This is a genomic window from Jiella pacifica (assembly GCF_010500815.1).
In the GTDB taxonomy this organism is placed as follows: Bacteria; Pseudomonadota; Alphaproteobacteria; order Rhizobiales; family Rhizobiaceae; genus Jiella; species Jiella pacifica.
Genome location: NZ_JAAAMG010000024.1, coordinates 1 through 55,661, shown reverse-complemented (window position 1 = coordinate 55,661; position 55,661 = coordinate 1). Strand labels below are relative to the sequence as shown.

The following is a 55,661-nucleotide window of genomic DNA, read 5'->3' as shown; positions in this document are numbered from 1 at the left end:
AGCGTGTCGCCGACGAAGGCGGCGTCGCCCATCACATGGGTCATGCAGGCCGGTGTGTGGCCGGGCGTGTGGATCGCGACGCACTCCATCCCGCCGACGCTATAGGTGTCGCCGTCGTCGAACAGCCGATCGAACTGCGACCCGTCGCGCTGGAACTCGGTCCCCTCGTTGAAGATCTTGCCGAAGGTTTCCTGCACGACGGTGATGTTCCTGCCGATGCCGAGCTTGCCGCCGAGCTTGCCCTGGATGTATGGCGCCGCCGACAGGTGGTCGGCATGGACATGGGTCTCGATCAGCCACTCGACCTTCAGATCATGCGCCTTCACATAGGCGACGATCTCGTCGGCATGGGCGTAGCTGATACGGCCGGCGGCATAGTCGATGTCCATGACGCTGTCGACGATGGCGCAGGCGCTCGATGCCGGATCCTTGACGACATAGCTGATCGTGTTCGTCGCCGGATCGAAGAAGCCCTTCACCTTGGGCTTCACGTCGAGATGGACAGGATAGGTCATGGCAGTTCCTCCTCATTGTGGGTGAAGTCGCTGTCAACTCACACGGCAGGTCTTGATGCCGAGCAGCGAGTAGAGCGGGCAGTTGCCGACGAGGGCGGTCAGAAGCGCGACGGCGCCGAAGCCGTAGAAGGCCCATTCGAGCCAGGTTCCGTCGCCGACGGTCGTGCCGGCGGCGAGGAAGAAGAGTGCGGCGGCGACCACCAGCCGAAAGCCGCGGTCGAGCTTGCCCATGTTTACGGTCATCGTTCGTCTCCTTGGTTGGTGGCGGCTTGCCCGCCGGTGACGACGGCCGGCAGGACGAGCATCCCGCCGGCAGCCGATCAGGCGCCGGATCCGATGTCGGTCAGCCTGAGATACGGCCGCAGCGTCTCGAAGCCCTGAGGGAACTGTTCCTTGGCCTTTTCGTCGGACAGCGAGTTGCGGATGATCACGCGGTCGCCGGGCTGCCAGTCCGCCGGGCAGGCGACGGTCATGCGATCCGTCAGCTGCAGCGCGTCGATGGCGCGCAGGATCTCGGAGAAGTTCCGGCCGATGGTCATCGGATAGGCCATGGTCAGGCGGATCTTCATGGCGGGATCGATGAGGAAGACGCTGCGCACGGCGGCCGTGTCGTCTTCTCCTGGGTGGATCATGCCGTAGAAGGCGGCGACGGCTTTGTCCTTGTCGGCGACGATCGGAAATTTGAGCGTCGTGTGCTGGGTGGCCTCGACGTCGGAGATCCAGGCACGGTGCTCCTCGACGCTGTCGGTGGAGAGCCCGAGCGGCTTGACGTTGCGCTTTTCGAACTCCGGCGCGAGTTGCGCCGTGCGGCCCATCTCGGTGGTGCAGACCGGGGTGAAGTCCGCCGGATGCGAGAAGAAGAACACCCAGGCGCCCCCCGCCCAGTCATGGAAGCGGATGGGGCCCTGGGTCGTGTCGATCTCGAAGTCGGGGGCGGTGTCGCCGATCCTGAGGGACATTTCGGTTTCCTTGCATTGGTCTCGATGGCTCCGCCTGAGCGGCATGCCGCTTTGGCGATAGGGTTGGCTGCACGGGCGAGCGGCGATGCGGCAGGATGGCTGCGTCCGGGACAGGACCCACGCGCCGCCACCGCCGATCTGGGCGGTTCAGATCATTGATTATATATAAACGTATATCATACCTGCTGAGGCTCCTCGAAACCTCTGCCACCCTCCGCGGTGATATCAGCTCCAGATCATATAATAGGTAATTTCATATATTGACAAGAGACAACAATATGCATATTTCGAAATTCAAGCAGACGGAGACCCTATGAGCCATCCCACCCCCCTTGCGCCGTTCCAGCCTCGGATCGGCGACGCAGCGCCGGACTTTTCCTGCCGCACGACGCGCGGCGAGCTGGCGCTGTCGGACTATCGCGGCCGCTGGCTGGTGTTCTTTTCGCATCCGGCGGACTTCACTCCGGTCTGCACCTCGGAATTCGTCGCCTTCGCAAGAGCCGCAAACGAATTCGATGCGATCGGCTGTGACCTGCTGGGGCTGTCGGTCGACAGCCTGTTCTCCCATCTCGCCTGGGTGCGGGCGATCGAGGAACGGTTCTCGCTGAAGATCCCCTTCCCGGTCTGCGAGGATCCGTCGATGGCCATCGCCAGAGCGTACGGCATGCTGGACGCAGCGGCCGGCACGAGCGCCACGGTCCGAGGCCTCTTCGTCATCGATCCGCAGGGCATCGTCCGGATGTCCTCGTTCTACCCGATGTCGACGGGGCGCTCGGTCGCCGAGGTCCTGCGAACCGTCAGGGCCCTGCAGCTGTCCGACGGCCACGACGTCGCGACGCCGGAGGGCTGGCAGCCCGGCGACGAAATCATCGATTTCGCCGACATGGTGCGCGAGGACGGCCTCGGCATATCCGAATGGCTCTACCGAACCCGGACACTGGAGGTCACGAAATGACCGCTTCTCCCATCGTGAAGGGCTTCTACGACCCGCGCACCTTCTCCGTCCAATATGTCGCCGCCTGTCCGGCGACGAAGCGCTGCGCGATCATCGACCCGGTTCTCGACTTCGACCCGAAGTCCGGCGCGACGGCGACGCTGTCGGCCGACGAGATCCTGTCCTATGTCGCGACGCAGGGCCTGACCGTCGAGTGGATCCTCGACACCCATCCCCATGCCGACCACTTCTCGGCCGCCCAATACCTCAAGGCAAAGACCGGCGCGCCGACGGCGATCGGCGACAAGGTGACGAAGGTCCAGGCGCTCTGGAAGGACATCTACAACTGGCCGGACTTTCCGGCCGACGGCTCGCAATGGGACAAGCTGTTCGCCGACGGCGAGACCTTCAAGGTCGGCGAGATCGACGCGAAGGTCCTGTTCTCGCCGGGCCATACGCTCGCCTCGATCACCTATGTCATTGGCGACGCGGCCTTCGTCCACGACACGCTGTTCCAGCCGGACGGGGGTACGGCCCGCGCCGACTTTCCCGGCGGCAGCGCCAGGGTGCTGTGGCATTCGATCCAGGAGATCCTCGCCCTGCCCGATGCGACCCGCGTCTTCACCGGCCACGACTACCAGCCGGGGGGCCGGGAGCCCGCATGGGAATCCACCATCGGCGAACAGAAGCGGGCGAACATCCATCTGACCCGGGCCAGGACCGAGGCGGAGTTCGTCGAACTGCGCGAGGGCCGGGACAAGACGCTGTCGATGCCCAACCTGATCCTCGCGGCGCTGCAGGTGAACACCCGCGGCGGGCGGCTGCCGGAGCCCGAGGACAACGGCACGCGCTATCTGAAGATCCCGCTCGACCGGCTTGCCGGCGCACCTTGGGAGGACGCCCGATGAGCGGCTCTCCCGAACGTCCCGGCGCTGCGGCGCTCGTCCGGCCGGAGATGATCGACGAAGCGGTCGCGCTCCTGAAGCGGCTCGGCCATCCGATGCGGCTGCAGATCGTCTGCCGGCTCGTCGAAGGCGAGATGTCGGTGGCCGAGATGGAAGAGGAACTCGGCCTGCGCCAGCCTTCGCTGTCCCAGCAGCTCGGAGAACTGCGCAATGCCGGCATCATCGAGGCGCGGCGCAAGGCGAAGAACGTCGTCTACCGCCTTGCCGACACGAAGGCCGAACGGCTGGTCGCGACGCTGCACGCGCTGTTCTGCCCCGATCGGGCTCCGCAGGCCAAGACCGCGGCACCGCCGCGGCCCGTCGCCCTCGGCCCGTTTCTCGGCGCCGCCGTCTTCGCCAGGGTCGGCCTCCTGGCTGCCGACAACGACGCCTCTCGAACACCCCCGACCGCACCGAACGGAAGCCCGGCGGCCGACCGCGACTCTCGCTGACGTCCGCCGCCCGGCCCGTCACGGCGCGGTCCCTCGCCCGGCCCCATGGTGACATGGCGCCTCGATCGTCCGGCGCGACAGCGGCTCTGCGCGGGCGACCGATCCGGCGCGCGATGCGGAGCGGCAATCTCCCGGAACGACCGGGCAGCATTTCCAGAACAGGGAGGATATCGACATGGATCCGAAAAGACTCACCGACCAGCTCGCCGTCCGCGACCAGGTGAGACCCGAGGAAATCGCGGCCCTCAAGGCTGCCGGCTTCCGATCGATCATCGTCAATCGGCCGGATGGCGAGGGCGCCGACCAACCGACCTTCGCGGAGATCGAGCGGGCGGCCCGGGATGCCGGCATCGAGGCCCGCTACCTGCCCGTCGAGACCGGCAAGGTGTCGGACGCCGACGCTGCGAAGTTCGCCGCCGCCATGGAGGAACTGCCGAAGCCGGTTGTCGCCTTCTGCCGCTCGGGCACGCGCTCGACGACGCTTTGGGCCTTGAGCCAAGCCGGGCAGCGCCCCCTCCCCGACATCCTAGCTCGGGCCAAGGCCGCCGGCTACGACATGTCCGGCGTCACCCGGCGCATCGCAAACGGCGGCAACGTGCCAACCGATCCGGCCGAGATCAGCCACGACATCGTCATCGTCGGGGCCGGCGCCGGCGGCATCGCGGCCGCCGCGAGCCTGCTCGCCCGTTACCGCAACCTCGACATCGCCATCATCGACCCGGCCGACATCCACTACTACCAGCCCGGCTGGACGCTGGTCGGCGGCGGCGTCTTCAGGCCGCAGGAGACGCGCAGGGACATGGCCTCGCTGATCCCCGAGGGCGTCAAGTGGATCCGCGCCGCCGTCGCCGCCTTCGAGCCCGACGCCCATGCGGTGATCCTCGAAGGCTGCCGGGTGGTGAAGTACAAGAAGCTGATCGTCGCCCCGGGACTGAAGCTGAACTGGCACGGCGTCGAAGGCCTGGAACAGACGCTCGGGCGCAACGGCGTCACCTCGAACTACCGCTACGATCTGGCGCCCTACACCTGGGAACTGGTGAAGTCGCTGTCCGGCGGCACGGCGCTGTTCACCCAGCCGCCGATGCCGATCAAATGCGCCGGCGCACCGCAAAAGGCGATGTATCTCTCCTGTTTCGAGTGGGAGCGCCGCGGCACGCTCAAGAATACCAAGGTCGAGTTCCTGAATGCCGGCGGCGTGCTGTTCGGCGTCAAGGACTACGTCCCGGCGCTGATGGACTATGTGAAACGCTACGGCATCGATCTCTCCTTCGGCCACGACCTCAAGAAGATCGACGGGTCGGCGAAGACCGCCTGGTTCGAGACCACCGACGCCGAGGGCAACAAGGAGATCGTCGAGCGCCGCTTCGACATGATCCATGTCGTGCCGCCGCAGACCGCCCCCGACTTCGTGCGCGTCTCGCCGCTGGCCAACGAGGCCGGCTGGCTCGAGGTCGACCAGTGGACGCTCCGGCATGTGCGCCACCACGACGTCTACGGCCTCGGCGACGTCATCGGTGCGCCCAATGCCAAGACGGCGGCCGCCGCCCGCAAGCAGGCACCGGTCGTCGCCGAGAACGTCCTGCGCGATCTCGGCCTGATCGATGAGCCGCGCCCGGCGATCTATGACGGCTACGGCTCCTGCCCGCTCACCGTGGAACGCGGCAAGGTGGTGCTGGCGGAGTTCGCCTATGGCGGCAGGCGCGTGCCGAGCTTTCCGAAATGGTTCATCGACGATCTGAAGCCGTCGCGGACGGCCTGGCTGCTCAAGGAGAAGATCCTGCCGCCGGTCTACTGGCAGGCAATGCTGAAGGGCCGCGAGCCGATGGCGAAACCCGAACACGAAACGTCGCCGGCCGCTTGATCAGGCGGTCAGCCGGATCGGCCGGCTGGCGGGCGGCGTCGTACGCCCGTCCCTCGAACTTCAACCTCAACGCCTCGAGGCTCGCCTCGAGTGGACCCGACGATGACCCTCGAGCCGCTGCAATATCTTCTCGGCGCCTTTTCCGGCTCGCTGGTCGGGCTGACGCTCGGCCTGTTCGGCGGCGGCGGCTCGATCCTCGCCGTGCCGCTGATGGTCTATCTCGTCGGTGTGCCGAACGCCCACATGGCGATCGGCACCAGCGCCTTCGCGGTGGCAGCCAATGCCGGTACGAATCTCGTCAGCCACGCCAAGCTTGGCAACGTCAAATGGCGCTGCGCGGCGGTCTACAGCGTCGCGGGAATTCTCGGCGCGCTTCTCGGCTCGACCCTCGGCAAGGCGATCGACGGGCAGAAGCTCCTGTTCCTCTTCGCGCTTCTGATGATCGTCGTCGGCATCCTGATGTTCCGCAATCGCGGGCAGAGCGGCAACGCCGGAGCAGAATGCAACCGCGAGAACGCCCCGAAGGTGGTCGGCTTCGGCGGCCTGACGGGCATCTTCTCCGGCTTCTTCGGCATCGGCGGCGGCTTCCTCATCGTGCCCGGCCTCGTCGCCTCGACGGGCATGCCGATGATCAACGCCATTGGCTCGTCGCTGGTCGCCGTCGCCGCCTTCGGCCTGACGACGGCGCTGAACTACGCCTTTTCCGGCCTCGTCGACTGGCCGCTGGCTCTCGTCTTCGTCGCCGGCGGCATCGTTGGCGGGCTCTTCGGCACGCTCGTCGCCCGCTGGCTCTCGGCCAAGAGGGGCGCGCTCAACGTCGCCTTCGCCGGCCTGATCTTCGCCGTCGCCGTCTATATGCTCTACAAGAGTGCCGCAGCCTTCGTCTGACAGGCGCTCCGCATCACCACCGGGAAGTCCGACATGCCCCTCGATACCGTCACCCCCTTCACGCCCCTCGCCTCCACCCTTGGCGGCTTTCTCATCGGGCTTTCCGCGGTCCTCGTCATGGCCGTCTTCGGCCGCATCGCCGGGATTTCCGGCATCACCACCGGGGCGCTGCCGTTGCGGCGAGACGACTGGGACTGGCGCCTCGCCTTCGTCGCCGGGCTGATCGCCGCGCCGCTCCTCGTCCTGGCGGCCACCGGAACGCCGGTCCGGCAGACGGTTCCGACCGATCTCCTCGCCATGGCCATTGCCGGCCTCCTCGTCGGCTTCGGCACCGTCATGGGCTCAGGCTGCACGTCGGGTCACGGCGTCTGTGGTCTCGCCCGGCTGTCGCCGCGCTCGCTCGTCGCCGTCCTCACCTTCATGGCGACCGCCTTCGTCACCGTCCTCGTCCTGCGTCACATCGTGTGAGACCCATGCGCATCGTTCTCGGCTTCCTTTCCGGCCTCCTCTTCGGCGTCGGGCTCATCCTCGCCGGCATGTCAGACCCCGCCAAGGTGCTGAACTTCCTCGACGTCTTCGGCACCTTCGACCCCAGCCTCGCCTTCGTCATGGGCGGTGCGGCGATCACCACCTTCCTCGGCTACCGCTTGGTCTGGCGGCGCGAGCGCCCGCTGCTTCTGGCCGACTTCCAGATCCCGGGCCGGCGCGACATCGACGGCGACCTCGTCCTCGGCGCGGCGACCTTCGGCATCGGCTGGGGCATCGGCGGGTTCTGCCCCGGGCCGGCCTGGACGGCCCTGCCGCTCGCTGCCCCAGGCACCCTGGTCTTCCTGCCGGCGATGCTGATCGGCATGGCACTCGCCACCATCCTGAAGGAGCGCAGGACCGCCGTCGCCTGAAGCGGCGCTGCCCTCGACCGGAGCGTCCCGCCGCGATGCGTCAGGAGCCGAAGCGAAGGGGCCGATCGGCACTCGCGACCACCAACTCCTCGCCGGCACCGATGTCCCGGCCGGCATGGACGAGTTCTCAGCAAGAACCAGCCACGGGGGCCGGACGTCATGACGTCGAAACTCGATCGCCGGACCATTCTCGCAACGATGCTCGCCAGCGGCGCGGCGCTGGTCGCCGGCCCCGCTCTTGCCGTGACCGATCCGATGTCGAAGGAGGGGCCCGCCGTCCGAAAGGGCCACCCGGCTGACGCTCGCCGCCGGCAAATTTCGTCCACAGGCGCTCGACGCGCTGATGCGCGCCGACGGCCGGCTGACTGACCCGATGATCGAGCCCCATCTGAAGGCCTCCCGCTTCGACGTCGAGGCGCTGCAGCGGGCCTATCGGCGCGACAGGAAACCCATCGACGCGCTCGTCGCGCGGAATTCGGCCCAGGCCGAGGCTTTCGGCTTTCCCGGAACGCCGGCCTATCTCGTGGGGACCGTCGCCTTCCCGGGCGTCCTGACGGTGCAGGACTTCCAGCAGGCGATCAGGGACGCGCTAGCGAAGAACGGCTGATCTCATCCGCCGGATCCAAGGGCCGCGATCCTCCGGCCCGCCTCAAGGTTTTACGATGGCATAGCCGGCCTCGTGCAGCCGAATGAGCTCCGAGACCCCGGCCTGAACCACGCGCGCATAGGGAACGATGTCGGGGCGTTTGCCCTCATTTTTCTCCAGCGTGTCGAGGGTATTGCCGCATGCGGCAAAGCGCACGTTGGGCATGCTCTGGCTGAAGGCTTCGAGACGCTCCAGCACCGGCGACCGGTCGGGCCGCAGCATGTCCATGGCGGGCCCGTAAACGACGATCTCGATGGCGACGCCCTCGGCCTTCTCCGAATAGTCGCGGGAGACGTTGGCGGCGATGTCGAGCGCTGAGCGCATCGCCGTCTCGTCGCGGTCAGAAACCTGCAGGGCGAGCTTGTGGTCGACGAAGCTGAGATCCTCCTCGCCGCTTGACCCGCCGCTCGCCTGCGCATGGGCGGGGCCGGCAAACCCGGCGACAACGGCCATCGCCGCGCCGACCAGAAGGACGCGGAAAACACGCCAACGCGAAGCACGGGTGGTCATCGCCTGAAGATTCCCCGCCCGGTTCGGAACAAGCCTCGGCGGCGGCGGCGCGCGTCGACAAGCAAAGCCTGCAACCGCTCCAATGTTCATGCCCATTTCATCCTCCCGAGTCTCGGGCAGCCCCAACCCGCGCCCGGCAAACCTGCCGCCTCCGCCGGCCGAAGGCTCAGTCGACGCTGCCGCCGGCCGGGCCGCTCTCGTCGCCACCGCCTTCCGGCGTCACGTCCAGCACCTGCGCATGCATGGTGATCTTGACCGGCCCCGGCTTGCAGTCGGTCATGCAGGGATCCGCGTCGTCCTTGTAGTGCTGTTCCTCCGCCCGGTCGTCGGGGACGAACGTGCCGGCATTCGGCATGGTCACCGCAGTAAAGTTCTCATTGGAAAGCTCGAAGTCCTCGTCGGTCTCGATGTCGTTGAGATAAAGCACGTAGGCCGTCAGCGCGTAGACGTCGTCGTTCGACAGCGAGCGGGCATTGCCAAAGGGCATCGCCCGATGGACGTAGTCGTACACCGTCGAGAGATACGGCCAATAGGAGCCGACGGTCTTCACCGGGCGGTCGCGGGTCAAGGTGTCGAAACCGCCGGCGAGTTGCGGCCAGCGGTCGCGGCCCTCGCCGAAGTCGCCGTGGCAGGAGGCGCACTGTTCGGCGAAGATGGTCTCGCCGTCCGACACGGTGCCCTTGCCGACGGGCAGGCCCTTGCCGTCGGGCCGAACGTCGATGTCCCAGGCGGCGACCTCGTCCGGCGTCGCCACTCGGCCGAGGCCGAGACGGCTGCCGGCGCGCGCATCGGTGGACAGGGCCGCGTCGGTCACGGGGCCTTCGGCTGCCTCGGCTTTCTTCGCCGTATCTTGCGCATGGGCGGCCAGCGTCGCCCCGAAGAGGCCGGCCAGGAAGGCGAGCTTACGAAACTTCGACATTTTCGAGCGCTCCGTCCGTCTTGAGATGCCAGGTCTGGATGCCGTTGTTGTGGTAGATCGAATTGGCGCCGCGCACCTTCCGCAGGGCCTCCTTCGTCGGCTGGACGAAGCCCTTCTCGTCCATTGCCCGCGACTGCAGCAGAAGCTCCGAGCCGTCCCAGTCGAAATCATAGTAGAAGCGGTGCACCGCCTTCGGGAAGGATTGCGGGTCGATCCGCGCCGCGTGCCAGTTGCGGCCGCCGTCGAGCGAGACGTCGACGCGGCGGATCGTGCCGTTGCCGGACCAGGCGAGGCCGGTGATCACCGTGCGGCCCTTGCCGTGAGTGACCGGCGCCTGCGGACTCGGCGCAGTGATGACGGATTTGACCTCCATCTGGAAGGTGAACTTGCGCGCCTTCCCGTCGGCGAGGAGGTCGGTGTATTTCGACGTCTCCTCGCGCTGCTCCCACGGCTGGTCGCCGACTTCCAGCCGGCGCAGCCATTTCACCCACATGTTGCCTTCCCAGCCGGGGACGACGAGGCGGACCGGATAGCCCTGCTCAGACCGCAGCGCCTCGCCGTTCATCTTCCAGGCGACGAGGCAGTCGTCGAGGGCCTTTTCCATCGGGATCGAGCGGGTCATGGCGGAAGCGTCCGCCCCCTCAGCCAACAGCCATTTGCCGGAGGATTTCAGCCCCGCCTCGTTCAGGAGGTTTCTCAGCGGCGTCCCGGTATACATCACGCAGTGGACCATGCCGTGGGTATACTGGCAGCCATTGAGCTGCGCCCCGCGCCACTCCATGCCGGTGTTGGCGGCGCATTCGAGAAAGTAGACGCGGTTTTCCCGCGGAAAGCGGTAAAGGTCCTCCATGGTGAAGACCATCGGCCTGTCGACGAGGCCGTTGATCATCAGCCGGTGGTCCTGCGGCGGGATCTCCGCAACGCCGCCGTGATGGCGCTCGAAACACAGGCCGTTCGGGGTGATGATGCCGTCGAGGGCGTGGAGCGGCGTGAAATTGACCGAGCTCGTCGCATCCGCCGTCAGCCAGGGAACGTCGCGGCGCACGACGTCCTTCTCGAACTCGGAGGGCAAACCGTAAGGCGCCGCATCGACGCCGGGACCGAGATAGCGGTTCCAGTCCTGAAGCTCGGTGATCTTGGGATCACCTTCGGCCGCCGCGGTTCTCGTTCCGGCGGCTACCGCAAGCCCCGCGCCGCCGAGCGCCAGCGTCGATTTCAGGAAGGCCCGGCGCGAGGCGTCAGCTTGGTCCGGCGTCGATCTGCTGTCCATGGATCATCACCCTCTTCGATACGATGCTACGCTCCTGCCGCCGACCGCCCCGTGCCTTCACGGCTTCAGCTTGACGCTGCGGTTCTCAGTTGGCGTGTAGACTGGGTTCGCTTTCAGATGGTCGCTCACCACGTCCCAGATCGGCGGGCCCTCGGTGCCCTCGTTCACCGAGGCCCAGCCGGCGACGACGTAGTCGCGCGCCGCCTCGATGGGGGTCTCGGTCTTCAGGACGACCATGTCGGAAATGCGCGAGCCGATCGCCCTGGTCGGGTCGATGGCAAAGCCCATGCCGCCGACGCGCACCATGTCGCCGCCTTGTTGGTAGTAGGGATCGGCGTTGAAGAGATTGTCCGCGACGTCTTCCAGGATCGTCTTCAGCATGTCGCCGGACATTTTGGTGCGATAGGCGGCCGGATAGGTCATGGCGCAGGCATTGTGGAGATCCTCCACCGTTATGTCGTTTCCGGCCGGCAGAGAGGTGCCCCACCGAAAACCCGGCGAGAGGGCAATCTCGGCGTCGCGCTCGGAAAGAAGCGCATCGCAGATCAGATCGTCCCAGGTGCCGTTGAAATTGCCGCGCCTGTAGAGCAGCCCCTCGGTCCTTCCGAGCACCGTCCCGAGTTGCTCGGCGTATGGTGCACGGACCTCGTCGATCTTGGCGGCCATCTCGCCGTCGGGCGTGATCACGTCCGAAAACACCGGAATCAGCCGGTAGCGCAGATCCTTCAACTCGCCCTTGCCGATGTCGAGATCGAGCCGGCTGACGAACTTGCCGTTCGAACCCGAGGCGATCAGCACCGTCTTGCCGACCTTCACCGGCTCGGGAAGCGCGTCGTGGGTGTGGCCGGTCAGGATCACGTCGATGCCGGGCACCCGCGAGGCCATCGCCCGGTCGACGTCGAAGCCGTTGTGGGAAAGGAGGATGACGACGTCGGCGCCCTCCGCCTTCGCCTCCTCGACATGCTTGGCCACTTCCTCCTCACGGATGCCGAAGGACCAGCCGGGGATCAGCCAGCGCGGATTGGCGATGGGTGTATAGGGGAAGGCCTGGCCGATCACCGCGACCTTGGAGCCGCCGCGCTCGAACATCTTCCAGGCCTCGAAGGCCGGCTCGTTCCACTCGGCGTCGAAGACGTTGGAGCCGAGGAAGGGAAACGCCAGCGCATCCTTGGCTTCGTTCACCCGGTCGGCGCCGTAGGTGAACTCCCAATGGCCGGTCATGGCGTCCGGCTTCAAGAGGTTCATGCAGGCGATCATGTCGGCGCCCTTCGTCGCATTCGCCGTGAAGCTGCCCTGCCAGGTGTCGCCGCCGTCGAGAAGGAGGACGTTGTCGTCGCCGCGCTCAGCCCGGGTTCGCCTGACGATGGTGGCGACACGGTCGAGCCCGCCCATTTTTCCATAGCGCTCGGCGAGCGCGGCGAAGTCCTCGGCGGTGAGCGCATAGGCTTCGGGCGAGCCGGGCTCGATCCGGTAGAGCTTCAGGAAGTCGGCGCCGGTGACGTGAGGCGGCAGGCCGGCCGCTTGGCCGACGCCGATATTGACCGCCGGTTCGCGGAAATAGACCGGCTTCAGCTGGGCATGGATATCGGTGACGTGGAGCAGCGTCAGATTGCCGAAGGCCGGCGCGCCGATGAGGTCGTCCTCGCTCAATCGCTGCTGGGCAGCGGCCCGCGACCAGCGGCCAGCGAGACCGGAACTAGTGATCGATGCGAGGGCGACGCTCGCCGCGAGGAATTCCCGTCTCGAAAACATGTTCGACTTCCGTGCTGAGAGCGCGCCGAGGGCGAGCCGGCGCCGAGCGCAACGCCCGGCCAGCGAGCCGCCGGCTGCGAGGTCTTCGCGATGACCGGCCGCGACTGGAAAGCTCCAGGCGACCGGCAAGGACCGCCCTACTGGCGCACCGCCGGCGTTTCGATCGAGAGCCCCTCGCCGCGCCAGGCGACATAGACTTCCAGCGCCATCAATTCGTCCGAAAAAGCCTTTGGCGGTTCGGCGCGGGTGTCGCGCACGCAGCCGCGAAAACGGTTGTGCAGCGAGACCAGGTTGCTCTGCTTCAAGCGGTAGGTCGGAAAACCGTTGGAGTTGCCCTGACTGAGGTGATCGGCCCGCAGATAGTTGCCGCTGTTTTTCTCATGGCACGACGCGCAGGCGAAATTCAGCTGCCCCGTGCGCAGGTAGTAGCGGTCCTTGCCCGTCTGCCACCAGCTCATCATGTCGCCGGCCGAAAGGTCGATCTTCACCGGAATTCCCAGCGACTGGTGCTTGATATAGGCGGTTAGATCGACCTGATCGCGGGCGTCGAACTTGTATGGCTCGGCCTTCATCTGCGCCGTGCGGCAGGCATTGATCTGGAGCTCGATGTCGAAGGGCTTGCCGGCTTTCGCATTCCATTTCGGATAGCTGGCGCCGACGCCCTTCATGGTTTCCGCCGCATCGCCGTGGCAGGAGGCGCAGGACTTGCCGGCTTCCCCCTCGACGGTGTTCCAGACTTCCTCGCCGTGCTCGACATTCAGCATGCCGGGGTTCTCGAAACTGTCGGCCTCCATCGCCCTCGTATCGGGCTCGCGGTAAAGCCAGCCGGACTTGACGACGTCGAACGGGTGGCCCGGCGGATCCTTCGGCGCCGGCGCCTCGGTGATCATCGCCTCCCCGTCGATCTCGAGCGTCTCAGTGACCGGTTCGGCCCGCGCCGCCGTGAAGAGCGGACTGGCGCCGAGCAAAACCAGCGCTGCGAGTGTTCTTTTGTTCACGCCTTTCCCTCCCAAGAATGACGACGGCGTCTCCGCCACGAATGCCGCGTCCGTCACGCCCGAAGCCTTCCGGGCGGCGCCGACCGTTTCGGCGGGGCGGCCGGTCAGTTCACGGCAATCTTCTGCTCGTCGGTGTAGATCGAGCCGTCATCGTCCACCCAGGTGAACTTGAAGGTTCCGCTTTCCGGCACCTTGGCGTTGAATTCGAAATAGGGATTGGCCGCCACCGCCGGGTCGAGTTCGCACTCGAAGACCTTCATCCCGTTGAATTCGCAGGTGAACTTATTGATGATCTGCCGCGGAATGACGTTGCCGTCCTTGCCCTTGCGCTGGCCGGATTCCATGTCGTGACTGATCAGCGTCTTGATGGTGATGATCTCGCCGGCCGAAGCTTTTTTCGGCACCTTCACGCGAGGCTTGGGCGTTGCCATTGTCGAGGTTTCCTCCCGTTTCGCGGCCAACTCCGCATCGGGCGGGCCGCTGGATCGTCAAGCGTTTCGAGGCCAGGCCTCAGCCGCCGCAGCCACCGATCGTCACCTTCACTTCCTTGCGGTCCGAAAAGGTGGAGCCGTCGCTCATCTTGGCGATGGCGACGACGTTCTGGGTCTTGGCGAGGCGGATCCGCGTCGTCGCGGCGGCGGTTCCGCTCAGCGGCGTGAAATGGAAGGTCGCGACCTCCGGGTTGGGGTTGCCGTCGGCCAGAATCGTCACCGAAGCGACGTAGTCCCCGTCGGTCATCGGGCTGTCGACCTCGACCGTCACCGGAACCGAATTGCCGTTTTCGGCGATCTCCGGCGCGGTCAGGGTGATCTTGCCCGGCTCGGGCGTCTTGCCGCCGGTGAAGGCACCGATCGCCGCGTCGGTCGCCTCCACAGTCGCCCATGCCGGGCGCGCCAGGATCGCAACGCCGGCCATCGCCGTCAGAGTGGCCGTCCCGGCAAGAAGTCTACGCCGCGTCATCATCTGGGTCTTCTCCTCATTCGCCCTTCAGCGTGGTCAGATAAGCGACGACATCCTCGACATCCCCGGCGCTCAGGATCGTCTTGTCCTTGAACTCCTCGGCGACGTCGACGCCGACATCGAGCGAGTAAAATCCCGGCATCATCGTTTCGGGCCCGAACACCTTCTTGGCGTCGACGACGATGGCGCGAAGCTGCGCCGCCTCCCAACGGTCTGCGACGCCGTCGAGCGCCGGCCCGACGGTGCCCTGGAATTGCTCGTTCTTCAGGTCGGAATTGACGTGGCAGGCGAGGCAATTGCCGAGCCCGCGATCGGCAAAGACCTTACGGCCGTTGATCGCATCTCCGGCCGCCGCGGTGACCGGCTGCGCCACCGCCATGTCGTCGATCGTCACCTCGCCCGGAGCGGTTTCCGCCGTCGCCGGAGCCCCGGCGAACACGGCGATCAAGACAAGGCTTCGCTTGAAAGCGCGGTTCATGACCAGATTTTCCTCCCTGCCGTCTCCGGCTCATCGGACGTTGCCGACGAAGATCAGCCTAGACGAGTTCCAAATAAATGCAAGGATATAATTTCTTGCATGTATTGCGGTGCAACAGTGATCGCAGACCTGATCCGCGCCGAGGTCGGGAAGCCGCGGAGCGTCGTTTCCGCGACACCGCACGACGGGAAGAGGCGCCGCCTGTTGGAAGGCATGACGTCGGCCCGCCTCATTCGACGCCCGTATCGCCCGCCTCGGCGAGCTTGCGGGCGTGATATTTCTGGAAGTGTTCGTCGGTGTCGTAGCCCTTCTCGAACACCCACTCGAACATGTGAAGGAAGGTCTTCTTGCCGAAGGCGCCGGGCATGGTGGCGACGGCGGCCTGCGACGCCGTTGCCGCCGTGGGCGCTGCGTCCGGCATGAACAGGATCGTCGGCGTGAAGACGACGCCCCAACGCCGCGCGGCGGTCTTTTCCGTCAGCGTTTCACCGTCGAGATCGACCACCTCCTCGTCGCCGAAGAGATTGTACTGGACGACCTTGAAGTGGTTGCGGACATAGGCGCGGATCGCCGGGTCGGCGAGGAGCTCCTCGTGCATCTTCTTGCAGTAGATGCAGCCACGCTGCTCGAAGACGATGGCGAGCCGCTTGCCCTCGTCACTGGCGGCTTGGATGTCATCGCCGACATCCTTGAAGGTGACGGCGAACCAGTCCTCCTTGTGCAGTCCGTCGTCGCCGATTTCGGCCGCGATCGCGCCAGGCGCCGCCAGAAGCGCCAGGCCTGCGAGAAATGCCAACCGTTTGAACATCGTCCCATTCCTCCGTTCGTCGGGGTTCAGCCGATCGTCGCAAAGACCGGAAAGGTTTCGAGCAGCCAGTAGGAGATCGTCGCCATCTGGCCGGTGACGAAGAGCAGGCCCGTGACCACCAGCGCCCCGCCCATGATCTTCTCCACCAGCGCCATGTGCCGGCGGAATTTCGCGGCGAAGTCGAGGAACCGGGTTGCAAACAGCGCGGCGAGGACGAAGGGCACGCCCATGCCGAGGGAGTAGGTGGCAAGCAGCCCGCCGCCCCTGAGCGCGGTATCCTGGGAAGCCGCCACGAAGAGGATCGCCGCCAGAACCGGGCCGACGCAGGGCGTCCAGCCGAAGGCGAAGGCGAGCCCCATGAGATAGGCGCCGAGCGGCCCCGCCGGTTTCTTCGCGACGCTTACCCGGGCCTCGCGATAGAGCATGGCCAGCCTGAAGACGCCGAGGAAATGCAGACCCATGACGATGATGAGCACACCCGCGATCACCGACAGCACGTCGAACCACTGGGCGATCGCCCGACCGACGACGCTTGCCGTCGCACCGAGGGCGACGAAGACGGTCGTAAAACCCAGCACGAAGGCGATCGAGGCGATCAGGATGCGCCGCGCCAGAGCCGGATCTTGCCCCTCCGTCCTGATCTGGTCGAAGCTCAATCCCGCCAGAAAGGCGAGATAGGGCGGGACGATCGGCAGGACGCAGGGCGAGACGAAGGACAGGACGCCGGCAAGCAACGCCGCGCCGAAGCCGACATCGAGCATTTCGGACGTTTCCCACGGCGAGCATGAATTTGGCCCGCATGCATCTCGCCAACGGCATCGCGGATCATATAGATAGAAGAATGCATATGTTTTCATCTATTGGCAAGCTGCCGACCCGGCCGACTCGGCAAATGCCCCTGCTGGTCGTCTTCCTTGCCATCCTGGCAGGCGTCGCGACGGCGCGGTCGGCGACGGCCGCCGAACTGTTGATGCTGGAGCGGCCCGGATGTCCGTGGTGCAAGCGCTTCAACGAAGAGATTGGCCCAGCCTATGCGAAGACGGACGAAGGCCGACGTGCGCCGCTGAGGCGCGTCGACGTCACGCGGCCATGGCCGGCGGACCTTGCGGCGATCGCCAGGGAGCGGCTGACACCGACCTTCGTTCTCGTCGAGAAGGGGGTGGAAGTCGGCCGCCTGCGCGGCTATCCGGGAGACGAATTCTTCTGGGTGCTCCTCGCCGACATGCTGGCGAAACTCCCGCAGACCACCACATCCGGGGTGTCGGAAACACAAGGCCAGCCACGTTGACGTCGCAACCCGCCCCCCTCGCGCTGCCGAAATTCGACCCGACGACCTCGCCGGAAGAGCGCGCGGCCTTCTTCGAGCAGGCGAAGAAGGCGAGCGATCTGTTGAAGGCGATGTCGCACGAGACGCGCCTCGTCATCCTCTGCCTGTTGTCGGAGGGCGAGCGCTCGGTCGGCGAGATCGAGACGATCCTCGACATGCCCCAGGCGGCGGTATCGCAACAGCTGGCGCGGCTGCGCTTCGACCGGCTGGTGACGACCCGCCGTGAAGGCCGGACGATCTATTACAGCCTGACCAGCGAAGAGGTGACGGGGCTGATCGGCACGCTCTACGACCTATTTTGCGCCCCGGTTCGCGGGAGCGGCAGATCCGAATGAAGTCATTGCCTGGCTTCGTGCGCAAGTCGCGCTTGCAGGCTCGCTGACGCAGGCATAGCCTCGACCTCGGAGCGCCTCGCCCAAGAAGGCGCCGGGAGGCACCATGTCATGATCGTCGACAGCGGTTTCGCGCCGCTGGTCGCGGGCGTTTTCGCCGGAGCCGTCCTCGGTTTCGTCGCCCGCCGCCGGCATTTCTGCACCATGGGCTCGTTCGAGCGGCACTGGTATGCCGGCGACAGTTCCGGGCTCCGGACCTGGGCGGTGGCGATCTTGTCGGCGATCGTCTTCACCGAGATCCTCGTCCGCCTCGCACTGTTCAACCCCGCCGACAGCTTCTACACCACCGTTTCCTTCGGCTGGACGGGTGCCATCCTCGGCGGCCTTGCCTTCGGCTTCGGCATGGCGCTCGTCGGCACCTGCGGCTTCGGCGCGCTGGTCCGGCTCGGCGGCGGCTCGCTGCGCGGCCTGATCGTGGTACTCGTCCTCGGCCTGTCGGCCCTTGCGGCGCAGCGCGGCGTCGTCGGCCTCGGCCGGATCGCGATCGTCGACGACGCCGCTTTCGATCTCGGCCGTCTCGGCGCGCCGGATCAGACGCTGCCGAGCCTCGTTCAGGGCGTGACCGGGCTCGACCTGAGACTGCCGATCGTCATTGCCGTTTGCCTCGCCCTCGCGCTGTGGATCGGCCGCGACGCAGTCTTCCGCCGCGATGTCGGTCGCATCGCGACGGGCGTCCTCATCGGCACGGTGATCGCCTTCGGCTGGGCGGCGACCTCGGCGATCGCCGAAGCATCCTTCCAGCCCGTGCGGATCGAGAGCGCCTCCTTCGTCGTTCCGCCCGGCGAACTCATCCTCCATGCCATCACCTATACCGGTGCCCTGCCCTCCTACGGTGTCGGCGTGACGCTCGGCGTCGTCCTCGGGGCGGCAATGGCCGCCATGCTGCGCCACGAGGTGCGCTGGGAGGCCTGCGACGACGCCCGCGAATTGTCGCGCCATCTCCTCGGCGCCGTGCTGATGGGCGTCGGTGGGGTCTTTTCCCTCGGCTGCACCATCGGCCAGGGAATCTCCGCCGCCTCGCTGCTGACGATTTCCGCCCCGCTCGTGCTCGTCTCGATCGCCATCGGGGCAAGGCTGGGCCTCGCCTATCTTTTCGAAGGCTCGATACGCCACGCTTTCACCAAGCCGGAGCGGTCACCCGCGGAATGACGCGGTGAAAAACACCGAACCATCCGCCGCATCCCGAAGCGTCTGGAGTTTCAATGTCCCGTGTCACCCCCGAGGCATCGGGCACCATCGATCGACCAGTCCACTTCGCCGCGGGCTGAGTGCGCCCACTCCCGGTCCCCGGGGGGCAAGCCGAAGCAACTTCCCGGAGCAACTTCATCGAAACCGGCGGGGCTTTCGGGAAGGAACGTCAGACGAACTTACATCTTTGCGACGCCGCTTTGACCCGCATCAAGGCGAGCGTTGCTGGTTCTCGCCATGCTCGGGCAGACCGCAGTCGCGGTCGGTTTCAACGCGATCGCGGCGGAGCCGGCCCGCCGCGACCTTCCCGAGACGAACTCGAGCGATCGACACCCATGAACAACCGTTTTCCAACGATACTGTGCGTGCTGTCCGCTCTCGTGGCTCCCGATGTTCTGGGGCCTGCGGCGATTCCCTCTTCAGCCTGGCCCTTCCCGCGCTTCATGCCCGCGGCGGCCGCCGAATCCAGGCTGGAAACCCTGCTCGACCGACTGCGCGGCAAGAAGCTGCCCGAGACGATTGCCAGTTCCAACGGCCGCATCGAGGCGCAGGAGATCGATGTCGCCGCCAAGTATTCCGGGCGGCTTGCCGAGATGCCGGTGGAGGAAGGCGACACGGTCGAGGCGGGACAGGTGATCGCCCGGCTCGACGACCGGGAATACCGGGCGCAGCTTCTCGGAGCGCAGGCCGACGTGTTGCGGGCGGAGAGCGCGCTCGCCCAGGCCGAGGCCTTGATCGCCCAGCGCGACAGCGAGAAGGCGCTTGCAGAGGCGAGCTACAACCGCATCGCCGAGCTCTTTCATTCCGGCCATACCAGCGCCCAATCCCTCGACGAGCGGCGCGGCGCCCTGCGGACGGCGGAGGCCGCCCAGCGGGCGGCGATCGCCGAAAAGGCGCAGGCACAGTCGAGCATCGCCGCCGCCGAGGCCGAGGTCTCACGATTGAACGCCGTCGTCGGTGACATGGTGATCACCGCGCCTCGCCGCGGCCGAGTGCAGTACAAGCTCGCCCGTACCGGCGAGGTCGTGGCGGCCGGCGCCCGCATCGCGACGCTGCTCGACCTCACCGATGTCTCGATGTCGCTGTATCTGCCCGCCGCCGCGGCCGGCCAGGTTGCGGTCGGGGACGAGGCACGGATCATCCTCGATCCCGCGCCCGACTACGTCATTCCCGCCAGCGTCACCTTCGTTTCGGCGGATGCGCAGTTCACGCCGAAGAGCGTCGAGACCATGGAGGAACGCGAGAAGCTGGTCTTCCGGGTGAAGATCCGGATCCCGCGGGAATTGCTCGCGCGCTTCGAAAGACAGGTGAAGGGCGGGGTGCGCGGCGTCGGCTACGTTCGCACCGACCCCTCCGCCTCCTGGCCGGAGCAGCTCCAGGTGAAGTTGCCGCAATGACCGTCGGTCCGGTCGTCGAACTCGCCGGCGTGACGCATCGCTACGGTGCGAGCCTTGCGCTCGACCATCTCGATCTCACCATCCCGTCCGGCTGCATGGCCGGGCTGATCGGGCCGGACGGCGTCGGCAAATCGACCGTGCTGGCGCTGGCGGCGGGTGTGCGAAAAATCCAGACCGGCCGAGTTATGGCGCTCGGCGGCGACATGGCCGATGCCGGCCAGCGCCGACAGTCGTCGCCGCGCGTCGCCTACATGCCGCAAGGGCTCGGCCGCAATCTCTACCCGACGCTCAGCGTGAGAGAGAATCTCGACTTCTTCGGCCGGCTGTTCGGCCATTCCGCCGCAGAGCGGCAGCGGCGGATCGTCGAGCTGCTCGCCGCCACCGGCTTGTCGCCCTTCGTCGACCGCCCGGCCGGCAAGCTGTCTGGCGGCATGAAGCAGAAGCTGGCGCTCTGCTGCGCGCTGATCCACGATCCCGACCTTCTCATCCTCGACGAGCCGACCACCGGCGTCGACCCGTTGTCGCGGCGACAGTTCTGGAACCTCGTCGACACCATTCGCACCCGCCGCCCCGGCATGAGCGTCGTCGTCGCCACTGCGTATATGGAAGAGGCCGAGCGCTTCGACTGGCTGGCGGCGATGCATGCGGGCTGGGTGATCGCCACCGGAACGCCGGCCGAAATCCGCTCCAACGCCGGCAAAGACACTCTCGAAGCCGCCTTCATCTCGCTGCTGCCGGAAGCCGTGCGCGCCGGCCACGTACCGGTCCTCGTGCCGCCCCGCCCGGCTGCTGCCGATGGCGTGCCGGCGATCGAAGCTGACGGCCTGACCTGCAGGTTCGGCGACTTCACCGCCGTGGACCATGTCAGCTTTCGCATCGAGCGCGGCGAGATCTTCGGCTTTCTCGGCTCGAATGGCTGCGGCAAGACGACGACGATGAAGATGCTGACCGGCCTGTTGCAGCCGACCGAAGGCTCGTCCCGGCTGTTCGGCCAGCCGATGGACGCCCGCGACATGAAGACCCGGGGCAATGTCGGGTACATGTCCCAGAGCTTCTCGCTCTACGAGGAACTGACCGTCCGGCAGAATCTCGACCTGCATGCGCGGCTGTTCCACGTTCCGGCCTCGGAGGTGGCGGCCCGCATCGAGGCAATGCTGGAGCGCTACGGCCTTGCCGACCACGCCGACCGCAAGCCCGGCGTCCTGCCGCTCGGCATCCGCCAGCGGCTGCAGCTCGCCGTGGCCGTCATCCACCGCCCGGCGGTTCTGATCCTCGACGAGCCCACCTCCGGCGTCGATCCGATCGCCCGCGACGGCTTCTGGCGCAGCCTCGTCCAGCTGTCGCGCGAGGACGGGGTGACGATCTTCATCTCGACCCACTTCATGAACGAGGCCGAGCGCTGCGACCGCATTTCGCTGATGCATGCCGGCCGTGTGCTGGCGGTGGGCGCGCCGGGCGATCTCGTCGCCGAGCGCGGAGCAGCCTCGCTCGAAGACGCCTTCATCGACCACCTCGAAGCAGCCACCGGCGCCGAGGTTCCGCCTGCCTCCGCGATCGAAACTGTGCCCGTGATCGCCGAACCACCGCGGCGGGCGACGGCGCCGCGGCGCTTTTCCACCAAGCGGCTGTGGGCCTATACACTGCGCGAGACGATGGAGCTGACGCGCGATCGCATCCGGCTGTTCTTCGCCCTCGCCGGGCCGATCATCCTGATGGTCACCTTCGGATACGGCATCTCCTTCAATGTCGAGAATCTGAGCTTCGCCGCCTTCGACCAGGATAGGACACCGGAAAGCCGCGAGCTCGTCGAGCAGTTTTCGAGCTCGCGCTATTTCGCCGAGCAGCCGGCGATCGATTCAGCGACGGAGATGACGGAGCGGCTGCAATCGGGCGAACTCGGCTTCGTCGTCGAAGTCCCCGACGGCTACGGCCGCGATCTCGTCTCCGGGCGCCGGCCGCAGATATCTGTGACGCTCGACGGGGCGATGCCGTTTCGCGCCGAGACCGCACGGGGTTACGTCCTCGGCGTCGCCAACGCCTATTCCGCGACGCTTGCGGCGCAAAGCGGCACGGAAGCGACGGCGGCCTATACGCTGCTGCCGCGGCTGCGCTTCAACCAGGCCTTTCGCAGCGTCAATGCCACGGTGCCCAACGTCATCATGCTGATGCTGGTGCTGATCCCGGCGATCATGGCGGCGGTCGGCGTCGTGCGTGAGAAAGAGACCGGATCGATCGCCAATCTTCATGCGACGCCGATCTCCAAGGTCGAGTTTCTCCTCGGCAAGCAGCTTCCCTATGTCGCGATCGGCCTCGTCAGCGCCGCGACGCTGGTGCTGATCGCGCTGTTCCTCTTCCAGGTACCCTTTCGAGGTTCGCTGTCGCTGCTGGCCGTTGCCACGGTCCTCTACATCGCCGGGACGACCGGCTTCGGCCAGTTGCTCTCATGCTTCACCCGCACCCAGGTCGCGGCGATCTTCGCCACGGCGATCCTCTCGATCATCCCGGCGGTGAACTTTTCCGGCCTGATCGTCCCGGTCTCCTCGCTGGAGGGGGGCGGGCGATATGTCGGCCTCGCCTTCCCCTCCGCCTGGTATCAGCCGATCACCACCGGCTGCTTCACCAAGGGCCTCGGCTGGCTCGACCTGTGGCCGAATGTCCTGGCGCTCGCCGGCTTTGCGCTGGTGTTTCTCCTTCTGTCGCAACTGGCGCTGAAGAAGCAGGAGCGCTGACGATGCGGCGCACGATCTCCAACGTCTTGAGGCTGATCGGCAAGGAGCTGCACAGCATCTGGGCCGATCCGGTCATGCTGATCCTCGTCGTCTATTCCTTCACCGTGGCGATCTACATGGTCTCGAACGACGCCTCGACGGAGGTGCGGCACGTCGCCGTGGCCATCGTCGACGAAGACCACTCCCAGCTCTCGCGCCGGCTCGCGGACGCCATCCGCCCGCCGGAGTTCCAGGCGCCGGAGGAGATCGCGGCTGACGCCGTCGATGCGGCGCTGGATGCCGGCCGGTTCGTCTTCGTCCTACACGTTCCGCCACGTTTCGAGGCCGATCTCGTGTCGGGCCGCCGTCCGGAACTCCTGCTCGAAATCGACGCGACGGCCATGGCCCAGGCCGGCAACGGCGCCACCGACCTCGCGAGCATCGTTTCGGGCGAAATCGCCGGCTTTCTCGGGGGTGGGCCCGGCAGCGCGCGCGAGCCGGTGGATCTCGTTGTCCGCGCCTGGTTCAATCCGAATCTCGAAACGGTCTGGTTCGGGTCGGTGATGCAGGTGATGAACAGCATCACCATGCTGACCCTCATCCTCGCCGGCGCCGCGCTGATCCGCGAGCGCGAGCATGGCACGATCGAGCATCTCCTCGTCATGCCGGTGACCCCGGCCGAGATCGTCCTGTCGAAGATCTTCGCCAACGGGCTGGTGATCGTCGTCGCGGCGGCGCTGTGCCTCATCGTCGTCGTGCAATGGGCGCTCGCCGTGCCGATCGCCGGGTCGATGCCGCTGTTTCTCGCTGGAACCGCCCTCTACACCGTGACGATCGCCTCGCTCGGCATCCTCCTCGCCACCTTCTCCACCTCGATGGGCCAGTTCGGCCTTCTTGTGATTCCGATCATGGTGGTACTGAACCTCCTGTCAGGCGGCATGACGCCGCTGGAAAGCATGCCGCACTGGCTGCGCCTGACGATGCAGGTGGTCGCCCCTTCGCCCTCCTTCGTCGCCTTCGCGCAAGGCGTACTGTATCGCGGCGCCGGCCTCGGCACGGTCTGGCCGGACCTTCTCACCTTCACGGCACAGGGAGGAGTTTACTTCGCCCTGTCGCTGCTGCGCTTCCGGGGCGTCCTGGCGCGGATCTGAGAGACTTGAGGACGCCGAAAGCGGTCCTTCCAACGTCGCTGCGACGTTTCCACGGGCAAAGCCTGTGCTGACCTTCAGCCTTGAAGCGCCAATTCGCTTTCCGATGGCGCAAGGATTTCAAGAGCCTTGATCAGGATCAAGGACGCCGCGGATTGGATCCGACATTCTGGCGTCATCCGGCTATCGAACGGGAGCACAGCCATGCTGAGATTCAAGCGGCCGCGCATCTTGATGCGCCGCGTTGCAGGGCCCCGAGCCAGCTCGACACCCGATCGCTGGAGCCGTGGCCCCGAAAACGAACCGCAACTCTCCGACGTTCTCGGCGATCCAGTCGTCCAGGTTCTGATGAGCCGCGACCAGGTTCTGCACGAGGATATCGAGGCGATCGCGCGGCTCCAGACCGGCTGACGGGCTTTTGTTCACACATCCAGCGAGCGTCCGCGGACCAGCGACAAGAAAGGGACAATCGAGCTTTCCGCCCGGTCCGTAGGTCGGCGACGGTTTCGAGCCTGCCAGCTGCTCGTCTCGCGATGCCGCCCTGATCCAGCGTCGCGTCAAAGCCCGTCACCATCTTTGATCTCAAGATCGATTGACGATGCTCGACGGATTTTTTGCCGCGGCGGCGCCCGCGTGGCGGATCGGCCAGCGTGGATCAAGGTCCTGGAGACGGCGCGAGCACGGCGTGTCCTATCGCCGACGCGCCGAGATCTTTCGTCGTGCGAATTGATCCACCGCAAATGCCGGTATCGGACATTTCGCTAGATTCCACCCAAGGCCGCCGAAACGATCGGCCGCCCAACAAGCGAAAAGACCATGCGATTCAAGACGATCCTCGGCGTTGTCAACGTCGAACTCTGGAAGAGCGATCTCGAAATGTTGCAGCGCCTCTGCGACGAGAACGGCTCTCATCTTTCGCTGCTCGTCACATCGGTCTCTCAGCCGCCGCCGCTCGCCGAACACGCTGCGATCGCCGACCTTTGGCTAAGGGAGCAGGACGCCAGGATACGCGCGCTTCGCGAGCAGATCGACGCCATCAACGCCTCACTTGCGGCGGACGGGCTGTCGGCGGATGTGGATTCAGTCCATGTAGAGCGCGCAATGATGGCCGGCATCGTCGGCCGTCGCGGCCGCTATGCGGATCTCGTGGTCCTCGGTCCGCAAATGATCGCCGAGCGCGATCTGTGGGATGCCGTTCTCGAGGGCGCTCTGTTCGAGGCGGAGAGCCCGGTTCTGATGTTGCCCAAAGACGCGGCTCCGACGCTCAAGCCCCGCAAGGTGATGGTTGCCTGGTCATCGACGATCGAAGCCGCCCGGGCCGTCCGCCAGGCAGCGGACATTCTCTCCGGTGCGGATGCGGTCCATGTCGTCCTGGTCGATCCCCAAGCGACGTCCTGGGGCGACGGACCAGAACCCGGCGCCGACATCGCTGCCTATCTTGCGCGGCATGGCGCAAACGTCACCGTCGAAAGGCTCTCCAGCGAAGGCAGGGACGTGGAGGAGGCTCTGCGCCGGCATGCGATGGACATGTCTGCGGAGATGATCGTGATGGGCGCCTACGGCCATTCGCGCCTGCGGGAATGGCTGTTCGGCGGGGTGACCCAGGCAATGACCGAAAAGCCTCCGATGCCTCTGTTCCTCGGCCGTTGACATAGACGAAACACACCGGCGACGGGAGCGGCTCGAAAGGGTCGTCCCCGTCGTCAGCGAAAGCCTTCCTGTTCAAGCCTCGCAGGGCCCTCCCCCGAAAGGTTGACGCCCGCCAGGCCGAGATCGACAGATCGGCAGAAGACGGGCTGTGACAACCGATCGTGGTTGCACAGACCTTTGCAGACATCGCCCATCTGATCGGGCAGCCGCTGGAGATATTCCTCGAGGATGCGCGCCGCCATGTCACGGCGGGAAAGGACGTTGGGCGCTTCGAGCCAGAACGCCCTTGCCGGTCCCTCAACTCGCGCCCGGACGCTGCGCGAATTCCGGATCGATCCTCTGAATAGTTACCGGCGTCGCGTCAGCTTTTCGAATTCCATCACGACGAGAACGGACATCGCGATCGGGATCAGCAGCAGCCATTCCGACAGCGGCAGCGGTGCCAAGCCGAGGAGGTCGTTCAGCCCCGGCGTGAAGGCCGCGCCGATATGGACCGCCTGTGCCCCGACGACCGCTCCGATCAGCGGCCAGTTTGCGGCGAGCGCGATACGGAAGACCGAACGCGTCTCAGACCGGCAATTGAAGACATGGACGTTCTCGAAGGCCACCATCAGGAAGAGCAGCGTGTTGCGGGCGTCGAACTCGCTCCATCCCGCGGCGATCATCCAGGCGAAAGCGGCGGTGGAGACGAGGCCGATGACGCCGCCGGAAAGAAGCGTCTGGCGAAGCATCAGCGCGTCGAACAGCGGCTCCCTCGGAGAACGCGGCGGCAGATCGAGGAGGCCCGGCTCCGATCCTTCCGCGGCCAGCGCCACGTCCTGCCCGCCATTCGTCACCAGATTGAGCCACAGGAGCTGGATCGCCGTCAGCGGGAGCGGCAGGCCGACGGCCAGCGCAAGGAGGAACATCACGGCCTCCGCGGCACCGGTCGAGATCGTCAGGTAGATGACCTTGCGGATGTTGGCATAGGCGGCGCGGCCCTCGTCGATACCGGCGACGACCGAAGCGAAATTATCGTCGGTCAGGACCAGATCGGCGGCGTCGCGCGCCGCATCCGTACCGTCGCGTCCCATGGCGACGCCGAGATCGGCGCGATGCAGGGCCGGCGCATCGTTCACGCCGTCGCCGGTCATGGCGACGAGATGCCCGGCGCGCTGCAGAGCTTCGACGATCGTGACCTTGTGGGCCGGCTCGACGCGGGCGAAGACCTGCGCCTCTGCGATCCGCGCGTCGAGACCAGCGTCGGCCGCGGCGATCTCCCGGCCCGTCACGACCTCTTCCGGCCGCTCGGCGATGCCGAGCTCGCGGGCAATGGCAAGAGCCGTCGCCGCGTGGTCGCCGGTGATCATCTTGACCGCGACGCCGGCGCGGTGGCAGTCGGCGACGGCTTGCTTCGCCTCCGGTCGCAAGGGATCGATGAAGCCGACGAGGCCGAGCAGCGTCAGGCCGCCGAGTCCGTCACCGAGGATGCGATCCGCCGCCGGTCGGGTCTTGGTGTCGACCTGCTGCGCCGCGACTGCCAGCACGCGATAGCCGCGGCTCGCCATCGCCTCGCCGACCGCAAGCACCGCGCCCTCGTCGGTGTCCCGGCAGAGCGGCAGGATGACTTCCGAGGCGCCTTTCACATGGATCATCTGCCCGTCGCCGTGATCGTGCAGGCTCGCGGCGTATTTCCGCTCGGCGGAAAACGGCAGGTCGGCAATCCGCCGGGCCGTCTTGCGCAGAGTGCCGGTGTCGAGCCCGGCCTTGATCGCCAGAACCAGGAAGGCGAGATCGACCGTGTCGCCGCTCTGCCCCTCCGCGCCGCCGGCCGGATCGAGGTCGGCCGCGTTGCACAAGGCTGCGGAGCGCGCCAGCGCCCGCACCGCCGCATCGGCGCCCTCGCTCAGCCTCTCGCCTTCCTGATGCAGCCCTCCTTCGAGGTCGAAGCCGACGCCATCGACCTCGACGAAGCCGTGCCCCGGCAGCCACAGGCGCGTTGCGGTCAGCTGGTTCATCGTCAGCGTCCCGGTCTTGTCGGTGGCGACGACCGTGCAGGCACCCAGACCCTCGACGGCCGGCAGGTGCCGGACGATGACGTTCCGCCGCGCCATGCGCCGGGTGGCGATCGACAGTGCGACGGTTACCGCGACCGGCAGCCCCTCGGGAATGACGGATACGGCAAGGGCAATCGCGACGAAGAAGGTGTCCCGCAGCGACGCCCCGATGCCGAGCTGGAGCGCGATGACCGCTGCGACGAGGCCCAGCGAGACGAGCCCGAGCAGGCGCGTGAACCGGTCCAGGCGCTGGGTCAGCGGCGGCGGTGCGGACGGCGTCTGCAGGGCGCCTGCGATCGCGCCCAATTCCGTGTAGCTGCCGGTGGCCACCACCAGCGCCCGTACCCGTCCGCGCTGCAGGGTCGAGCCGGCGAACAGCATGGTCAGCCGGTCGGCAAGCTGCGTCTCCGGTGCAAGCGCGTCTCCTGCCGCCTTATCGACCGGAAGCGACTCACCCGTCAGCGAGGATTCGTCTGCTTGGGCCTCGGCGGCGTCGAGGAGGCGCAGATCGGCCGGAACCCGGTCGCCGCTTTCGAGGAGCACGACGTCGCCGGGAACCAGGAGTTTGGAATCCACCCGTCGAACCACGCCGCCCCGCAGCACGCGGGCGAGCGTCGCGATTGCCGAGCGCAGCGCTACCGTGTTGGCCTCGGCGCGCCACTCCTGCGCCGCCCCGACAGCGGTGTTGATGGTCAAGACGAGAAAGATGAAGCCCGCATCGTCATACTCGGCCAGGACGAGCGAGACCGCCGCAGCGGCCAGAAGCAGGTAGATCAATGGGCTCTTCAACTGGCCGAGCACGATCGCGGCGAGCGAGCGACCCGGCGGTTGCGGCAGCGCGTTGGCGCCATAGACGGCGAGGCGTCGTTCGGCCTCCGTGGTGGAGAGACCTTCCGGCGAGCTGCCGAGCGCCGAGACGACGCCATCGCGGGTGAGCTCGTGCCAGCGACCGCGCAAGGCCGGGTCGTCGGCGGCATCGCCGCCGGAAAGCTCCTCATCCTCGCGCACACGTTCGGTCCGCGGGATCTTCAGCTGACGCTGCAAGCCGCTCATCCTTCTGCCGGTGCTGCGTAGCGCCGCCAGATCGCCTTGCGGATCCGCCGGCGGCTCTCCTGGGGCGGAAGCGCCGCGTCGCTCTCGATCCGGGCGACCTCGACGGCGAGATCATCGTCCCTAATCACATGCCGAAACCAAGCCGAATAATCGCCCGCCCGCAGGTGATGCTCGAACGTCGGGTCGTCGACGTCCTCGACGATATCGAGGAAATGGTAGAGATTGTGGGCGGGCCGGTTCATCGCCTTGGAAGGCCCGCGGAAATAGAAGCTTCGTGCCGCCCCGACGTCGCCCGCGGCATATTTGCCCCGATGGCGGCGGTGGACCTGAATCGGCCGAGCCACCTTGACGCAGCACGGTGGATCGCCCGATCCGGGCCGCCAGAGAACGACTTCGTCCGGCCCCGCCACGGGAAGCTGCGCCGGCATCCGTGTCCCGATCGTGCTGGCGAGACAGGTGAACGTTTCCTGCGCATCACCGCCTGCCGCGACGACGATGGCGACGCCGCGCAGGGCATCCGGCGCCACCGATTGCGGATAGGCGGTGACGAGAATCGTCCCGCCCTCGTCGGCGAGGCCGGCGGGAACGTCGTCCCTGGCGCTCGCGGGCAGGACCTCGTGCGCCTCGTCGATCAGAAGCCAGTGCGGCCGTCCGGTCCGCCGTCTGAGTCTTCCGACCTGGTTCAGCATCGCCTCGCCCAGCAGGCGTCGTTCCGGACGATGAAGAGCCTGGGTGTTGACCACGAGGTTCACCCTGTCGTCACGCAACAGCTTCAGAGCTTCGGCCGCCGGAGGCGGGGCGCGCAGCGTCCCGATGAAGACGGCGTGATCGAGGTCGATGTAGTCACCCTCCGGATCGATCACGCAAAACTCGAATCCCCGTTCGGCAATGCGTTCGGTCAAGGCAATGGCGAGGGTCGACTTGCCGCTGCCCGAACCGCCGGCGATCAGGACGTTGCCGCCGAAGGGAGTCAGCAGAACCTCCCTTCCCTGCCGGTCGATGCCGAGGCGAATGCCGTGGCGCGGCAACGGCGCCAGCCCGGCGTCCTCGCGGATCATCCGGTCGGCGAGTTCGGCGACGCCGGCACCATGATCGCCGGTGAGGCGAAGATCGGCCGATGCCTTCACGGCGGGAACCGCATTGGCGACGGCAGCCCCGCAGCCGCTGGCTGCCAGGAGCGCATGGTCGTTCTCCGCGTCGCCCACAGCCACGACGTTGTGCGGCGAAAGTTCCAGATCGCGCAGCGCCGCCTCGAGGCCGGATGCCTTGTTCACGCCGGGCGGCAGGATCATGATGGCGCCCTTGTTGAAAACGATCTGGAGTTCCAGACCCGCCTCGCGGATCGCTTCGAGAATGGCTGTCTGGTGCGGCTCCCAGGTGGCGACGATGCCGCGACCGACGGAGATCGGCCCCACGCCCTTTTCCCGCAGTCGCTCAACGAAGCTTTCGGGCGGTGGCGGCGACAGCAGCGTCTCGCTGCCGGTTTGCGGATCAAAGAGAAGCGCGCCGTTCTCGGCGACGACCCGGTCGAACATCGCGGTCTGGGGAAAGATGCGCAGGAGATCGGGAAGTTCGCGACCGGTGACGAGGATCAGCCGGCGTCCGCTCGCCTTCAGCCGCTCCAGCGCCTCGCAGGTTTCGGCCGCGACGACACCGTCATGGGCGATCGTGCCGTCGAAGTCCGTGGCGAGCGCGAGGAAATACACAGGAGTTCCACCTTTCCCCGAATGGAGTGGGTCCAGCGAACCGGCCGCAGCGCTCCGTCTCTGCCAAAACCCAGGACAAGGGCGGCCGCGGCAAGGACGGCCGGGGTCTCAGTCGACGAGACCCCGCAACGCCACCGGATTCCGCAAGACGACGTGGCGGCTCGAAGGCAGCGCGATCAGATGGTCGCGCTCGAACTGTGACAGCGTTCGCGACACCGTCTCGATGGTGAGGTTCAGATAGTCGGCGATGTCCTGGCGGGTCATGGCGAGGTCCACGGCGTTGTCGCTGCCTCGGCCGCCGAGGTCGAGCAGGAAGGCTGCGAGCTTCTGCGCGGCGCTGCGCCGGCCGAGCAGGAGCGCATGTTCCTGAGCCCGTTCGAAGCAGCTCATGGCAAGATGAAAGACAGTGCGCGCCATGTCGGCTTCGCTGCCGGCGAGTGCGGAGAGCCCCGACCAGCGATAGGCGACGACGCAGCAATCGGTCACGGCCTCGGCCGACAAGCGATGTTCGCCGCCCGTCTCAAGGCCGAAAATCTCGCCCTCGCCATGGAAGCCGTCGATCTGCCGGCGCCCGTCGCTGGTAAACCGGCAGGTCCGCACGACCCCACTCATCACCTTGTAGAAGGAATGGACGGTGTCGCCCTCGGCATAGATCTGCCGGCCTTCGCCGAAGTTGAGCACCTGGCCGGCGAGCGGCATGCCCGTAGCTGAAGCAGCGCGCCCCTTGTTGCCGGCGCCGGTCTCGGCCGGTGCCTGTCTGTCGGCAGGGGCCCGTCTTGCTCGCGGCTCGACACCCGGCGAAGTCGCAATCAGGTCCGTGTCGAAGACTTGGGCGATGGCAACGCTGTGCATGAGAACTTCCCTCGTTTCTCCGCGATCGGTCGAGGGCAGCCTAGCCAATGGGACGGGCGGCGAAATTCGGTTTGCTCCTAAGGGATACTACGTAGGGTTCGAGACTTTTCCAGGCAGCCGCCGAGCGCCGGGCGATCGAGCCGCGGCCAAAGCCCGGCGGTTCTTAGACCGCGCGCGAGACGGGTTGCCCGCCGCACGAGCCCCCGTCCTTCAACGCGGTGATGCCGCACGAGCCGCCGCCGCACCACCGGCGAGCTCGATGATCTCGGCCGTGATCTCTTCCTGGCGAACCTGGCGATAGTTCGCCTGGAGCAAGCCGAGCTGCCGTTCGATCTCGCGGTGCGCCGCCGCCATGGCGGCCACCCGCGCCTGATTCTCGGCCGCAAAGGCGTGCAGCGCCGCCTCGCAGAGCAGCGCATGCAGATATTCCATGGTCAGATCTGCGAGGAGCCGAGCCACCGGCAGGTTGAGGATTGGCGACTCGGCCCGTGCGACGCGGGAAAAGGTCGCCGGATCAAGTGGCAGCAGCGGTCGACGCACGACCTTCAGCCCGGCGCCCCCCGTCGCCTCGGCATAGATCGCCTCGACCCGCTCGATCTGAGCATTCGCGATCCGTGCCGCGAGCGCGTCGACGATGTCGCTCGCAAGCTTCGGCACGCCCGCCGAATGCGACGGCATCGCTGCCGCAAACTCCAACGTAAGACCCCGCTCGGTGGCGAGCGCGGCCCCGCGCGTGCCGACGAGCAGTAGCGTTCGTGGCCGGGAATCACCCTCGATCGCCTCGAGCACGCGCTGGGAGAAGGCCCCGGCAAAGCCCTGCTCGGCGCAAAAGACGATCGATGCATCCCGCCCCTGACGGGCCTGCTGCGGATCGCTCGGCGGCGCCACCGCGAGGATACGGCCCAGGCTCGCCGCGATCGTTCCGGCATAGGCGTCGACGGCTTGCAGTTCCTGATGCGCCTTCTGGATGCGCGCGCCGGCGATGCCGCGCATGGCGTTGACGACGCTGCCGAGCTGCTCGATGCCCGCGATCCGGGCCGCGACGTCGGCAAGCCGGTCACTCATTCGCCCGGGCCTCTCCCGCGGGCGGCCTGAGCCGGGCGATCATCGCAGCCAGGGCATCCTGCAGCACCTTGCGCCCTGGCCCATCCAGTGCGCCATTCGCCTCGATCTGCCGCACCGCCTCCGGCGCTGCCCGCTCCAAGCCGGTCGTGATCTCCTGGACCAGATCGACGAGCCGTTCCACCGGCAGGGCGTCGGCGAGTCCGCTTTGCACGGCCACCACCAGCGCAACCTCTTCGGAGAGCTTGAACGGGCGATGGGGCCGCTGGCCGAGGATCGCGCGGATCCGCGCGCCCCGCGCCAATCGCGCTTTCACCCGGGCGTCGGCGAGACCGCCGAAGCGGGTGAACATTTCCAGTTCGAGGAACTGCGCATAATCGAGCCGTATCGTCTCGGCCGCTTCCCGCAAGGCATGCGCCTGGGTCTTGCCGCCGACGCGGGAGACGGAGGTGCCGACGTCGACCGCCGGCTTCTGCCCCTCGTTGAACAACCTCGTATCGAGGACGATCTGGCCGTCGGTGATCGAGATCAGGTTGGTGGGAATATAGGCGCTGAGGTTGCCGGCATCGGTCTCGGCGATGGGCAACGCCGTGAGCGAGCCACCCCCCATTTCGGAAGACAGCATCGCGGCCCGCTCCAGAAGCCGGGCATGGAGGTAGAACACGTCGCCGGGATAGGCCTCGCGGCCGGGCGACTGGCGAGTCAGGAGAGCGATCTCGCGATGGGTCGCGGCGTGCTTGGAAAGGTCGTCGAAGACCACCAGGGCGTGCCGGCCGCGGTCGCGGAAGTATTCGGCCATCGTCATTCCCGCAAAAGGCGCGATCCATTGCAGGCCGGGTGCAGCCGATGGGCTGGCGACGACGACGATGGTGCGTTCGGGTACGCCGCGCGCCCGGATCGCATCGATCGCGCGGCGGGTGCTGGCGCTCTTCTGGCCGACCGCGACATAGACCGAGATCATGTCGCTCGTCTTCTGGTTGATGATTGCGTCGATGGCGATGGTCGTCTTGCCGGTGGCGCGGTCGCCGATGATCAGCTCGCGCTGGCCACGACCGAGGGCGAACAGCGTATCGAGGACGAGGATACCGGTCTGGACCGGCCGGGTGACGGCGTCGCGTTCGACGATCGCCGGAGCGGGCCGCTCGATCGGCATGAGCTCTGCCGCCGCAATCGGCCCCTTCCCGTCCAGCGGTCGGCCGAGCGGATCGACGATGCGGCCGAGCAGCCCCTCGCCGACCGGTACGCGCAGCACGTCGCCCGTGCCCGAGACGGTGTCGCCGGCCTGGACACCGGAGTGGTCGTCGAGGAGGACGCAGCCGATCCGCTCCTCCTCCAGCACCTGGGCGAAACCGTAGCGGCCATCCTCGAAGCTGAGGAGTTCGTCGAGCCGCACGTCCGGCAGCCCGGAGATCATGGCGATCCCGTCGGCGATCTCCTCGACCCGGCCGATCTGACGAGTTCGCGGCCCGACCATGGCGGTGTCGATGCGGCGCCGCGCGCCGTCGGCCCAGCGATCCGGGCTTGTAGCGTCAACGGCTTCGGTCATGACCGATCTCCGCGCGAATTGTCTCGAGGTCCGCTCGCCAGCTGTTCGCGACGATCACATGCGGTCCCTTCAGTTCCAGACCGGCGATGAGGCCGGGATCGGTCGCGAAGGCGAGATGTGGTGGATGGCCGATCGCCTCTCCGAGCAGCGCCCGGCAGCGCTCCTTTTCGGTGCTGTCGAGCGGGGTGGCGCTGACGGCGGTGAGCGCGGCGCCATTGGCGCCGAGGCTCCGGCGCGCGGCTTCCGGCAGTTGCGCCAACTCGCGGGTGAGCGATCCGAGAAAGGCCTCGCGCAGCGCTCGTTCGTCGAGATGCGCGAGCAGCTTGCGGGCGATGTCGACGGCGAGCTGCGCCGCCGCCTTGGCCCACGCGGCGCGGGTTTCCTCCGCCTCCCGGGCGAGAGCAGTCCGCGCTAGCGCCTTCTGCGCCTCGGCCTCTTCGGCGGCCTTGGAAAGAATATCCGTTCGAAGCGCCTCGGCCGCCATCTTCGCCTCGGCAAGGCCGGCCGCGCGCTCCTCGGCGAAGCGGGCCCGCGTCGCGTCGATCTCCGCGAGGCCTGCGGCCGCCTCCGCGCGCATTGCCTCCGCCTCCTTCAGCGTCGCCTCGGCGGCCTTGCGCCTCGCCTCGATGCTCGCCTCCAGCGGCCGCCACAAAAAGCGGGCGAGCAGCCAGATAAGGATCAGGACGTTGATGGCCTGGATGGCGAGCGTCCACCAGTCGATGGTCATGAGAAGATCAGACGAAAGGGTTGGCGAAGAGCAGCAGCAGTGCCACCACGAGACAATAGATCGCCATGGTCTCGATCATCGCGAGGCCGACGAAGAGTGTGCGCGAGATCGTGCCGGAAGCTTCCGGCTGGCGGGCTATGGCGTCCATGGCGGCAGCGACCGCGCGCCCCTCGCCGAGCGCCGGCCCGATCGCGCCGAAGGAGACGGCGATCACGGCGCCGAGAATGCTGATGAAGGCGAGCCAGTTCATTGCGGGCCCCTTTCCGTTTCGTTCGATGAAGCTGCATTGTCGGAAGCGGCCGGCCGCCCTTCGCTGACGGTGCCGGCGATGAAGACCGTCGCGAGGACGGCGAAGATGTAGGCCTGGACGCCGCCGGTCAGGAGATCGAGTGCCATCAGCGGGATCGGCACGAGAAATCCGGCGAGCGACAGCACGATGCCGACGACGAAGACGCCGCTCATGACATTGCCGAACAGTCGGACGAGCAGCGAGAAGATCCGGGTGATGCTCTCGACGAAGTTGAGCGGGACCATCAACAAGCTCGGCGACGCGAAGCTCCTGAGATAACCCGAGACGCCGTTCGCTCGGACGCTGAAATGGATGACGGCGAGAAAGACCAGCAGCGCCAGCGCGGCATCGGTCTCGACATGCGCCGTCGGCGGCTCGGCGCCCGGCACCAACGACGTCCAGTTGGCGAAGAGGATGAAGACGAAGAGCGTGCCGATGAAGGCGCGATAGGGCGCCGGTTCTGCCTGCATCGTTTCGCGGATCTGGCCGTCGACGGTCTCGACGACGAGTTCGAGGAAGGCTTGCAGCCTGGACGGCGTCAGGCTCATGCGGCGGGTCACGGCCCAACAACAGGCAGACAGAACCACCATCAGCACCCAGGTCAGGGCGACCTGCTCCGTGATCGGCACGGGCCCGATATGAAACAGCGTTTGCGTTGCGAGCGGCGAGTTCACTCGGCGATCCTCCCGAAGCGGCGCATCACGACCGCGCGGCCAGCGAGGAGCCCCAGCGTCATGGCGAGCAGCGGAGCCGCGCCCTGAAGGCTGGCAAATGTCAGTGCGCCGATCAGCAGCGCGAATCGTGCGAGCGCGATCGCGGCGGTCAGCCCCCAGCGCCTTCCCTCCACAAGTTGGCATGTGTGATGCCACAGCGCGCCAAAATGCGCGAAGCCGAGTGCGAAGCCCGCGACGAAAAACCCGGCGACCTCGATCAGCGCCCACTGGCCGAGCGTCTCGGCGAGATCGAAATGAAGATACGTCATGGCTGATTCATCCACTTCCAGGCCGACCAGCAGCCCATGCAAAGACCGATCATCAAAAGCGCGCCGGTGATGGTCAGGCCGGTGCCGAACAGCCGATCCAGCCAACGCCCGCCGAACAGGCCGAGCAGCGCCGGTACCACGATGATCCAACCGAGGATGCCGATTTGGGCGAGCCGGCGCGCGACCGCGGGTTCGCCTTCCTTGGTGAAGCGCCGATGCCGCTCGCCGCGCAGCCGGACTTCGTCCGCGAGGCGGTCCCGCTCCGTGTCGCGGGGCGGCTCCTCCGGGCTGGCTTCCGGCAGCATCAAGACCGCCTCCTCGAAATGGTGGCCGGGCCGGGCCTCAGATGCCGCACGATCTGACGAACCGCCGCAAGCTGCAGCCGCGTCGTCTCGACATGCTCCGTCCGCTCCGTCTCGCGGTTCGCCTCGAACTGTCTCAGGACAGTGTCGTGCAACTTCGTCAGGTCGTCGCCGACGACCGCCTCCCGTGTCGCGACGCGAACCTCGCCGCCGCCGGAGACGGTGAGGACGCCGCCACGCACGGCGCAATGCCGCCGGGGCCTGCCTTTGGCTGTCCAGCTCACCACCGAAATCGCAAGCGTCGTGAGGAAGTCGGCGTGGCCGGCAAGGATGCCGAATCCGCCGCTTTCGTCCTCGGCGCGGATGGCGGCCACCTCGTCCTCGTCCACGACGACGACCAGCGGGCTGACGATCTGCAGCCTCATGCAGCCCGCTCCTTGGCCCGGCCCGCCTTTTCCTTCTGCCGGGCATCGTCGAGCGAGCCAACCATGTAGAGCGAATCCTCCGCCCAGTCGTCCGCCTCACCGTCGAGGATCGCCCTCACCCCCGACAGCGTCTCGGTGCGGTCGACGCTTTTTCCTGCAACGCCGGTGAAGGCTTCGGTGACGACGAAGGGTTGGGAGAAGAAGCGCTGCAATCGTCGGGCCCGGCGGACCGTCAGCCGGTCGGCCGGCCCGAGTTCCTCGGTGCCGAGCAGGGCGATGATGTCCTGCAGTTCGTTGAAGCGGGCGAGCGTCTGGCGGGCTCGCTCGGCGAGTGCATAGTGGTCGTCGCCAACGACGCCCGGGTCGAGCAGCACCGATGAGGAAGCCAGCGGATCGATGGCCGGATAGAAGCCTTCCGCGGCAAGCCGCCGGGAGAGGACGATCGTGCTGTCCATATGGCTGGAGATCGCCGTCACTGCGGGGTCGGTGAAGTCGTCGGCCGGAACGTAGACCGCCTGAATCGCCGTCACCGCCGCACCTGCGGCCGAGGCAATCCGCTCCTGAAGCGAGGCGACTTCGCTTGCCAGCGTCGGCTGATAACCCACTCGCGAGGGCAAGCGGCCGAGAAGCCCCGAGACCTCGCTACCCGCCTGCACGAAGCGAAAGACGTTGTCCATCAGCAGAAGAACGTTCTGATGCTTCTCGTCGCGAAAGTCCTCGGCGATCGTCAGCGCCGTCATCGGCACGCGCCAGCGCGCCCCCGGTGGCTCGTTCATCTGGCCGTAAACGAGGACGGTGCGCGGCAAGACGCCGGAGCGCTGCATTTCGGTGAGGAGCTCGTGGCCCTCGCGCGAACGCTCGCCGATGCCTGCAAAGACCGAAATCCCCTTGTACTTCTCCACCATGGCGTGGATCAGCTCCATCACCAGAACGGTCTTGCCGACGCCGGCGCCGCCGAACATCGCCGCTTTGCCACCTTGGGAAAGCGGCGCCAGGAAGTCGATGACCTTGATACCGGTCTCGAACAGGCCGCCCCCGGTGACGCCAGTCTCCATCAGTGGCGGGGGTGGATTGTGGATGCCGCGCCGCCGGGTCGACGGAGGCAAGCCGGCGCCCCGATCCCGCACGTTTCCCGTAACGTCGAGAAGCCGGCCGAGAACCGCCTCGCCGACCGGGACTTCGATCGGCCGACGGGTGGCCGTCACGAGCGCGTTGCGCTTCAGGCCCGCGGTTGCCTGCAGGGCGACCGCCCGCACGGTATGGCGATCGAGATGCGCGTGGACTTCGAGGACGAGCGGCTCGCCGCCGCCGTCGCGAATGATCGTCAGGGCGCTGTCGACGGGCGGCAGGTCTGGCGACGCGAACCGCACGTCGATCACCGCGCCCCGCACCGCGACCACGGTTCCGGTCGCAAGGTCGCTCGATTTTGCCGTCTCTTCCTTCATGCCGGGCATCCTAAGCCGTTCCGACCGGTGAGCTTTGACGCTGATCAAACCGCGCGCTGGACTTGTCTCCGCCTGGGCCGCGTCAGCCCCGCGGCCCCGTCGAGCCCACACGGGGCAGCCTGGGGATCGTCAATCGAGCTGAATCGCCTCCCTGATGCAGTCGGGAAGGACGGTCCCCAGGAGCGGCTTCTGGAGCACCGCGCAGGCTCCGGCCTCGATTGCGCGCCGCCGCAAAGCAGCGGTAGCGTGGCCGGTGATCAGGATCGCAGGGAGCTTGAGGCCGAGCAAACGCAAGGCTTTGAGAACGGAAATGCCATCCATGTCCGGCATCTTGATATCGATGACGACACATTTGGCGGCCGATAGGTGCGGATGAACGAACAGCTCCTCGCCGGCCTTACAGACGCCGACCCAAAGCCCGTCGAGTTCGAGAGAAAACTTGAGCGACTCCCGAACCGCCTCGTCGTCGTCCACCACGAGTACCAGGGTCTTCTCTGCGGTCATTCCGGCGCGCTCCGACGGCCGCGGAAGCGGCATGATGCCAAACTTAGGGGACTATGGTCGGAGCGTAACGCGGCAGCTTTGACTTGGCGCAAATCGGAACGCGGAATTGAACACGTCCCTATCAACGCTGCGATTCTTCAACCCAAGGCAAAGCTTGGAGAGCGTCTCGCCACCTCGGCCTCGGACGGAAAAAGGCATGCAGACGGCACTCTTTCTGTGTCTACCTGCGCTGCCGGCGCCTCTGAGAAGCCAATTCCAGATAAAATTGCCTGCGGATGATCAACCTAACCGCACGGGCCATGCGTCGGGAAGAATTGGAGTTTCTCCCTTCAGGCCGGCGCAAGATTTGTAAGGGTGTCGACGCATTCGGCACCGATTTGATGCGGATCAAAGCGATCGACCCGATCCCGGCCTTCCCTGTGCTCGGCTAATTCACAGGGATCGGGAGATTACCATGGTGACGACGGAAATAGGTGTAACGGCGCCGCCCGCATCGGCAGACAAGACCGGCAAGTTGCGCCTCGGGGCGCTGACCGCCCTCGTCATCGGCTCGATGGTCGGCTCGGGCGTGTTCAGTCTGCCGCAGAACATGGCCGCGGGCGCCGGGCCGCTCGCCATCATGATCGGCTGGGGCATCACCGCGATCGGCATGCTCGCGCTGGTCTTCGTCTACCAGTCGCTGGCCACCCGCAAACCCGACCTCGACGCCGGACCTTATGCCTATGCAAAGGCCGGCTTCGGATCCTTCATCGGCTTCAACAGCGCCTGGGGCTACTGGATCAGCGCCTGGCTCGGCAACGTCTCCTACGCCGTCATCGTGTTCAGCGCACTTTCCTATTTCTTTCCGGCGTTCGGTGAGGGCAACACCTGGCAAGCGGTGCTCGGCGCCTCGGTCTTGCTCTGGCTCGTTCACGGCCTGATCCTTGGCGGGCTCCGCGAGGCGGCCGGTGTGAATACGATCGTCACCATCGCCAAGATCGCGCCGATCGTCCTGTTCATCGGCATCGCCGTCGTCGCCTTCAAGCTCGACGTCTTCTCCCTCGACTTCTCCGGCCTCGGAAACGCCGGCCTCGGCTCGATCACCGCTCAGGTCAAGAGCACGATGCTGGTCACTTTGTGGGTGTTCATAGGCATCGAAGGTGCGAGCGTGTTTTCAGCCCGCGCCGATCGGCGGAGCGAGATCGCACTGGCGACCGGCATCGGCTTCTTCACCTGCCTTGCGCTCTACGCCCTGGTCTCGCTGCTCTCGCTGGGGATCATGACGCAGCCCGAACTCGCCGGGCTGAAAAATCCGTCGATGGCGGGAGTTCTGGAGCATGTCGTCGGGCCGTGGGGCGCCATCCTCATCAACGTCGCGCTGGTCGTCTCGGTGCTCGGCGCCTTCCTGAGCTGGACGCTGCTCGCCGCGGAGATCCCGCATGTGGCCGGCCGCGACGGCACGATGCCGGAGTTCTTCGCCCGCGAGAGCGGGCGCGGCGTTCCCTCGACCGCGCTCTTTATAACGAACGCGCTGGTCCAGCTCTTTCTGATCATCACCCTGTTCGCAGAGAGCACCTATCAGGCGCTGTTCTCGATCGCGTCGACGGCGATCCTGGTGCCCTACATCTTCTCCGGCGCCTACGCGGCCAAACTCGCGATCACCGGCGAAAGTTACGAGGCCGGCCAATCGCGCACCGGCCCGATGCTGATCGGGTTGATCGCGACGCTCTACGGCCTGTGGCTCGTTTACGCCGCGGGACCTGCCTACCTCTTCATGTGCGCGCTGCTCTATGCCGTCGGCGTCCCCCTCTACGTTTATGCCCGTCGCCAACGCAAGGAACGCGCCTTCACCGCCGTCGAAGCGGTGCTCGCGCTCGCTCTGGTCGCGGTTGGCCTTTTCGCCGCCTACGAAATGTGGACGGGCGCCGTCAGCCCCTTTTGACATCGAAAATCAGGAAACCCGATGATGATGACGCTCGGCGTTCATTCCGAAGTTGGTCGGCTCCGCGAGGTGCTGATCCACCGCCCAGATCTCAGCCTGCGCCGGCTGACCCCGGCCAACTGTCACTCCCTGCTGTTCGACGACGTGCTGTGGGTGAGGAAGGCTCGGCAGGAGCACGACATCCTCGCCGACACGCTCAATGAGCGCGGCGTGGTGGTCCGCGATCTCGGCAAGCTCCTCGCCGAGACCATGGCTGTTCCCGAAGGGCGGGCCTGGCTCCTGGACCGGCGGCTTGATCCGGACATCGTCGGCTGGGATCTTCTCGACGAGTTGCGCTCTTGGTTGGACGGTATGGAGGCAGGCAGCCTCGCCACCGCACTCATTGGCGGCATCGCGAGAGCCGAGCTGCCCTTTGCGCCAGCCGGCCTCAGCGGCTTGGCATTGGCGACGCAGGACTTCGTCCTGCCGCCGCTGCCGAACCAGCTCTTCACCCGCGACAGTTCGTGCTGGATCTATGGCGGGGTCACCGTCAACTCGATGTATTGGCCCGCACGCCGCCCGGAAGCTCTGAACGTCGAGGCGATCTACCGTTTCCACCCGCGATTCCGCGAGGCGGACTTCACGTTGCTGTCCGAACCCGGCCACGCGACGCTGGAGGGAGGCGACGTGATGCCGGTTGGAGCCGGGGTCGTGTTGATCGGCATGGGCGAGCGCACGACGCCCCAGGCGGTCAGCGCGCTGGCCAAGCGCCTCTTTGCGACCGGCACTGCGAACCGTGTCATCGCCGCCCTGATGCCCCGCGACCGCAGCTTCATGCATCTCGACACGGTCTTTACCTTCTGCGACCGCGACCTCGTCACCCTGTTCCCGCCAATCGTCGACCGCCTGCGCAGCTTCTCGCTGCGGCCCGGCGACGCCGAGGGCAGCGTCGACGTCGTCGAGGAGACTGCGCCCTTCGTCGATGTCGTCGCCGAGGCGATGGGTTTGTCCAGCCTGCGGATCGTTGCGACGGGCGGCGACTCTTACGAGGCCGAGCGCGAGCAGTGGGATGACGGCAACAACGTCATCGCCGTCGAGCCCGGCGTCGTCGTCGCCTACGACCGCAACGTCTACACCAATACGCTTCTGCGCCACGCCGGCGTCGAGGTCATCACCGTCGAGGGGGCAGAGCTCAGCCGCGGACGCGGCGGCGGCCACTGCATGACTTGTCCGCTCGTCCGCGATCCCGTCTGACCATCCGGAGTTCAAAAGATGTCGACCAATCTGCATGGGCGCAGCCTGCTGACGCTCGACGACCTCTCGCCCGCCGAGATCCGCCACCTTCTGCGCCTCGCGGCGGAGTTGAAGGCGGCGAAGACCAGCGGCACCGAGCAGCTGCGGCTTTACCGCAAGAACATCGCCTTGATCTTCGAGAAGGATTCCACCCGCACTCGCACCGGATTTGAGGTCGCAGCCTACGACCAGGGCGCGCATGTGACCTATCTCGGGCCATCCGGCAGCCATATCGGCCACAAGGAGTCGGTGAAGGACACCGCCCGTGTGCTCGGCCGCGTCTACGATGCGATCGAGTTTCGCGGCGCCGGCCATGCGATGGTGGTGGAACTCGCTCAAAATGCGGGGGTCCCGGTCTATAATGGACTGACGGACGAGTCGCATCCGACCCAGACGCTTGCCGACTTCATGACCATGCGCGAGTTCACGCACAAGCATCTCTCGGACATTACGGTGACCTTCCTCGGCGACGGCCACAACAACGTTGCGCGCTCACTCGCCCTCGGGGCCGCCAAGGTCGGCATGGACATGCGCATCGCGGCGCCGAAAGCGCTGTGGCCGGACGAGGCCTTCGTCGAGCATCTGCGGACGCTTGGCGCCAAGACTGGAGGCAGCCTGCTCCTCACCGACGACGTCGATGAAGGGGTGAAGGGTGCCGATTTCCTCTACACCGACGTCTGGGTGTCGATGGGCGAGCCGGACGCCGTCTGGGACGAGCGCATCGCCCTTTTGACGCCCTACCGCGTGACCAAAGCGGCGATGCAGGCGACCGGCAATCCCTACGCCAAGTTCATGCATTGCCTGCCGGCCTTCCACAACACGGAAACCGAAGTCGGCAAGAGCATCGCCGAGCGCTACGGCATCGACTGCATGGAGGTTTCCGAGGAGGTGTTCGAATCCGAGGCCTCGATCGTCTTCGAACAGGCCGAGAACCGCATGCACACCATCAAGGCCGTGCTCGTCGCGACGATCGGAGGCTGACGATGCGGATCGTCGTCGCCCTTGGTGGCAATGCCCTTCTGCGCCGGCACGAGGCGCTGACGGCCGAGAACCAGCGGACGAACGTCCGCCGCGCTGCCGACGCGCTGGCAGGGCTCGTCCGGGCCGGGCACCAGATCGTCGTCACCCATGGCAACGGCCCGCAGGTCGGATTGCTGGCGCTCCAGGCGGCGGCCGGCCCAGCCGACGGCGCCTATCCCCTGGACATCCTCGGCGCCGAGAGCGAGGGGATGATCGGCTACCTGATCGAGCAGGAGCTCGCGGCGCTCCTGCCGGGCCGGGACATCGCGACGCTCCTGACACAGGTGAAGGTCGCCCGCGACGATCCTGCCTTCGCCGCACCCACCAAGCCGATCGGCCCGGTCTATGACGAGGCGACCGCCGACCGCCTTGCCGCCGAGCGCGGCTGGCGCGTCGCTCCGGACGGCGACGGCTGGCGACGGGTCGTCGCCTCGCCGAAGCCGCTGGAGATCCTAGAGTCGCGCGTGGTGTCAATGCTGGTCGATCACGACGTGATCGTTATCTGCGGTGGCGGCGGGGGCATTCCGGTCATCGCCAGGGCGCACGGCGGCCTCATCGGCGTGGAGGCGGTGATCGACAAGGATTTCGCCAGCGAATTGCTGGCGCGCCAACTCGGGGCGGACATGCTCCTGCTCCTGACCGACGTCGACGGCGTCTATGCGGGTTTCGGCACGGACAGGGCGCGACGAATCGACCGGATCTCGGGCGGCGAACTGTCGCCGGAGAGCTTTCCGGCTGGATCGATGCGCCCGAAGATCGCCGCCGCAGCTTCCTTCGCCAAGACGACCGGCGGCGACGCGGCGATCGGAAGACTGGAGGATGCCGTCGCGATCGTTGCCGGCGACAAGGGCACCCGCATCACCGGATAGTGCTGCTGTCGGCCGGTCGTGTCCTTTCGTTGGCCGACAGCCGGGAGTAGCTCAGCGCACAGGCTTTCTGCTAGAATGGTTCTCGACTGGGTACGAGAGCCGGCCGGGCATGCTTGGGAGGACATGCCCGCGAGCGCGATGAGCGCGAAGCCCGCCCGGTCGCATGCGGACGGGAGGCTGCGAAACGTCGTGCTTGAGCATTCCCATGTCGTCGTTCTGGTGCTCGCCTCGCTCGCCGTCGCGCTGATGGCGAGCTTTACCGGCCTGTCGCTGACGCACGGGATCGGCACCCTGCCGAGCCCGCAACGCAAGCTCGCCGTCGCCATGGCCGCGGTGGCGCTCGGCGGTGGCATATGGTCGATGCATTTCGTCGCCATGCTCGGGCTCCAACTGCCCGTCCTGTTCTATTACGACGCGCTGACGACGCTCATTTCGGCGCTCGTCGCGATCCTGATGATCGGCACGGCGCTCCTGTTGATGCACTTTCGGGTACGCACCGCCGTCAGCATCACCGGGGCGGGTGTCATCGTCGGGCTCGGAATCGCCGCCATGCACTATATCGGCATGTCCGGCATGCAGCTCTGCGGCACGGTCTACTCGCCGGTGGGCCTGGCACTCGCCTGGGGCAGCTCGATCGCACTCGGCGTCCTCTCATTCTGGGTGATCTACGGTGATCGGAGCCGCCGCAGCATCGTCTTCGGCACGCTGTGCCTCGGCTTTTCCGTCTTCACCGTCCATTTCGTCGCCATGGGCGGAACCGGATTTCTGGCCGAGGCCGGGGGATCGGCAGAAGGCCCATTGCTCGACAACGCCACGCTGGCGATGATCGTCACGCTGGCCGCCTTCGTCATCTGCGGCGCGTTCCTCTTGACCGGGGTCACGTTCCTGCCGGCGGAACAGACCTCGACCGCAGCCGTGGCGGACGCCCCTTCACCGCCGCTCCCGCCCTTCCAGTCCGCACCCGAGACACGGTCGGCAGCTCATGCATCGGCCTCGCCGATGGCCGCCGAGACGCCGTCCGACGCCGCCGCCGCCGCCGCCGCCGCCGCGGCGGCAATTGCAGCAGTGGCAGCCGAACCTGAACGTCCGCAAGCACCGTCACCCGTGCCGCAACCGGCGGTTCCCGTCCCCTACGAAAAGGACGGCCGGACGATCTTCGTCGACCGCTCGTCCATCGCGGCGATCCGGGCGGAGGGCCACTACACCATCCTCTATGTGGGCGGTCAGCAGTTCTTCTGTCCCTGGTCGATCTCGGAAGCGGAGACGCGGCTCGCCGATCCGAACTTCATCCGCGCCCATCGCAGCTATCTGATCAATGTCGGGCACGTCACCGGCTTCGAGCGACACAAGGACAACGGCATCTGCTTCTTCGAGAAGACCGTGTCGCTCGGCAAGGTGACGGTCAGCCGCTCGCGCCTTCCCGCCGTGCGCCACGCACTTGGCGTCTAGCCTGAGCCTGACTTCATCGGAGCCAAGCACACACCGCCCTTCCGTTCGTATCCTGTCTGAAGGCTCCAGGCGGGGTGATAGAGCTTGTCGGCGGTTGCCCGCTCCGGCACCGGATTTCCGCAATTCGCGGCGGCCATGGTCAAGCACCACGCGTGGACTCTCCTCGCAGCCGCGGCAAAAACACGCCTTTCCCGCGCTTCGCATTCCGTGCAGCCAGTTCGCATTTCGTGAAATGGCTTTCGCCGCTGGTTAGCCGGAAGCGGCGGCTGAAAATCGCCGGCCCATACTGGCTCGAACGGATCGGGAGACGTCCGGCATCGAGGGAGGAAACCACGATGATCCCAGCTGCTTTCGAATATCATCGACCGTCTGACATCGCGTCGGCGCTCGCCACGCTTCGCGAATTCGGCGACGAGGCCCGGGTGGTTGCCGGCGGCCACAGCCTGATCCCGATGATGAAGCTGAGGATGGCGTCGATCGGCCATCTGATCGACCTCCAGGACATTGCCGACCTCAAGGGCATCCGCATCGACGGAAATACCGTCAGAATCGGCGCCATGGTCACCCAGCAGGAACTGATCGACGACGCGGCGCTCACCCGCGCCGCACCGCTCCTGCGCGAGACGGCATTGCAGATCGCCGACCCGCAGGTGCGCGCCGTCGGTACGATCGGCGGCAACGTCGCCAATGGCGATCCCGGCAACGACATGCCGGCCGTCATGCAATGTCTCGACGCCACCTTCACCCTCACCGGCCCAAGTGGGACCCGCGATGTCAAGGCGCGCGACTTCTACGAAGCGGCCTATGTCACTGCCCGGGCCGACGAGGAGATCCTCACCGCCGTCAGTTTCACGGTCAGCGGCGGTGGTCATGCCTACGAAAAACAGAAGCGCAAGATCGGCGACTATGCGACGGCGGCAGCAGCGGTGATGCTGCAGAAGGACGGCACCGCCTGCAGCGCCGCCTCGATCGCCATGACCAATCTGTCCGACGTCCCGGTCTGGTCGAAGGCCGCCGCCGATGCGCTCGTCGGCACCGCCTGCAACCCCGCTGACATCGGCAGCGCCGTCGCGGCCGCCCTCGCCGACATCTCACCGACCGCCGACAATCGCGGCCCCGTCGAGTTCAAGCGCCACGTCGCGGGCGTCATCATCCGCCGCGCCATCGAGCGCGCCTGGTCGCGCGCCTGAACGGATCGCCGCCCGAGAAACGCCAGCGCGCCTCGTCGCGTTGCCGAGGAGATCTGCCCCATGAAGAAGATGCAACTGACGCTGACGGTGAACGGCGAGGCCCACGAACTCCTCGCCGAACCGCGCGAACTGCTGATCCACGTCCTGCGCGAAAAGCTGAACCTGACCGGCCCGCATATCGGCTGCGAGACCTCCCATTGCGGCGCCTGCACCGTCGACATGAACGGCCGCTCGGTGAAGTCCTGCACGGTCTTCGCGGCGCAGGCGAACGGCGCTGCCATCACCACGATCGAGGGCCTCGGATCGCCGGGCGCGCTGCATCCCCTGCAGGAGGCGTTTCGCGAGCATCACGGCCTGCAGTGCGGCTTCTGCACGCCGGGCATGATCACCCGCGCCCACCGGCTTTTGCAGGAAAACCCGAACCCGAGCGAGGAAGACATCCGTTTCGGCATGGCCGGCAATCTCTGCCGCTGCACCGGCTACCAGAACATCGTCAAGGCGATCCTCGCCGCAGCCGCCGAGATGAACGCCGTCAAGGAGGCCGCAGAATGAACGAGTTGGCACCGATCAGCCGCGAGGACCGGGTCGAGAAGCTGAAGGGCCTCGGGCACTCGAGGAAGCGCGTCGAGGACGTCCGCTTCACGCAAGGCAAGGGCAACTATGTCGACGACCTGAAGCTCCCAAGCATGCTCTATGGCGACTTCGTGCGCAGCCCCTATGCCCATGCCCGTGTGACGTCGATCGACAAGAGCGCGGCGCTGGCGCTGCCGGGCGTCGTCGCCGTTTTGACAGCCGAGGATCTGGCGCCGCTCAACCTTCACTGGATGCCGACACTCGCCGGCGACAAGCAGATGGTGCTGGCCGACGGCAAGGTGCTGTTCCAGGGCCAGGAAGTCGCCTTCGTCGTCGCCAACGACCGTTATGTCGCGGCGGACGCCGTCGATCTCGTCGTCGTCGAATACGAGGAGCTTCCCGTCGTCACCGACCCGTTCAAGGCGCTCGAGCCGGACGCGCCGGTGCTGCGCGAGGACCTCGCCGGCCAGACCTCAGGTGCTCACGGGGAACGTCGCCACCACAACCACATCTTCCTCTGGGAGGTCGGCGACAAGCAGGCGACCGAGGAGGTGATCGCTTCGGCCGAGGTCGTCGCCGAGGAGATGGTCTACTACCACCGCACCCATCCCTGCCCGCTGGAGACCTGCGGCTGCGTCGCCTCGATGGACGCGGTCAACGGCAAGCTGACCATCCACGGCACCTTCCAGGCGCCGCATGTGGTGCGCACCGTCGCCTCGCTGCTGTCGGGCATCGAGGAGCACAAAATCCGGGTGATCTCGCCCGACATCGGCGGCGGCTTCGGCAACAAGGTCGGCGTCTATCCCGGCTATGTCTGCGCCATCGTCGCCTCGATCGTCACCGGCAAGCCGGTGAAGTGGATCGAGGACCGGATGGAGAACCTCACCGCCACCGCCTTTGCCCGCGACTACTGGATGAAGGGCCGGATCGCGGCGACGAAGGACGGCAGGATCACCGCCCTGTCCTGCCACGTCACCGCCGATCACGGCGCCTTCGACGCCTGCGCCGACCCGACCAAGTTCCCGGCCGGCTTCTTCAGCATCGTCACCGGCTCTTACGACATCCCGGTCGCCTATGTCGGCGTCGACGGCGTCTACACCAACAAGGCGCCCGGCGGCGTCGCCTATCGCTGTTCGTTCCGCGTCACCGAGGCGGCCTATCTGATCGAGCGGATGATCGAGGTGCTGGCGATCGAGCTGGGCATGGACGCCGCCGAAGTGCGGGCGAAGAACTTCATCAGGAAGGACCAGTTCCCCTATCAGTCGGCGCTCGGCTGGGAATATGACTCCGGCGACTACCACACCGCCTGGAACAAGGCGCTGAAGGCCGTCGGCTACGAGGACCTCAGGCGCGAGCAGGCCGAACGCGTCGAGGCCTTCAAACGCGGCGAGACGCGCAAGCTGATCGGCATCGGTCTCACCCATTTTACCGAGATCGTCGGCGCCGGCCCGGTGAAGAACTGCGACATCCTCGGCATGGGCATGTTCGATTCATGCGAGATCCGCATCCATCCGACCGGCTCGGCGATCGCCCGGCTCGGCACCATCAGCCAGGGCCAGGGCCACGCGACGACCTTCGCCCAGATTCTCGCAAGCGAGATCGGCCTTCCGGCGGATTCGATCACCATCGAGGAAGGCGACACCGACACGGCGCCCTATGGTCTCGGCACATACGGCTCGCGCTCGACGCCCGTCGCCGGCGCCGCAACCGCCATGGCCGGGCGCAAGATCCGCGCCAAGGCCCAGATGATCGCGGCCTATCTCCTGGAGGTGCATGACGGCGACCTCGAATGGGACGTCGACCGGTTCGTCGTCAAGGGCGCGCCGGAGCGCTTCAAGACCATGGCCGAGATCGCCTATGCCTCCTACAACCAGGCGATCCCGGGCCTCGAGCCGGGGCTGGAGGCGGTCAGCTACTATGATCCGCCGAACATGACCTACCCCTTCGGCGCCTATGTCTGCGTCATGGAGATCGACGTCGATACCGGCGTCGCCGACATCCGCCAGTTCTACGCCCTCGACGACTGCGGCACCCGGATCAACCCGATGATCATCGAGGGCCAGGTCCATGGCGGCCTCACCGAGGCCTTCGCGATCGCCATGGGCCAGGAGATCGCCTATGACGAGATCGGCAACGTCAAGAACGCCACCTTGATGGACTTCTTCCTGCCGACCGCCTGGGAGACGCCGCACTACGTCACCGACTTCACCGAAACGCCGAGCCCGCACCACCCGATCGGCGCCAAGGGCGTCGGCGAGAGCCCCAATGTCGGCGGCGTCCCGGCCTTCTCCAATGCCGTCCACGACGCCTTCCGCGTCTTCGGCCTGAAGCAGGCGCACATGCCGCACGATCACTGGCGCATCTGGAAGATCGCCCATGATCTCGGCCTGCATGGCTGAGCGAGGACAGGCGTGGCGGCGACGAGCCGCCCACCGGGCAAAGCCATGAGCAATCCCACCCCGAACGACTGGCGTACCCTCGGCGAGAGCTTTGCGGCCAAGGGCTACATCGCCTCTCCGGACCTCGCGATGGCGCTGTTCATCGCCCTGAAGCTCGGCCGTCCGCTGCTCCTAGAAGGCGCCGCCGGCGTCGGAAAGACCGAGGTCGCGCGCACTCTTGCCATGGTGAAGGACACCCGCCTCATCCGGCTGCAGTGCTACGAAGGCCTCGACGCCGCCCACGCCATCTACGAGTGGAACTACCAGCGCCAGCTCCTGGCGATCCGCGCGGCGGCGGAGGGCGGCGAGACCGGCCGCAGCGTCGAGCAGCGGATCTTCTCGGAGGAGTTCCTGCTGCAGCGCCCCTTGCTCGAGGCGATCCGCCAGGAGACCCCGCCGGTCCTCCTGATCGACGAGATCGACCGCGCCGACGAGGAGTTCGAGGCCTATCTCCTGGAGGTGCTGTCGGACTTCCAGATCACCGTGCCGGAACTCGGCACGATTACCGCCCGCTCGATCCCGCACGTCATCCTCACCTCGAACGGTACGCGCGAACTCTCCGACGCATTGCGCCGGCGCTGCCTCTATGCCCATGTCGACTTTCCGAGCCGCGAGAGCGAGCTGCGCATCCTCGCCGCACGGCACCCCGAAGTCGAACCGGCCCTCGCCCGCCAGATCGTCGGCTTCGTCCAATCCTTGCGAAAGGAAGACCTGGAAAAAACGCCCGGCGTCGCCGAGATGCTCGACTTTGCCGCGGCGCTCGTCGGCCTCGGCGTCAGCGACCTTTCCGCCGATCCGGCGGTTCTTCAGGCAACGCTCGCCACGCTGTTGAAGACGCAGGGCGACCAGGCGTCGGTCCCGACCGAGGTGGCGCAGCGTCTGGCGGGCAAGGCGTCATGAGCCGGATCACCCGCTTCGCCGCCCGCGATCCCGGGCCCGGCGCCCGCATCGCCGGCTTCATGGCGCATCTGCGCGACAACGGCCTAAAGCTCGGCGTCCACGAGACGGCGACGGCGATGCGGGCACTTTGCGTGGTCGAGGCTGCCGATCCCGCCGAGGCGCGCCTCGCCCTCAAGGCCGTCTGCGCGGGTTCTGCCGACGAAGCCGCGCGGTTCGACGACCTCTTCGACGCCTATTGGCGCAACGACGGCCGCGTGCGCCAGAAGGTGGTGCGCGAAGAGGCCGCGAAGGAGCGCCAGCACACCCGGTCCTCCCAAGCCGCCGAAGGGCCGCCGTCGGCACGGCGCGGCAGGATGCAGACCCCGGAGGACGGGCGCGACGGCGGCGAGGCGGTGGCCGACGGCACGGGCCGACTGATCGCCAGCCGGGCCCGCAACCTGATGACGAAGGACCTGCGCGAGTTCGTCGATCCTGCCAACATCGCCGCCGCCGAGATCATCGCGCGCAGGCTGGCGGCGGCGATCCGCGACCGCCGCTCGCGGCGCCGGCGCGCGGCACGAAAGGGCGAGACGATCGATTTCCGCCGCACCGTGCGCTTGAGCCTTGCCACCGGCGGCGAGCCGCTCGCCCTGCCCCGCCGCCAGCGTTTCGACCGCGCGGTTCGCCTCACCGTCCTCTGCGACGTCTCGGGCTCGATGACCGCCTATGCGCGGGTCTTCCTCGCCTTCGTCGCCGGGCTGATGCGCGGCGAGCGGACGGCCGACGCCTATCTCTTCCATACGAAGCTGGTGCGCATCACCGAGGCGCTGCGCGACGACGATCCTCTCCGGGCGCTCAACCGGCTGACGCTCATGGCCGAAGGCTTCGGCGGCGGCTCGAAGATCGCCGCCAATCTCGAGCGCTTCGCCCGCACCTATGCCCGCCAGTTCGTCAACGGCCGCAGCGTCGTCGTCATCCTCTCCGACGGCTACGACACCGATCCATCCGAACTGATGGCGCAAGCGCTCCAGCGGCTGAAGCGGCGCGGCTGCCGGATCGTCTGGCTCAATCCGCTCGCCGGCTGGAAGGGCTACGAGCCCGTCGCCCGCGGCATGGCGGCGGCGCGGCCGCATCTCGATCTCTTCGCTCCGGCGAACACGCTGGCCTCGCTGGCAGCACTCGAACCGGAACTGGCGCGGATATGAGGGAGGCCGGCATGCAGACGTCCTTCGAGGACAAGGTTCAGGCGCTGAGGACGAACGGCCAGCCCTTCGCCATCGCCACCGTCGTGCGCACCGTCGACGCCACCTCCGCCAAGCCCGGGGCGAAGGCGCTGATCCTCCCGGACGGCACGATCGCCGAGGGCTGGGTCGGCGGCGGCTGTGCCCGCGGTGCGATCACCCGCGCGGCGATCGCGGCGCTTGGCGACGGCCAACCGCGCTTCGTCAGCCTCAGACCCGAAGAGCTTCTCGACGTCGAAGGCCGGACCCATGGCGAGGAACGCAACGGCGTCCGCTTTGCCCGCAGCCGCTGCCCCTCCAAGGGCTCGATGGACGTCTTCGTCGAACCCGTCACGCCGCCGCCCGATCTCGTTGTCTGCGGCGAAAGCCCGGTGGCGCTGGCCTTGTGCGCGCTCTCCTCCCGCCTCGGCATGCGCCGCACCCTTTGCGCCCCCGGCCTCCCGGCGGGCAAGACGCCGGCGGTGGACCGGCTCCTCGACGACTTCGCCTTCGACACGCAGGCCGGAACTGAGTGCCACATCGTCATCGCGACGCAGGGCAAGGGCGACGAGGCGGCCTTGCGCGCGGCGATCGCCGCGGGAGCCGCCACCATCGCCTTCGTCGGCAGCCGCCGCAAATTCGCCGCGCTCGGCGAGCGGCTTTTAGCCGAGGGGATCGCCAGAGCCGATATCGACCGGGTGAAATCACCCGCCGGTCTCGACATTTCCGCCATCACCCCGGACGAAATCGCTTTGTCGATCCTCGCGGAGATCATCGCGCAGCGGCGCGGGCGTCAGCGCCTCGACCAGGCGGCGGGGCTTTCGCCATGAGCGCGCTCGGGCACGTCCTGCGACGATGGTTCGCCCGCCGGCCTGCCCGCAGCCCGCCAAAGAGGCAGGTCGACAGCGAGTTCGCCAAACTCCTGGCCGAGATCAGGTTTCCCTGCTGCTAGTACCAGCGGGCGAGGATGCTGACGGATCCGCCTGCTGCACACATCCGATTTTCGATGCCAAGCCAAGGGCTTGACGAAAATCAAGATTCGGAACCAGGAGTCACGTCCAATGCCTCCTGGTATAACGTCCCGCCTAGCGGCCGCTCGCCCCATCGACGCGCAGGACCATCCGCACGAGATCGGAAAGGCTCGACGCGCTCATCTTCTTCATGACATTTGCCCGGTGGACCTCGACGGTGCGGGCGCTGATCTCGAGGTCGTAGGCGATGGTCTTGTTCGGATGCCCGGCGAGCAGCCCGTCGAGCACCTGGCGCTCGCGTCCGGACAAGGAGGCGAGCCGCGCCGCGGTGGCGTCCATTTCCGCCTGCCGCCCCTCGCCCGCCTTGCCCTCCTTCAGTGCAGTGCGGACGGCGGCGAGCATCGCTTCGTCGTCGAAGGGCTTTTCGATGAAATCGATGGCGCCGTCCTTCATGGCCTGAACGGCGAGCTGGACGTCGGCGTGACCGGTCATCACCACGACGGGCAAACGGACGCCCGCAGCCTTCAACCGCCGCTGCAGTTCAAGCCCGTCGATTCCCGGCATCCTGACGTCGCTGATCACGCAACCCGGCTGCAGCGTATCGATCGCATCGAGAAGCGCCAACCCGGATTCATGCACCCGCACGGCAAAGCCCGCCGTAGCCAGGAGGAAGGCGACCGAGTGGCGGACGCTCTCGTCGTCGTCGACCAGATGAACAACCGCATTATTCGCCGTCATCGAGGTCCTCCGATCGAAAATGAGGCAAGGTCAGGCGGAAGACCGTTCCACCTCCGGGATTGGACTCCGTCCAGAGGCGTCCGCCATGGGCCTCGACGATGGTCCGCGAGATCGACAGTCCCACGCCCATGCCGCGCTCCTTGGAAGTCACGAAAGGCTGGAAGAGTTGGGCGGCGATCTCCGGGGCTATGCCCGGGCCCGTATCGGCGACGGCAATTTCGACCATGTCTCCGTCCATAAGGCGGCTCGACACCGTCAGATCACGACGCTCCCCCTCCTGCATAGCCTCGATCGCATTGCGCATGAGATTGAGAAGCACCTGCTGCACCTGGACCTTGTCGGCCATGACGGTGTCGGCGGCCGGATCGAGCGCGAACCGGACCCGGACCCCCGTCTCCTTGGCGCCGAGCAGCGCCAGCGCATTCGCCTCCTCGATCAGCTGCGCCAGGTTTTCGACCTGTCGCTCGCTCTCGCCGCGGGCGACGAACTCGCGCAGCCGGCGGATGATCTCTCCGGCCCGAAGCGCCTGCGCCGCTGCGCGGTCGATCGCGTCGCGGACGATCGGGAGCTGCTCCGGCTTGCCGCCGTCGATCAGACGGCGGGCGCCGTTGAGATAGCTGGCAGCCGCCGTCAATGGTTGGTTCAACTCGTGTGCCAGCGTCGAGGCCATCTCCCCCAGCGCCGTGAAGCGCGACATGTGGGTGAGCTCGGCCTGCAGCTCCTGCAGGCGGCGCTGAGTCTCCTGGCGCTCCGTCAAATCGCGGATGAAGCCAGTGAAGAACCGATGCCGCGCCGAGTGCATCTCGCCGACCGAAAGCTCCATCGGAAAGGTCGAGCCATCCTTGCGGGCCCCGACGACGACCCGGCCGATGCCGATGATGCGGCGCTCGCCGGTTTTCAGATACCGGGAAAGATAATGGTCGTGCTGCTCACGGTATGGCGAGGGCATCAGCAGGCTGACGTTTTGGCCGATCACCTCGTCGGCGGTGTAGCCGAACAATCGCTCGGCGGTCGCACTGAAGGATTGCATGACGCCCTCGACGTCGATCACCACCATCGCGTCCGGCACGGTGTCCAGGACCGACTGCAGTCGCGCCTCTCGCTCGGAAAGCTCGGTAAGCGTGTGCTTGGCAGGGGTAATGTCGCGGACGATCTTCGAAGCGCCGAGGAGACGCCCTGACTGGTCACGAATCGGGGCGAGCGTCAGCGAGACGTCGACGAGGGTGCCGTCCCGGCGGAGCCGCTGCGTTTCATGATGTTCGACGCGCTCGCCCCTCTCGATGCACTCCATGAGGAAATCCACGCTCTCCTGGCGTTCCGCCGGCATCAGCATGGCAAGCGGCTGACCGATCGCCTCGTCTGCGCTGTAGCCGTAGATCTTCTCGGCTCCTCTGCTCCAGTCGGTGACGAGACCTTCCGGCGACAAACCGACGATCGCGATGTCGGCGGATGCGACGTGCACCGCGACATGCCCCGCCCCAAGGACGATCCCCCGCGCCGCCAGAGCGCCGTCGCGGTCACACACACACCGCCCGCTGAATCGCACCGGACGCTCCCCACGCTCGTCCACGGCCGCGCGAATTGTCAGGTCGATCGGACGATCGCCGTCAAGGGCACGGCGCAGGGCACCCTCCATGGCCGACCGATCGTGGGGATGCAGCAGCGTCAGGAAATCTGCAAGGGAGACGATCGCACCAGCTGTCGCAAGATGGCCGGCACCGACTTGGGACAGCACCATGAGGCCGGAGACAGGGTTCCAGTACCAAGTCCCGACGGCCGCAGCTTCCAGGGCGAGACGAATCGTCTCGTCATCATCCACCGCGGCGAAAGAGGAAACGTCTGGGGTCATCAACGCCTAGGGGGTTTGTTTGCGTCCAGGGCACCCGCCGACATGACGGAGCCCAGATTGGTTCGCTGAACTGGGACATCCGCGTAGCCAGATCACCAATCGCAAGATCGAGGCGCCTACAGCTATTGTCAGCGGGGGAACGATCACCGCCGGAAGGCTACCCCCCGATGCCGAACCCGCCGAATCCAGCTTGCAGTCCCTTTTGCCCGACCGGGCCGAAAAAGACAATGACATGGGACACTTGCTGGGCGAGGCGCGCGGGCGCGGGACGACCACTGCCCGCCGCACCCCGTTCAAACCAGATCCAAGACAGCCGATGATCCCGCTCCCTCAGGCATTCGTTGCTGCCTTCACCCGCGGCTCCGTGCCGTCGATCACGGGCACGGTGCGCCGGCGATCCGGGCCGGATCGACCTGCCGAACACCATGTGGCGGGACGTCAGACGAACGCGTCAGACCGGCTCCCGCCTCCCCCGTCGATCGTCAGTTCGAGCCAGCGTCGTCTGCCGCTTGTGGTCGATGCCGAGCGATGGGGTTCTGCAACGCAAAACGCCCCGCCGGAGGGTATCCGGGCGGGGCGTTTGTTGCATGACTGAGAAGAAGAAGACCGTTGGTTTTTGCGATTGGCAGACCTGGCAGCGACCGACTTTCCCGCGTCTTGAGACGAAGTATCATGGGCGCTGGGGCGTTTCACGGCCGAGTTCGGAATGGGATCGGGTGCGGCCGCCCCGCTGTAACCAC

At 66.7% G+C, this 55,661-nt stretch carries 54 protein-coding genes, 1 rRNA gene and 1 pseudogene (1 of these 56 running past the window's edge); 27 read left to right on the top strand and 29 right to left on the bottom strand.

From position 1 onward, the window contains the following. The 3 genes from GTK09_RS22285 to GTK09_RS22275 form a co-directional block, all read right to left on the bottom strand. On the bottom strand, positions 1–515 hold the 5' portion of the coding sequence (locus GTK09_RS22285; RefSeq protein WP_163465606.1) for an MBL fold metallo-hydrolase. The gene continues 370 nt to the left of window position 1, outside the view; only the first 515 of its 885 coding nucleotides appear in the window; its start codon is at positions 513–515; its stop codon lies beyond the left edge, outside the window. 33 nt (positions 516–548) lie between these two features. Then, a complete protein-coding gene (locus tag GTK09_RS22280; RefSeq protein WP_163465605.1) occupies positions 549–758 on the bottom strand; it encodes a YgaP family membrane protein in 210 nt (69 codons plus the stop codon). 77 nt (positions 759–835) lie between these two features. Beyond that, positions 836–1,474, bottom strand: a complete 639-nt coding sequence (locus tag GTK09_RS22275) for a peroxiredoxin (protein ID WP_163465604.1) — start codon at positions 1,472–1,474, stop codon at positions 836–838. 313 nt (positions 1,475–1,787) lie between these two features. Here GTK09_RS22275 and GTK09_RS22270 point away from each other — a divergent pair, with 313 nt between their 5' ends. From GTK09_RS22270 to GTK09_RS22235, 8 genes and pseudogenes are all read left to right on the top strand, one after another. Next, positions 1,788–2,429 carry a peroxiredoxin gene (locus tag GTK09_RS22270; protein WP_163465603.1) on the top strand — a complete coding sequence of 214 codons (642 nt, stop codon included), beginning with the start codon at positions 1,788–1,790 and terminating at the stop codon, positions 2,427–2,429. Next, on the top strand, positions 2,426–3,316 hold the full coding sequence (locus GTK09_RS22265) for an MBL fold metallo-hydrolase (protein ID WP_163465602.1): 891 nt from the start codon (positions 2,426–2,428) through the stop codon (positions 3,314–3,316). Before GTK09_RS22270 ends, GTK09_RS22265 begins: the two co-directional genes overlap by 4 nt. A gap of 47 nt (positions 3,317–3,363) precedes the next feature. Continuing rightward, positions 3,364–3,627: pseudogene (locus tag GTK09_RS28060) on the top strand (ArsR/SmtB family transcription factor); the annotation flags it as partial. A gap of 352 nt (positions 3,628–3,979) precedes the next feature. After that, positions 3,980–5,665, top strand: a complete 1,686-nt coding sequence (locus tag GTK09_RS22255; protein WP_163465601.1) for a bifunctional protein tyrosine phosphatase family protein/NAD(P)/FAD-dependent oxidoreductase — start codon at positions 3,980–3,982, stop codon at positions 5,663–5,665. A 102-nt stretch (positions 5,666–5,767) separates the two neighbouring features. After that, positions 5,768–6,553, top strand: coding sequence for a sulfite exporter TauE/SafE family protein (locus tag GTK09_RS22250; RefSeq protein ID WP_163465600.1), 786 nt, complete (start codon positions 5,768–5,770; stop codon positions 6,551–6,553). A 33-nt stretch (positions 6,554–6,586) separates the two neighbouring features. After that, the gene (locus tag GTK09_RS22245; protein WP_163465599.1) at positions 6,587–7,021 is read left to right on the top strand and encodes a YeeE/YedE family protein; all 435 of its coding nucleotides are present in this window, start codon (positions 6,587–6,589) and stop codon (positions 7,019–7,021) included. A gap of 5 nt (positions 7,022–7,026) precedes the next feature. After that, a complete protein-coding gene (locus GTK09_RS22240; protein WP_163465598.1) occupies positions 7,027–7,452 on the top strand; it encodes a DUF6691 family protein in 426 nt (141 codons plus the stop codon). Positions 7,453–7,795: 343 nt separating this feature from the next. Further along, positions 7,796–8,059, top strand: coding sequence for a thioredoxin domain-containing protein (locus GTK09_RS22235; RefSeq protein ID WP_163465597.1), 264 nt, complete (start codon positions 7,796–7,798; stop codon positions 8,057–8,059). 42 nt (positions 8,060–8,101) lie between these two features. Here the strand turns inward: GTK09_RS22235 and GTK09_RS22230 are convergent, their stop codons facing one another. The 10 genes from GTK09_RS22230 to GTK09_RS22185 form a co-directional block, all read right to left on the bottom strand. Beyond that, on the bottom strand, positions 8,102–8,608 hold the full coding sequence (locus GTK09_RS22230; RefSeq protein WP_163465596.1) for a DsrE family protein: 507 nt from the start codon (positions 8,606–8,608) through the stop codon (positions 8,102–8,104). A 166-nt stretch (positions 8,609–8,774) separates the two neighbouring features. Continuing rightward, positions 8,775–9,527 carry a c-type cytochrome gene (locus tag GTK09_RS22225; protein ID WP_163465595.1) on the bottom strand — a complete coding sequence of 251 codons (753 nt, stop codon included), beginning with the start codon at positions 9,525–9,527 and terminating at the stop codon, positions 8,775–8,777. Beyond that, a complete protein-coding gene (gene soxC / locus GTK09_RS22220) occupies positions 9,511–10,797 on the bottom strand; it encodes a sulfite dehydrogenase (RefSeq protein WP_163465594.1) in 1,287 nt (428 codons plus the stop codon). The genes GTK09_RS22225 and soxC overlap by 17 nt, the downstream gene beginning before the upstream one ends. Before the next feature lie 57 nt (positions 10,798–10,854). Continuing rightward, complete coding sequence (soxB, locus tag GTK09_RS22215; RefSeq protein WP_163465593.1) at positions 10,855–12,549, bottom strand: thiosulfohydrolase SoxB; 1,695 nt, start codon at positions 12,547–12,549, stop codon at positions 10,855–10,857. Between the two features lie 137 nt (positions 12,550–12,686). Next, the gene (gene soxA, locus GTK09_RS22210) at positions 12,687–13,547 is read right to left on the bottom strand and encodes a sulfur oxidation c-type cytochrome SoxA (RefSeq protein ID WP_312869943.1); all 861 of its coding nucleotides are present in this window, start codon (positions 13,545–13,547) and stop codon (positions 12,687–12,689) included. Positions 13,548–13,651: 104 nt separating this feature from the next. Then, positions 13,652–13,978: a thiosulfate oxidation carrier complex protein SoxZ gene (soxZ, locus tag GTK09_RS22205; RefSeq protein WP_163465592.1), complete on the bottom strand. Its 327-nt coding sequence runs from the start codon at positions 13,976–13,978 to the stop codon at positions 13,652–13,654. A gap of 79 nt (positions 13,979–14,057) precedes the next feature. Further along, positions 14,058–14,510, bottom strand: a complete 453-nt coding sequence (gene soxY, locus GTK09_RS22200; RefSeq protein ID WP_376768041.1) for a thiosulfate oxidation carrier protein SoxY — start codon at positions 14,508–14,510, stop codon at positions 14,058–14,060. Positions 14,511–14,523: 13 nt separating this feature from the next. Next, positions 14,524–14,985: a sulfur oxidation c-type cytochrome SoxX gene (gene soxX / locus GTK09_RS22195; protein WP_163465591.1), complete on the bottom strand. Its 462-nt coding sequence runs from the start codon at positions 14,983–14,985 to the stop codon at positions 14,524–14,526. A gap of 229 nt (positions 14,986–15,214) precedes the next feature. Beyond that, entirely contained in the window at positions 15,215–15,793 is a 579-nt protein-coding gene (locus tag GTK09_RS22190; protein WP_163465590.1) for a thioredoxin family protein, read from the bottom strand. A 26-nt stretch (positions 15,794–15,819) separates the two neighbouring features. Beyond that, positions 15,820–16,554, bottom strand: a complete 735-nt coding sequence (locus GTK09_RS22185) for a cytochrome c biogenesis CcdA family protein (RefSeq protein WP_163465589.1) — start codon at positions 16,552–16,554, stop codon at positions 15,820–15,822. 131 nt (positions 16,555–16,685) lie between these two features. On the opposite strand from GTK09_RS22185, the gene GTK09_RS22180 reads away from it, so the two are divergent. From GTK09_RS22180 to GTK09_RS22145, 8 genes are all read left to right on the top strand, one after another. Then, entirely contained in the window at positions 16,686–17,081 is a 396-nt protein-coding gene (locus GTK09_RS22180; protein ID WP_163465588.1) for a thioredoxin domain-containing protein, read from the top strand. Continuing rightward, positions 17,078–17,455: an ArsR/SmtB family transcription factor gene (locus tag GTK09_RS22175; protein ID WP_163465587.1), complete on the top strand. Its 378-nt coding sequence runs from the start codon at positions 17,078–17,080 to the stop codon at positions 17,453–17,455. Before GTK09_RS22180 ends, GTK09_RS22175 begins: the two co-directional genes overlap by 4 nt. 108 nt (positions 17,456–17,563) lie before the next feature. Further along, positions 17,564–18,661: a YeeE/YedE family protein gene (locus tag GTK09_RS22170; RefSeq protein ID WP_163465586.1), complete on the top strand. Its 1,098-nt coding sequence runs from the start codon at positions 17,564–17,566 to the stop codon at positions 18,659–18,661. Positions 18,662–19,065: 404 nt separating this feature from the next. Beyond that, positions 19,066–20,097 (top strand): HlyD family secretion protein, encoded by a 1,032-nt coding sequence (locus GTK09_RS22165; protein ID WP_312869942.1) that lies wholly within the window; start codon positions 19,066–19,068, stop codon positions 20,095–20,097. Next, complete coding sequence (gene rbbA, locus GTK09_RS22160) at positions 20,094–22,826, top strand: ribosome-associated ATPase/putative transporter RbbA (RefSeq protein ID WP_163465584.1); 2,733 nt, start codon at positions 20,094–20,096, stop codon at positions 22,824–22,826. The genes GTK09_RS22165 and rbbA overlap by 4 nt, the downstream gene beginning before the upstream one ends. A gap of 2 nt (positions 22,827–22,828) precedes the next feature. Beyond that, entirely contained in the window at positions 22,829–23,956 is a 1,128-nt protein-coding gene (locus GTK09_RS22155; protein ID WP_163465583.1) for an ABC transporter permease, read from the top strand. Between the two features lie 201 nt (positions 23,957–24,157). Further along, positions 24,158–24,364 (top strand): hypothetical protein, encoded by a 207-nt coding sequence (locus GTK09_RS22150; protein WP_163465582.1) that lies wholly within the window; start codon positions 24,158–24,160, stop codon positions 24,362–24,364. A gap of 405 nt (positions 24,365–24,769) precedes the next feature. Continuing rightward, entirely contained in the window at positions 24,770–25,603 is an 834-nt protein-coding gene (locus tag GTK09_RS22145) for a universal stress protein (protein WP_163465581.1), read from the top strand. A 347-nt stretch (positions 25,604–25,950) separates the two neighbouring features. On the opposite strand, the gene GTK09_RS22140 is transcribed toward GTK09_RS22145, so the two are convergent. From GTK09_RS22140 to GTK09_RS22080, 13 genes are all read right to left on the bottom strand, one after another. Next, complete coding sequence (locus GTK09_RS22140; protein WP_163465580.1) at positions 25,951–28,683, bottom strand: cation-translocating P-type ATPase; 2,733 nt, start codon at positions 28,681–28,683, stop codon at positions 25,951–25,953. A gap of 5 nt (positions 28,684–28,688) precedes the next feature. Then, the gene (locus GTK09_RS22135) at positions 28,689–30,398 is read right to left on the bottom strand and encodes an HAD-IIB family hydrolase (RefSeq protein ID WP_163465579.1); all 1,710 of its coding nucleotides are present in this window, start codon (positions 30,396–30,398) and stop codon (positions 28,689–28,691) included. 108 nt (positions 30,399–30,506) lie between these two features. Further along, positions 30,507–31,250, bottom strand: a complete 744-nt coding sequence (locus GTK09_RS22130; protein ID WP_163465578.1) for a helix-turn-helix domain-containing protein — start codon at positions 31,248–31,250, stop codon at positions 30,507–30,509. A 210-nt stretch (positions 31,251–31,460) separates the two neighbouring features. Further along, entirely contained in the window at positions 31,461–32,315 is an 855-nt protein-coding gene (locus tag GTK09_RS22125) for a F0F1 ATP synthase subunit gamma (RefSeq protein WP_163465577.1), read from the bottom strand. After that, positions 32,308–33,858: a F0F1 ATP synthase subunit alpha gene (locus GTK09_RS22120; protein WP_163465576.1), complete on the bottom strand. Its 1,551-nt coding sequence runs from the start codon at positions 33,856–33,858 to the stop codon at positions 32,308–32,310. The genes GTK09_RS22125 and GTK09_RS22120 overlap by 8 nt, the downstream gene beginning before the upstream one ends. Beyond that, positions 33,842–34,585 (bottom strand): F0F1 ATP synthase subunit B family protein, encoded by a 744-nt coding sequence (locus tag GTK09_RS22115; protein ID WP_163465575.1) that lies wholly within the window; start codon positions 34,583–34,585, stop codon positions 33,842–33,844. Before GTK09_RS22115 ends, GTK09_RS22120 begins: the two co-directional genes overlap by 17 nt. Positions 34,586–34,592: 7 nt before the next feature. Further along, complete coding sequence (locus GTK09_RS22110) at positions 34,593–34,835, bottom strand: F0F1 ATP synthase subunit C (protein WP_163465574.1); 243 nt, start codon at positions 34,833–34,835, stop codon at positions 34,593–34,595. After that, entirely contained in the window at positions 34,832–35,548 is a 717-nt protein-coding gene (locus GTK09_RS22105; protein ID WP_163465573.1) for a F0F1 ATP synthase subunit A, read from the bottom strand. The genes GTK09_RS22110 and GTK09_RS22105 overlap by 4 nt, the downstream gene beginning before the upstream one ends. After that, positions 35,545–35,898 carry an ATP synthase subunit I gene (locus tag GTK09_RS22100; protein ID WP_246218064.1) on the bottom strand — a complete coding sequence of 118 codons (354 nt, stop codon included), beginning with the start codon at positions 35,896–35,898 and terminating at the stop codon, positions 35,545–35,547. The genes GTK09_RS22105 and GTK09_RS22100 overlap by 4 nt, the downstream gene beginning before the upstream one ends. After that, complete coding sequence (locus tag GTK09_RS22095) at positions 35,853–36,161, bottom strand: AtpZ/AtpI family protein (RefSeq protein ID WP_163465572.1); 309 nt, start codon at positions 36,159–36,161, stop codon at positions 35,853–35,855. The genes GTK09_RS22100 and GTK09_RS22095 overlap by 46 nt, the downstream gene beginning before the upstream one ends. Then, complete coding sequence (locus GTK09_RS22090; protein WP_163465571.1) at positions 36,161–36,583, bottom strand: F0F1 ATP synthase subunit epsilon; 423 nt, start codon at positions 36,581–36,583, stop codon at positions 36,161–36,163. Before GTK09_RS22090 ends, GTK09_RS22095 begins: the two co-directional genes overlap by 1 nt. Then, entirely contained in the window at positions 36,580–38,028 is a 1,449-nt protein-coding gene (atpD, locus tag GTK09_RS22085; protein WP_163465570.1) for a F0F1 ATP synthase subunit beta, read from the bottom strand. The genes GTK09_RS22090 and atpD overlap by 4 nt, the downstream gene beginning before the upstream one ends. A 129-nt stretch (positions 38,029–38,157) precedes the next feature. Next, entirely contained in the window at positions 38,158–38,532 is a 375-nt protein-coding gene (locus tag GTK09_RS22080; protein WP_163465569.1) for a response regulator, read from the bottom strand. Positions 38,533–38,986: 454 nt separating this feature from the next. Here GTK09_RS22080 and arcD point away from each other — a divergent pair, with 454 nt between their 5' ends. The 11 genes from arcD (at position 38,987) to GTK09_RS22025 (ending at position 52,193) form a co-directional block, all read left to right on the top strand. Beyond that, a complete protein-coding gene (arcD, locus tag GTK09_RS22075; protein WP_163465568.1) occupies positions 38,987–40,453 on the top strand; it encodes an arginine-ornithine antiporter in 1,467 nt (488 codons plus the stop codon). A gap of 24 nt (positions 40,454–40,477) precedes the next feature. Beyond that, on the top strand, positions 40,478–41,686 hold the full coding sequence (locus tag GTK09_RS22070) for an arginine deiminase (protein WP_163465628.1): 1,209 nt from the start codon (positions 40,478–40,480) through the stop codon (positions 41,684–41,686). Between the two features lie 18 nt (positions 41,687–41,704). Continuing rightward, positions 41,705–42,706 carry an ornithine carbamoyltransferase gene (argF, locus tag GTK09_RS22065; protein ID WP_163465567.1) on the top strand — a complete coding sequence of 334 codons (1,002 nt, stop codon included), beginning with the start codon at positions 41,705–41,707 and terminating at the stop codon, positions 42,704–42,706. Positions 42,707–42,708: 2 nt separating this feature from the next. Further along, complete coding sequence (arcC, locus tag GTK09_RS22060) at positions 42,709–43,614, top strand: carbamate kinase (protein ID WP_163465566.1); 906 nt, start codon at positions 42,709–42,711, stop codon at positions 43,612–43,614. 189 nt (positions 43,615–43,803) lie between these two features. Beyond that, complete coding sequence (locus GTK09_RS22055) at positions 43,804–45,063, top strand: MHYT domain-containing protein (RefSeq protein ID WP_203561162.1); 1,260 nt, start codon at positions 43,804–43,806, stop codon at positions 45,061–45,063. Positions 45,064–45,398: 335 nt separating this feature from the next. Further along, on the top strand, positions 45,399–46,253 hold the full coding sequence (locus tag GTK09_RS22050; RefSeq protein ID WP_163465565.1) for an FAD binding domain-containing protein: 855 nt from the start codon (positions 45,399–45,401) through the stop codon (positions 46,251–46,253). Positions 46,254–46,313: 60 nt separating this feature from the next. Beyond that, complete coding sequence (locus GTK09_RS22045; protein ID WP_163465564.1) at positions 46,314–46,805, top strand: (2Fe-2S)-binding protein; 492 nt, start codon at positions 46,314–46,316, stop codon at positions 46,803–46,805. Beyond that, entirely contained in the window at positions 46,802–49,225 is a 2,424-nt protein-coding gene (locus GTK09_RS22040; RefSeq protein WP_163465563.1) for an aerobic carbon-monoxide dehydrogenase large subunit, read from the top strand. Before GTK09_RS22045 ends, GTK09_RS22040 begins: the two co-directional genes overlap by 4 nt. A gap of 45 nt (positions 49,226–49,270) precedes the next feature. Beyond that, positions 49,271–50,164: an AAA family ATPase gene (locus tag GTK09_RS22035; RefSeq protein WP_163465562.1), complete on the top strand. Its 894-nt coding sequence runs from the start codon at positions 49,271–49,273 to the stop codon at positions 50,162–50,164. Then, positions 50,161–51,348: a vWA domain-containing protein gene (locus GTK09_RS22030; protein ID WP_163465561.1), complete on the top strand. Its 1,188-nt coding sequence runs from the start codon at positions 50,161–50,163 to the stop codon at positions 51,346–51,348. Before GTK09_RS22035 ends, GTK09_RS22030 begins: the two co-directional genes overlap by 4 nt. An 11-nt stretch (positions 51,349–51,359) precedes the next feature. Next, the gene (locus GTK09_RS22025; RefSeq protein ID WP_163465560.1) at positions 51,360–52,193 is read left to right on the top strand and encodes an XdhC family protein; all 834 of its coding nucleotides are present in this window, start codon (positions 51,360–51,362) and stop codon (positions 52,191–52,193) included. Positions 52,194–52,448: 255 nt separating this feature from the next. On the opposite strand, the gene fixJ is transcribed toward GTK09_RS22025, so the two are convergent. The 3 genes from fixJ to rrf form a co-directional block, all read right to left on the bottom strand. After that, complete coding sequence (gene fixJ, locus GTK09_RS22020; protein ID WP_163465559.1) at positions 52,449–53,072, bottom strand: response regulator FixJ; 624 nt, start codon at positions 53,070–53,072, stop codon at positions 52,449–52,451. Further along, the gene (locus GTK09_RS22015) at positions 53,059–54,921 is read right to left on the bottom strand and encodes a PAS domain-containing sensor histidine kinase (RefSeq protein ID WP_246218063.1); all 1,863 of its coding nucleotides are present in this window, start codon (positions 54,919–54,921) and stop codon (positions 53,059–53,061) included. The genes fixJ and GTK09_RS22015 overlap by 14 nt, the downstream gene beginning before the upstream one ends. 629 nt (positions 54,922–55,550) lie before the next feature. Further along, a 5S ribosomal RNA gene (rrf, locus tag GTK09_RS22010) occupies positions 55,551–55,661 on the bottom strand; the annotation flags it as partial.

Excerpts from the sequence above, each read along its gene's own strand:
- GTK09_RS22280 (WP_163465605.1), bottom strand. The coding sequence starts at position 758 with ATGACCGTAAACATGGGCAAGCTCGACCGCGGCTTTCGGCTGGTGGTC.
- GTK09_RS22275 (WP_163465604.1), bottom strand. The coding sequence starts at position 1,474 with ATGTCCCTCAGGATCGGCGACACCGCCCCCGACTTCGAGATCGACACG.
- GTK09_RS22270 (WP_163465603.1), top strand. The coding sequence starts at position 1,788 with ATGAGCCATCCCACCCCCCTTGCGCCGTTCCAGCCTCGGATCGGCGAC.
- GTK09_RS22265 (WP_163465602.1), top strand. The coding sequence starts at position 2,426 with ATGACCGCTTCTCCCATCGTGAAGGGCTTCTACGACCCGCGCACCTTC.
- GTK09_RS22255 (WP_163465601.1), top strand. The coding sequence starts at position 3,980 with ATGGATCCGAAAAGACTCACCGACCAGCTCGCCGTCCGCGACCAGGTG.
- GTK09_RS22250 (WP_163465600.1), top strand. The coding sequence starts at position 5,768 with ATGACCCTCGAGCCGCTGCAATATCTTCTCGGCGCCTTTTCCGGCTCG.
- GTK09_RS22245 (WP_163465599.1), top strand. The coding sequence starts at position 6,587 with ATGCCCCTCGATACCGTCACCCCCTTCACGCCCCTCGCCTCCACCCTT.
- GTK09_RS22240 (WP_163465598.1), top strand. The coding sequence starts at position 7,027 with ATGCGCATCGTTCTCGGCTTCCTTTCCGGCCTCCTCTTCGGCGTCGGG.
- GTK09_RS22235 (WP_163465597.1), top strand. The coding sequence starts at position 7,796 with ATGCGCGCCGACGGCCGGCTGACTGACCCGATGATCGAGCCCCATCTG.
- GTK09_RS22230 (WP_163465596.1), bottom strand. The coding sequence starts at position 8,608 with ATGACCACCCGTGCTTCGCGTTGGCGTGTTTTCCGCGTCCTTCTGGTC.
- GTK09_RS22225 (WP_163465595.1), bottom strand. The coding sequence starts at position 9,527 with ATGTCGAAGTTTCGTAAGCTCGCCTTCCTGGCCGGCCTCTTCGGGGCG.
- soxC (WP_163465594.1), bottom strand. The coding sequence starts at position 10,797 with ATGGACAGCAGATCGACGCCGGACCAAGCTGACGCCTCGCGCCGGGCC.
- soxB (WP_163465593.1), bottom strand. The coding sequence starts at position 12,549 with ATGTTTTCGAGACGGGAATTCCTCGCGGCGAGCGTCGCCCTCGCATCG.
- soxZ (WP_163465592.1), bottom strand. The coding sequence starts at position 13,978 with ATGGCAACGCCCAAGCCTCGCGTGAAGGTGCCGAAAAAAGCTTCGGCC.
- soxY (WP_376768041.1), bottom strand. The coding sequence starts at position 14,510 with ATGATGACGCGGCGTAGACTTCTTGCCGGGACGGCCACTCTGACGGCG.
- soxX (WP_163465591.1), bottom strand. The coding sequence starts at position 14,985 with ATGAACCGCGCTTTCAAGCGAAGCCTTGTCTTGATCGCCGTGTTCGCC.
- GTK09_RS22190 (WP_163465590.1), bottom strand. The coding sequence starts at position 15,793 with ATGTTCAAACGGTTGGCATTTCTCGCAGGCCTGGCGCTTCTGGCGGCG.
- GTK09_RS22185 (WP_163465589.1), bottom strand. The coding sequence starts at position 16,554 with ATGCTCGATGTCGGCTTCGGCGCGGCGTTGCTTGCCGGCGTCCTGTCC.
- GTK09_RS22180 (WP_163465588.1), top strand. The coding sequence starts at position 16,686 with ATGCCCCTGCTGGTCGTCTTCCTTGCCATCCTGGCAGGCGTCGCGACG.
- GTK09_RS22170 (WP_163465586.1), top strand. The coding sequence starts at position 17,564 with ATGATCGTCGACAGCGGTTTCGCGCCGCTGGTCGCGGGCGTTTTCGCC.
- rbbA (WP_163465584.1), top strand. The coding sequence starts at position 20,094 with ATGACCGTCGGTCCGGTCGTCGAACTCGCCGGCGTGACGCATCGCTAC.
- GTK09_RS22155 (WP_163465583.1), top strand. The coding sequence starts at position 22,829 with ATGCGGCGCACGATCTCCAACGTCTTGAGGCTGATCGGCAAGGAGCTG.
- GTK09_RS22150 (WP_163465582.1), top strand. The coding sequence starts at position 24,158 with ATGCTGAGATTCAAGCGGCCGCGCATCTTGATGCGCCGCGTTGCAGGG.
- GTK09_RS22145 (WP_163465581.1), top strand. The coding sequence starts at position 24,770 with ATGCGATTCAAGACGATCCTCGGCGTTGTCAACGTCGAACTCTGGAAG.
- GTK09_RS22130 (WP_163465578.1), bottom strand. The coding sequence starts at position 31,250 with ATGCACAGCGTTGCCATCGCCCAAGTCTTCGACACGGACCTGATTGCG.
- GTK09_RS22125 (WP_163465577.1), bottom strand. The coding sequence starts at position 32,315 with ATGAGTGACCGGCTTGCCGACGTCGCGGCCCGGATCGCGGGCATCGAG.
- GTK09_RS22120 (WP_163465576.1), bottom strand. The coding sequence starts at position 33,858 with ATGACCGAAGCCGTTGACGCTACAAGCCCGGATCGCTGGGCCGACGGC.
- GTK09_RS22115 (WP_163465575.1), bottom strand. The coding sequence starts at position 34,585 with ATGACCATCGACTGGTGGACGCTCGCCATCCAGGCCATCAACGTCCTG.
- GTK09_RS22110 (WP_163465574.1), bottom strand. The coding sequence starts at position 34,835 with ATGAACTGGCTCGCCTTCATCAGCATTCTCGGCGCCGTGATCGCCGTC.
- GTK09_RS22095 (WP_163465572.1), bottom strand. The coding sequence starts at position 36,161 with ATGCTGCCGGAAGCCAGCCCGGAGGAGCCGCCCCGCGACACGGAGCGG.
- GTK09_RS22090 (WP_163465571.1), bottom strand. The coding sequence starts at position 36,583 with ATGAGGCTGCAGATCGTCAGCCCGCTGGTCGTCGTCGTGGACGAGGAC.
- atpD (WP_163465570.1), bottom strand. The coding sequence starts at position 38,028 with ATGAAGGAAGAGACGGCAAAATCGAGCGACCTTGCGACCGGAACCGTG.
- GTK09_RS22080 (WP_163465569.1), bottom strand. The coding sequence starts at position 38,532 with ATGACCGCAGAGAAGACCCTGGTACTCGTGGTGGACGACGACGAGGCG.
- arcD (WP_163465568.1), top strand. The coding sequence starts at position 38,987 with ATGGTGACGACGGAAATAGGTGTAACGGCGCCGCCCGCATCGGCAGAC.
- GTK09_RS22070 (WP_163465628.1), top strand. The coding sequence starts at position 40,478 with ATGATGACGCTCGGCGTTCATTCCGAAGTTGGTCGGCTCCGCGAGGTG.
- argF (WP_163465567.1), top strand. The coding sequence starts at position 41,705 with ATGTCGACCAATCTGCATGGGCGCAGCCTGCTGACGCTCGACGACCTC.
- arcC (WP_163465566.1), top strand. The coding sequence starts at position 42,709 with ATGCGGATCGTCGTCGCCCTTGGTGGCAATGCCCTTCTGCGCCGGCAC.
- GTK09_RS22050 (WP_163465565.1), top strand. The coding sequence starts at position 45,399 with ATGATCCCAGCTGCTTTCGAATATCATCGACCGTCTGACATCGCGTCG.
- GTK09_RS22045 (WP_163465564.1), top strand. The coding sequence starts at position 46,314 with ATGAAGAAGATGCAACTGACGCTGACGGTGAACGGCGAGGCCCACGAA.
- GTK09_RS22040 (WP_163465563.1), top strand. The coding sequence starts at position 46,802 with ATGAACGAGTTGGCACCGATCAGCCGCGAGGACCGGGTCGAGAAGCTG.
- GTK09_RS22035 (WP_163465562.1), top strand. The coding sequence starts at position 49,271 with ATGAGCAATCCCACCCCGAACGACTGGCGTACCCTCGGCGAGAGCTTT.
- GTK09_RS22030 (WP_163465561.1), top strand. The coding sequence starts at position 50,161 with ATGAGCCGGATCACCCGCTTCGCCGCCCGCGATCCCGGGCCCGGCGCC.
- GTK09_RS22025 (WP_163465560.1), top strand. The coding sequence starts at position 51,360 with ATGCAGACGTCCTTCGAGGACAAGGTTCAGGCGCTGAGGACGAACGGC.
- fixJ (WP_163465559.1), bottom strand. The coding sequence starts at position 53,072 with ATGACGGCGAATAATGCGGTTGTTCATCTGGTCGACGACGACGAGAGC.
- GTK09_RS22015 (WP_246218063.1), bottom strand. The coding sequence starts at position 54,921 with ATGACCCCAGACGTTTCCTCTTTCGCCGCGGTGGATGATGACGAGACG.